44 protein-coding genes and 1 tRNA gene (2 of these 45 running past the window's edge) are annotated in these 57671 nt (G+C 57.9%); 25 read left to right on the top strand and 20 right to left on the bottom strand.

The features are described from left to right. Both B4920_RS04440 and B4920_RS04435 read right to left on the bottom strand, forming a co-directional pair. Positions 1-1905: the 5' portion of a PAS domain S-box protein gene (locus tag B4920_RS04440; protein ID WP_216819749.1), read on the bottom strand. It extends 1458 nt beyond the left edge of the window; 1905 of the gene's 3363 nt are visible here — the first part of the coding sequence; it begins with the start codon at positions 1903-1905; its stop codon lies off the left edge, out of view. Positions 1906-2301: 396 nt separating this feature from the next. Continuing rightward, positions 2302-2378: transfer RNA gene (locus tag B4920_RS04435), tRNA-Met, on the bottom strand. 376 nt (positions 2379-2754) lie between these two features. On the opposite strand from B4920_RS04435, the gene B4920_RS04430 reads away from it, so the two are divergent. Further along, positions 2755-3546, top strand: a complete 792-nt coding sequence (locus B4920_RS04430) for a hypothetical protein (protein WP_079433402.1) — start codon at positions 2755-2757, stop codon at positions 3544-3546. 1 nt (position 3547) lies between these two features. Here the strand turns inward: B4920_RS04430 and B4920_RS04425 are convergent, their stop codons facing one another. From B4920_RS04425 to B4920_RS04385, 8 genes are all read right to left on the bottom strand, one after another. Continuing rightward, positions 3548-4174: an SOS response-associated peptidase gene (locus B4920_RS04425; protein WP_079433401.1), complete on the bottom strand. Its 627-nt coding sequence runs from the start codon at positions 4172-4174 to the stop codon at positions 3548-3550. 808 nt (positions 4175-4982) lie between these two features. Continuing rightward, complete coding sequence (locus B4920_RS04420) at positions 4983-5300, bottom strand: H-NS family nucleoid-associated regulatory protein (protein ID WP_079433400.1); 318 nt, start codon at positions 5298-5300, stop codon at positions 4983-4985. Further along, on the bottom strand, positions 5297-7516 hold the full coding sequence (locus tag B4920_RS04415) for an ATP-dependent RecD-like DNA helicase (protein ID WP_079433399.1): 2220 nt from the start codon (positions 7514-7516) through the stop codon (positions 5297-5299). The genes B4920_RS04420 and B4920_RS04415 overlap by 4 nt, the downstream gene beginning before the upstream one ends. Continuing rightward, a complete protein-coding gene (locus B4920_RS30890) occupies positions 7513-7926 on the bottom strand; it encodes a VPA1267 family protein (protein ID WP_368664702.1) in 414 nt (137 codons plus the stop codon). The genes B4920_RS04415 and B4920_RS30890 overlap by 4 nt, the downstream gene beginning before the upstream one ends. A 10-nt stretch (positions 7927-7936) precedes the next feature. Beyond that, positions 7937-8605: a hypothetical protein gene (locus B4920_RS04410; protein WP_139379423.1), complete on the bottom strand. Its 669-nt coding sequence runs from the start codon at positions 8603-8605 to the stop codon at positions 7937-7939. After that, positions 8598-11948, bottom strand: a complete 3351-nt coding sequence (locus tag B4920_RS04405; protein WP_139379422.1) for a hypothetical protein — start codon at positions 11946-11948, stop codon at positions 8598-8600. The genes B4920_RS04410 and B4920_RS04405 overlap by 8 nt, the downstream gene beginning before the upstream one ends. Positions 11949-11951: 3 nt before the next feature. Next, positions 11952-13382, bottom strand: coding sequence for a site-specific integrase (locus tag B4920_RS04400; RefSeq protein WP_139379421.1), 1431 nt, complete (start codon positions 13380-13382; stop codon positions 11952-11954). A 1676-nt stretch (positions 13383-15058) separates the two neighbouring features. Next, positions 15059-15313: a tyrosine-type recombinase/integrase gene (locus tag B4920_RS04385; RefSeq protein WP_256376079.1), complete on the bottom strand. Its 255-nt coding sequence runs from the start codon at positions 15311-15313 to the stop codon at positions 15059-15061. Between the two features lie 854 nt (positions 15314-16167). On the opposite strand from B4920_RS04385, the gene B4920_RS04375 reads away from it, so the two are divergent. After that, positions 16168-16401: a helix-turn-helix domain-containing protein gene (locus tag B4920_RS04375; RefSeq protein WP_079433391.1), complete on the top strand. Its 234-nt coding sequence runs from the start codon at positions 16168-16170 to the stop codon at positions 16399-16401. Positions 16402-16526: 125 nt separating this feature from the next. Here the strand turns inward: B4920_RS04375 and B4920_RS30885 are convergent, their stop codons facing one another. Continuing rightward, positions 16527-16769, bottom strand: coding sequence for a GAF domain-containing protein (locus B4920_RS30885; RefSeq protein ID WP_079433390.1), 243 nt, complete (start codon positions 16767-16769; stop codon positions 16527-16529). Next, positions 16769-17407, bottom strand: coding sequence for a hypothetical protein (locus tag B4920_RS04365; RefSeq protein ID WP_139379420.1), 639 nt, complete (start codon positions 17405-17407; stop codon positions 16769-16771). The genes B4920_RS30885 and B4920_RS04365 overlap by 1 nt, the downstream gene beginning before the upstream one ends. Before the next feature lie 144 nt (positions 17408-17551). Here B4920_RS04365 and B4920_RS30880 point away from each other — a divergent pair, with 144 nt between their 5' ends. Next, on the top strand, positions 17552-18028 hold the full coding sequence (locus tag B4920_RS30880) for a helix-turn-helix domain-containing protein (protein ID WP_139379419.1): 477 nt from the start codon (positions 17552-17554) through the stop codon (positions 18026-18028). A gap of 216 nt (positions 18029-18244) precedes the next feature. Here B4920_RS30880 and B4920_RS04360 read toward each other — a convergent pair whose 3' ends face one another. The 3 genes from B4920_RS04360 to B4920_RS28635 are packed head-to-tail and all read right to left on the bottom strand — an operon-like array spanning position 18245 to position 21052. Further along, a complete protein-coding gene (locus tag B4920_RS04360; protein ID WP_139379418.1) occupies positions 18245-18913 on the bottom strand; it encodes a hypothetical protein in 669 nt (222 codons plus the stop codon). A gap of 14 nt (positions 18914-18927) precedes the next feature. Then, positions 18928-20058, bottom strand: a complete 1131-nt coding sequence (locus B4920_RS04355) for a hypothetical protein (protein ID WP_139379417.1) — start codon at positions 20056-20058, stop codon at positions 18928-18930. Next, positions 20051-21052, bottom strand: coding sequence for a hypothetical protein (locus tag B4920_RS28635; protein ID WP_079433386.1), 1002 nt, complete (start codon positions 21050-21052; stop codon positions 20051-20053). Before B4920_RS28635 ends, B4920_RS04355 begins: the two co-directional genes overlap by 8 nt. Before the next feature lie 755 nt (positions 21053-21807). On the opposite strand from B4920_RS28635, the gene B4920_RS04345 reads away from it, so the two are divergent. The 14 genes from B4920_RS04345 to B4920_RS04285 all read left to right on the top strand — a co-directional run bounded on the left by B4920_RS04345 (position 21808) and on the right by B4920_RS04285 (position 41057). Further along, positions 21808-23346: a class I SAM-dependent DNA methyltransferase gene (locus B4920_RS04345; RefSeq protein ID WP_079433385.1), complete on the top strand. Its 1539-nt coding sequence runs from the start codon at positions 21808-21810 to the stop codon at positions 23344-23346. Between the two features lie 5 nt (positions 23347-23351). Further along, the gene (locus B4920_RS04340; protein WP_079433384.1) at positions 23352-24506 is read left to right on the top strand and encodes a restriction endonuclease subunit S; all 1155 of its coding nucleotides are present in this window, start codon (positions 23352-23354) and stop codon (positions 24504-24506) included. Then, positions 24507-27926: a DEAD/DEAH box helicase family protein gene (locus tag B4920_RS04335; protein WP_079433383.1), complete on the top strand. Its 3420-nt coding sequence runs from the start codon at positions 24507-24509 to the stop codon at positions 27924-27926. A 318-nt stretch (positions 27927-28244) separates the two neighbouring features. Then, positions 28245-29159, top strand: a complete 915-nt coding sequence (locus B4920_RS04330) for a hypothetical protein (protein WP_079433382.1) — start codon at positions 28245-28247, stop codon at positions 29157-29159. A 388-nt stretch (positions 29160-29547) separates the two neighbouring features. Further along, entirely contained in the window at positions 29548-30792 is a 1245-nt protein-coding gene (locus tag B4920_RS04325) for an SIR2 family anti-phage-associated protein (protein ID WP_079433381.1), read from the top strand. Then, entirely contained in the window at positions 30792-32543 is a 1752-nt protein-coding gene (gene herA / locus B4920_RS04320) for an anti-phage-associated helicase HerA (RefSeq protein ID WP_079433380.1), read from the top strand. Before B4920_RS04325 ends, herA begins: the two co-directional genes overlap by 1 nt. 6 nt (positions 32544-32549) lie before the next feature. After that, on the top strand, positions 32550-33242 hold the full coding sequence (locus B4920_RS28630) for an HNH endonuclease (protein WP_139379416.1): 693 nt from the start codon (positions 32550-32552) through the stop codon (positions 33240-33242). A gap of 593 nt (positions 33243-33835) precedes the next feature. Beyond that, entirely contained in the window at positions 33836-35398 is a 1563-nt protein-coding gene (locus tag B4920_RS04315) for a response regulator (protein ID WP_079433379.1), read from the top strand. Continuing rightward, positions 35395-36036 carry a response regulator transcription factor gene (locus tag B4920_RS04310; protein ID WP_079433378.1) on the top strand — a complete coding sequence of 214 codons (642 nt, stop codon included), beginning with the start codon at positions 35395-35397 and terminating at the stop codon, positions 36034-36036. The genes B4920_RS04315 and B4920_RS04310 overlap by 4 nt, the downstream gene beginning before the upstream one ends. 154 nt (positions 36037-36190) lie before the next feature. Next, positions 36191-37987 carry a diguanylate cyclase gene (locus B4920_RS04305; protein WP_088179373.1) on the top strand — a complete coding sequence of 599 codons (1797 nt, stop codon included), beginning with the start codon at positions 36191-36193 and terminating at the stop codon, positions 37985-37987. A gap of 96 nt (positions 37988-38083) precedes the next feature. Further along, entirely contained in the window at positions 38084-38395 is a 312-nt protein-coding gene (locus B4920_RS04300; RefSeq protein WP_079433376.1) for a hypothetical protein, read from the top strand. Further along, the gene (locus B4920_RS29430; protein ID WP_161493234.1) at positions 38392-39579 is read left to right on the top strand and encodes a hypothetical protein; all 1188 of its coding nucleotides are present in this window, start codon (positions 38392-38394) and stop codon (positions 39577-39579) included. Before B4920_RS04300 ends, B4920_RS29430 begins: the two co-directional genes overlap by 4 nt. Beyond that, complete coding sequence (locus B4920_RS04290; RefSeq protein WP_161493233.1) at positions 39576-40289, top strand: type II secretion system protein; 714 nt, start codon at positions 39576-39578, stop codon at positions 40287-40289. Before B4920_RS29430 ends, B4920_RS04290 begins: the two co-directional genes overlap by 4 nt. Positions 40290-40400: 111 nt before the next feature. Beyond that, positions 40401-41057 carry a prepilin-type N-terminal cleavage/methylation domain-containing protein gene (locus B4920_RS04285; protein ID WP_079433373.1) on the top strand — a complete coding sequence of 219 codons (657 nt, stop codon included), beginning with the start codon at positions 40401-40403 and terminating at the stop codon, positions 41055-41057. 19 nt (positions 41058-41076) lie between these two features. Here the strand turns inward: B4920_RS04285 and B4920_RS04280 are convergent, their stop codons facing one another. Continuing rightward, the gene (locus B4920_RS04280; RefSeq protein WP_079433372.1) at positions 41077-43053 is read right to left on the bottom strand and encodes a monovalent cation:proton antiporter-2 (CPA2) family protein; all 1977 of its coding nucleotides are present in this window, start codon (positions 43051-43053) and stop codon (positions 41077-41079) included. Positions 43054-43131: 78 nt separating this feature from the next. Here B4920_RS04280 and B4920_RS04275 point away from each other — a divergent pair, with 78 nt between their 5' ends. From B4920_RS04275 to B4920_RS04255, 5 genes are all read left to right on the top strand, one after another. Further along, a complete protein-coding gene (locus B4920_RS04275) occupies positions 43132-44124 on the top strand; it encodes an SIS domain-containing protein (protein WP_079433371.1) in 993 nt (330 codons plus the stop codon). A gap of 37 nt (positions 44125-44161) precedes the next feature. Next, entirely contained in the window at positions 44162-44746 is a 585-nt protein-coding gene (gene lptC / locus B4920_RS04270) for an LPS export ABC transporter periplasmic protein LptC (protein ID WP_079433370.1), read from the top strand. Next, positions 44743-45288, top strand: a complete 546-nt coding sequence (lptA, locus tag B4920_RS04265) for a lipopolysaccharide transport periplasmic protein LptA (protein ID WP_079433369.1) — start codon at positions 44743-44745, stop codon at positions 45286-45288. The genes lptC and lptA overlap by 4 nt, the downstream gene beginning before the upstream one ends. A 261-nt stretch (positions 45289-45549) precedes the next feature. Next, on the top strand, positions 45550-46113 hold the full coding sequence (gene phaP, locus B4920_RS04260) for a phasin family protein (protein ID WP_079433434.1): 564 nt from the start codon (positions 45550-45552) through the stop codon (positions 46111-46113). A gap of 254 nt (positions 46114-46367) precedes the next feature. Continuing rightward, positions 46368-48605, top strand: a complete 2238-nt coding sequence (locus B4920_RS04255) for an NADP-dependent isocitrate dehydrogenase (protein WP_079433368.1) — start codon at positions 46368-46370, stop codon at positions 48603-48605. 118 nt (positions 48606-48723) lie between these two features. On the opposite strand, the gene icd is transcribed toward B4920_RS04255, so the two are convergent. After that, positions 48724-49968 carry an NADP-dependent isocitrate dehydrogenase gene (gene icd, locus B4920_RS04250; protein WP_079433367.1) on the bottom strand — a complete coding sequence of 415 codons (1245 nt, stop codon included), beginning with the start codon at positions 49966-49968 and terminating at the stop codon, positions 48724-48726. A 345-nt stretch (positions 49969-50313) separates the two neighbouring features. On the opposite strand from icd, the gene aceK reads away from it, so the two are divergent. Together aceK and B4920_RS04240 are read left to right on the top strand one after the other, a co-directional pair. Further along, a complete protein-coding gene (gene aceK, locus B4920_RS04245) occupies positions 50314-52098 on the top strand; it encodes a bifunctional isocitrate dehydrogenase kinase/phosphatase (RefSeq protein ID WP_079433366.1) in 1785 nt (594 codons plus the stop codon). 119 nt (positions 52099-52217) lie between these two features. Continuing rightward, on the top strand, positions 52218-54905 hold the full coding sequence (locus B4920_RS04240) for a D-(-)-3-hydroxybutyrate oligomer hydrolase (protein ID WP_216819743.1): 2688 nt from the start codon (positions 52218-52220) through the stop codon (positions 54903-54905). Between the two features lie 51 nt (positions 54906-54956). Here the strand turns inward: B4920_RS04240 and B4920_RS04235 are convergent, their stop codons facing one another. The 3 genes from B4920_RS04235 to coaBC are packed head-to-tail and all read right to left on the bottom strand — an operon-like array spanning position 54957 to position 57057. Then, a complete protein-coding gene (locus tag B4920_RS04235) occupies positions 54957-55385 on the bottom strand; it encodes an NUDIX domain-containing protein (RefSeq protein ID WP_079433365.1) in 429 nt (142 codons plus the stop codon). Next, complete coding sequence (gene dut / locus B4920_RS04230) at positions 55385-55834, bottom strand: dUTP diphosphatase (RefSeq protein ID WP_079433364.1); 450 nt, start codon at positions 55832-55834, stop codon at positions 55385-55387. The genes B4920_RS04235 and dut overlap by 1 nt, the downstream gene beginning before the upstream one ends. 32 nt (positions 55835-55866) lie before the next feature. Further along, on the bottom strand, positions 55867-57057 hold the full coding sequence (gene coaBC / locus B4920_RS04225) for a bifunctional phosphopantothenoylcysteine decarboxylase/phosphopantothenate--cysteine ligase CoaBC (protein WP_079433363.1): 1191 nt from the start codon (positions 57055-57057) through the stop codon (positions 55867-55869). Between the two features lie 47 nt (positions 57058-57104). Here coaBC and radC point away from each other — a divergent pair, with 47 nt between their 5' ends. Further along, a protein-coding gene (gene radC, locus B4920_RS04220; RefSeq protein WP_079433362.1) for a DNA repair protein RadC crosses the window boundary here: on the top strand, positions 57105-57671 show its 5' portion. Its footprint extends 117 nt past the window's final position; the window shows 567 of its 684 coding nt (coding positions 1-567); it begins with the start codon at positions 57105-57107; its stop codon lies beyond the right edge, outside the window.

Raw genomic sequence — 57671 nt, 5'->3', positions numbered from 1 at the left:
GACCATGTCGTGCTGGTGCCCGGCCAGGGCTTCGCGCTCGAGCACCTGGGCGAGCCCCAGCACGGCGTTCATCGGCGTGCGGATCTCGTGGCTCATGTGGGCCAGGAACTCGCTCTTCGCCGCGTTGGCCGCCTCGGCCGCTTCAGAGGCCTGGCGCAGCTTGTATTCGTAGCGTTTGCGCTCGCTGACGTCGCGGATCACGCCGAGGATTTCCACGATGTTGCCATCCGCGCTGAGCAGCGGGCTGGCACTGACGTCGGTCCACACGGATGCGCCATCCTTGCGGCGCACCTCCAGTTCGCCGCGGAAATGCTCCAGCTCCACCGCCTCGCCGTTGGCAAGGCTGGCCTTCAGGCGGGCGAAATAGGCTTCGGCGATGCGCAGGGAGTCCGCCGTCAGAACCTCCGTCAAGGGCTGCCCGATCGCTTCGTCGGCAGAATAGCCGCGCAGCCGCTCGACGGATGGACTGATGTAGGAAAAACGCCCGCCCAGATCCATCGTCACGATCACATCGACGGCATTGTCGGCCAGCAGGCGATGCCGCGACTCGCTGATCCGCAAGCGTTCTTCCATTTCCTTGCGGGCAGTGATGTCCTCGACGATGGCCAGGTAACGACGGCTATCCTCGTTGGCGACCTGGACCGGGGCGCAGCTCAGACTGACCCACACCACCGATCCATCGGGACGCAGATAGCGTTTGGTCAGGCGATAACCGGAGATCTCCCCGGCATTGAGGCGCTCGATATGCTGGCGGCTCTCGGCCACGTCATCCGGATGAGTCATGGCGGTTGGGGCGCGCCCGACCATTTCCGCCGGCGAAAGGCCGACGATCTCGGCGAAGCGGGGGTTCGCCTCGGTGATCCGGCCGCCCCGGGAGTCCAGCAGCGCCACGCCGAGGGGCGCCTGCTCGAAGATCACGCGGAAGCGTGCCTCGGCTGCCTGCTGGGCCTGCAGGGTCGCCATCTCCTGGCGCGCCCGGTCGCGGCGCCACAGCAGGTAACCCGCCGAATAGACGAACAGCAGCCCCAGGCCGACCACCAGCCCGGTCGCCCAGGCCAGGGTATGAATGCCGGCATAGGCCTCGACTTCGTCGATCTCGGCCAGCATCAGCCACGGCGTCCCCCCAACCGGCGAGGCATAGGCCAGGACCGGCACCTCACGGTAGTCCCGTCCGCCGGCAAGAATCCCGTGTTCGCCCTTGGCGGCCCGCCCGGCGGGTAAGGTCGGGATACTGAGCGACTGGACCAGTGACAAGGCGGGCGCCGCCCGGTGGCGCAGCGGCGTCAGGAAGCGGACGTTGTCGCCGTCCCGGCGCACGAGGTAGGTTTCCGCCGTGCGGGTCGGCACCGGCCAGGATTCGACCAGCGGATACAGCGCCTGCTCCGCCTTCCAGGTGAGGTAGGCGACGCCCAGCGGCCGGGAGCCCGATGCGCCGATCGGCGCGAGGACGCCGTACAGCACTTCGCCCTCGGCGGTGCGGTGCAGGTCGACAAACTCGATGCGCGGCTCGCGCAGGATGTCCTTGATGAGCGCAGCATGGTCGCGGACATTGGCCTTGCCGACCACCACCACCGGGCGGGCATCGGCATCGACCACCGCCAGGCCGCCCCACCCCCGCACGCGGGCCACTTCCTGCATGCGGCTGCGCATCTGTTCGACAAGGTCGGCGTCCTTGCGCCCACTGTTCAACCAGCGCCGGAACAGCATCTCCAACTGGGAGCGGCTGGCGAAATAGAGTTCGGCATCGATGCGCGTCTCGGCCAGCGAATCCTCGATCTGCTGCCGTTTCTGCTCAGCGATGACCGCCAGCGTGCGATGGGTCTCCCGGCGCGTCTCTTCGCTCAAATAGCGATAACCCACCACACCGACCGCACCGATCAACACGGAAACGGCAACGAGCGGCAAGGCCAGACGGAGCCACCTCCGACGGGAAGAGTCAGTGCTATTCGAGAAAAGCTTGGAGACAGGAACTGTGATCATCGTGGCAAGAACTGCGCGCCGCGGGCCCGCCCCGGAGGTGTAGGCAAGGAGCATTCGGACGTCAGCGACCGACCCCATATCGCGTTTCTGGCGAAAAACGGCGGCACACAACGCCTGAACCAATATAGGTTTTTGATTATGCACCAATGCTGTGCATATGTCGATAACGCACACCGCCCCCGCCAGACAGGATGCACCACAACTGATCAGAATCGGGTAAAGGCACCACGAAAGGGCGTCGTATCACGCGCCACGGGTACCGACGACCCGTAAAGCAAAAAGGCCCAATCACCTAAGTGATTGAGCCTTGACGCTTGAAACTGGTTGCGGGGGCAGGATTTGAACCTGCGACCTTCGGGTTATGAGCCCGACGAGCTGCCAGACTGCTCCACCCCGCGTCAGAGAGGGACGGATATTACCCACTTATCCGGATCTTGCCAAGTTATTTGTGCGCCCCCCTTTTGCTTCCAGCCACTCGACGCCACGAACGAGCACTGCCCAAGGCGCTCCATTGCGAACAGCGCTCACTGCCCCCATTCCGCTGAAACATGTTCATCGCGGCTGCGGAGCATGGACGCACGCCCGACATGCAACATCGCAAGACCGCGCGCACTATTCAAAAATCATGAAAATACTTTCCAAAGGTAATACGCCACAACTTTCATGTGCACCGACTAACCCCCTGGGGGAGGACCGCTCCAGGACAATCGGCAGTCCAAGAAATCATGTGTTTTCAGGCGGAAAACCGACCTGCCGATTATCAGGAATGCATTCATGACCCGCCATATCCAAGGTTCCACCACCCTCCTCCTCTCCTTGTCCCTGTCCGCCTGCGGAGGCGGTGGCGGCGGCAGCGACGACGGGAGCACTGCGGGTAGCGGCGGAGGGGCTCAGGGCCCCTCCCTGGTCGTTTCGAATGCCGCGGAAGGCATGTGGCTGGGCACCAGCGACGCTGGTGCCAGCATCTCCGGCGTGATCCTGAACGACGGCAGCTTCTATGCGGTGTATTCCACAAGAAGCGACAAGGACGTGATCGGCGGCGTCGTCACCGGCACGGGCCAGGCCAGCAATGGCAGTTTTACGGTGAAGGATGCGGTCGATTTCAATTTCGACCGCTACGGGGTCAACTCGATCAGCGTTTCCGCCAGCTACTTCACGAAGTCTTCGCTCAGCGGCGTACTGACCTACGCCAACCGGGATACGAGCACCTTCTCAACCCAGTACAACCCGGCGTACGAGCAGCCGGCAAACGCCACACTGGCGACGGGAACCTATACAGGCAATGCGGTTTCCTCTGCCGGCACTCAGACCGCATTCATGACCCTGCAGGCCAACGGCACCATCACGGGCGTCGTTGCCGGCTGTAATTTCTCCGGAGTGGCCACGCCGCGCGGATCGGTAAACGTCTTCAACCTGTCCGTCACCTTCCGCGGTGGCTCCTGTACGTTCGGCACCGACACACTGACCGGAATCGGTTTCTACAACATTCCCCGCAAGCAGTTTTACATAGCCGCCCCGAACACAGCCCGCAGCGACGGCCTGTTTTTCCAGGGTACCCGCCCCTGACTCACTGATCTTCGCGAGGGGCCGGGGCGACAATCAGGCCACCCGGCTCAGCGAGCGTCAGCAGCGACCACGCCTCCTTTTCCGAACGCGCCCCCAACCACGCGCCCCAGACACCATCGGGCAGGATCACGACGGCGCGCTTCTCGTCCCCGGGTTTATGGAAGCGCCCGAACAAGGCGTGCCCATCCGCATTGACCGTCAGCATGGTCATGGACCAGACGACCTGCCCGTCGGGCTGTAGCACCCGCTCCCATAAACCGGCAATCCCCATCGGCCGGGCATCCTGCCGGCGGATCTGCCAGCGTACGGCGCGGGCCGTCTCGTAACAGGGCTCGTAAAGGACATCCGCCGGAATGATGCAGAGCTGGCCGCGTGCCCATGCATTCCGGAAAGAAGGTCTTTCTGCGAGGGTTTCGCTTCGGGCGTTATAGGTGGAGCGGGCAATCTTCGCATCCCTGGCCCAGGCGGGAATCAGGCCGAAGCAGGCCGGCACCCAGATGCGCGGAGCGAAGTTCGTGACGACGGGCACGACTGAGCCCGGGTAGGCCTCGCCGTAAGAGAAGTCGGGAGGCGGCAGCGGAAGGGCGGCCAGTTGCTGCGGTGTCGCGGGGATGAAATTGGCGCACATCGCTTATCTCCCACGCACGGCACACATCACTTCGGTCTCAGTCTCGAAACGAGCTGCTGCCGCCGCTGTTCTGCCCGCCGGCTGTTTCTCATGTCGCGGAAAAACAATACCGCCGCAGCGACGGCCGCGCAGAGGCAGCCCACGATGACGACGACTCCTAACAATCCATGCATGTCTGATTGGACCGATCTGGCTGAATCGTACCCCCGGTGTAACCCCAGCAAAAAAGCCAATCCCTGGGGATTGGCCTCAATGCTTGGATCCTTTGGTGCCGGTGAAAGGAATCGAACCGTTATATAGGGAAAGCAAGCAACTCAACCGAGTGAGTGACTTCTTTATCTCCCCTTCACCACCGCCAACCCCCTGATAAATAACAATTTTCAATCAACAGGCGTTAACGTTGCACTGCATATCTAAATATGCACCTTAGTGCATATTTCCGGACGAAATTGCATCTCGCCCGACCTGCTAGTTATTTGGTGCCGAGTATCCGACTCGAACGGATGACCTACCGCTTACCTTACCACTTCGGCTTTCGCCGCCTTACGTTTGTGGTCTGGACTATCCCTTAGCCATTGCAATCCGCTTTAGGCTCCCCCCGTCTAGTCTCTACACCTTTCCTTTACAGGACTTGGCTCGGGATTGGCATAGTCTTTTCGGACCTTAGCTTTCCCCGAATTTGAGGGGTTCTACTCCCACCGTTTCCGATAGGGCACTCGTATATTCAAGGCGGTTGCTCTACCAACTGAGCTAACCCGGCACAATTACCAAACAACTTTCTTACTATATCAAACCACCCACCAAAGAGTCAATCCTTAATCAGAAAGTCTTCAAGATTCTTTCCGGCAGCGAGTTTGTCACGCAACCATACCGGTTTTGCACCTCGGCCCGTCCAGGTATTATCGCCATCTCGGTATTTTGGCTTAACCACTATAGGCGTAGCACCAGAGACTTTCTGCTTACCACCCTTAGACGGTCCCAATCCGATGTCGGTCGCAGTGAGGTTAAATGCTTTGACTTGAGCCTTTATCGAAGCGATAACCTCGCCTCGCTCAGTATTGAAGGCGTCCTGCATTTCTTTCTGAAGCTCTTCGATTTTGGCTTTTAGTTCAGTATAGCGACTCATTTATTCTCCTTCAGTGAGGACTGCACCTCTTGGATTATATACTCCCCAAGGTGAATGCGACGCTTGGCGGAATGGGGCGTTCCACTTGCCGCATCCACTGCCACCCTCCTATCCCCGAAAAGTATTACCTGCGACTGGGCACGCGTAACCGCAGTATAAAGCATACTCCGGTCGAAGTTTCTTGTCTTAACCAGAGGAATCAACACTCGCTTCCATTGCGAGCCCTGAGCCTTGTGCGTGGTAATCGCGTAGGCAAGCTCGATTTCCGAAAGCATGTCCTCGAACACAGGCCGAAGGACTCCGTCGTCCCATTCCACCCAAGCGATAACAGTACCTAACGGCTCACCTACTTCATCACAGTAGATGGCCGGCTCTTCAGGAATACTTGAAAGCTTCCCAAGAGAGCCGTTTCGAAGATTTAGCCTGTAATTGTTCCGGGTATAAATTACTGGGTCGTTAATTCTAAGCCCGGTATTCACCTGGCGGTCAAATTCACGGTTAAAAACCATCAGTGGCAGCCCATCCGGGTTCACTCTAGCCTGCAGCAAGCTATTGAGCGACTTCGTACCGCTGGGCCCACTACGACGCGAACAGAGGATTTGACAATCCACGGGGTCGTACAGTTCTACAATGGCTTCAGCAATTGACTCTGGGTGAGATAAGTCAAACAGGCACACCGATGCTTTCGAATCCTCGGCGACCTCGGGAAAGCTTCCCTCTCGAATCTGGTTCGCAAAGTGCGCAATCTCTGCACCAAACCGGCGAGCCTGCTTTAGCTCGACCGTAGGAATAATTGAGCCACATAAGATATGAAACACTAAGCCAGGTCCTACGGGCATTAACTGAGCGGAATCACCAACCAAGACCACCCGACAAGTTTCCGGAATGAGGTCAAGCACTTGGGCCATGGAAAGTATATCAACCATGGATGCTTCATCAATCACGACAATGCCGTTTTGCAGCGCATCGAGTTCTGGATTTCGTATGAACCCGGCAATCGTTTGCGCTGGCCTCCCCGTCGCCTCGCTAATCCTCTTCGCAGCCCGCCCTGCGAGAGCAAGTAGTCTGCATGGCAAACCAGTCTCATCCAGCACGGCTAATACAGCCTTCAACACGGTAGTCTTGCCGACACCCGCACCTCCCGATATGCAGGAAATGAATCTAGTCGATACTAGCTCTACAGCGGCACGCTGCTCGTCGGAAAGGGTTACTTTCTCAAGCACTTCAAACCGGTCAAGAGTGGCAGCGATACTGGTCAGAGAGTGTGTGGCAGCCGTGCCACGCAACAGTCGCGCAACAATAGCCTTCGCGATGCCTCGCTCCAATACGGCAGCCCCGACCGTTTGTAGCACTCCACCAAGTGAAATATATCCGCCGTTGCACTCGCCAACGGCAATCGCCATTGAAACTAAATTGTCCGTGCTAGGCAAAGAAAGGATTGACTTAAGGTACCCCTTAAGCTCCTCCAGCTTCACTACAGTGTGCCCCTCGTTAAAGGCTCGATAAAGTGCTTCTTCGCAGGCCGCAAGTAAACGCCTGGGGTCATCAAGCCCAATGCCAAACTGCCCCCGGGCAAATGTATCGGTAGTCTTCCAAGAAGCACTGAATGACAGAAGTCGATAAGGGTCTTCTTCAATGGAAACCCGGGCCTCCCTCCCGAAGTACCTCACTACCTTACGCGCAAGCTGAAAGGGAAAGTTCGAATCATGAAGCCATCGCACTACATCGGAGCTAGCAACGTCTGCCCAGACCCGCATGAGATTAGCAGCTACGTCAGTGGGCAGCAGGTCCAGCAGAGCCGAGTCTTGCCCTTCATCCAGTATTCTGTAGAGGTCATCGCCAAATCTGTCCCACAGTCGGCGGGCACGAGCAATGCCAACCCCTGCGAATCCCTCGGAATCAGCAAGAAATCTAATCAGGTGCTCACCTGAGGGCCTTAGGTAGGTAAAGCCCTTGGCCGTGATGACGTGTGCGCTACGTACGATTCCATCAAACTGGCGCCTCTCGACCGTAGCCTCCCCTTCGACTGCCACCCACATACCAACTTGGGGTTGGAAGCCTCCAAGGACAGAGGGTGAAACCTTAACATTTGCATAGGCCCCCGTTTCAGTAACAAGGCCACTGCTTGGGTCAATAAAAGTGCCATTAAATATGCACCCACCCCATTTTCGGGAAACAATAGTGGTGATTCGGAGATTATAGGTCAGCAGGCTCATCTGGGGATTCGGCCAGTTTCCGCCAGAGTTGCACTCATCACTTCGTATCGGCCAAGCCGACGCTTCAGGTCAGATACCTCAGCCCGCAGTAGAGCGTTCTCACTTTCCAACCTCCTTAACCTTTCGGAATCTACATTCCTACCAGATTGCGTTGGCACCAAGTTAACCTCGGAGCTATCCGCCTTTTCGGGCAGCACACCCTCTATCCTTAGCCTGTCTTCAAGCTCACCCAACGCCTTGCGAACCCTAGGGTTTTGGTCACACACGGAGCGCGCAAAACCGCACTCACGAGCTATATCAACCCGGTTGAGCTTTCCACGGTGCTCAAGCTGACGAAAGTCTTCATTAGTCTTTGATTGCCTCCATACCTGGAATAAATCGAAGTTCGTGTCCCGACGTTCGGCGTTCATAGCGACCTTCCTACGCTCCAGTTTGCCTGCGAAGCCAGATAAAGTAGGGAGAGGCTTCAGTCTCCTCAGCTACTATCCGAGCAGGCCGACCCTCCCTAATTGAAAGGTCAACAATCCTGTTGTAATTGCTTTCAACCCCTAGGATGTCTGGAAACCGTTCAAGGATTTTGTTTACGACCAGGCAAGTACGTCCAAGGTCATTTTCCAGCTTCCTAAGCTTCTCCGCGTCATTGGACAAAGGGTTGACGGATTCAGCCTGCCGGACCATGAGCTTGGGTTTCAAAGCCTCCATCTCGCTGTCAAGCGCTTCAATGTAACGCTGCAGTCGCTCATTGTCCTGCCGAAGATTAAACACTTCGAGCTGTAAGCTGGTAACGATTGCCTTAGCTCTTTCATCAGGAAGCGCTTCAAACGATATTTTCTTTGCTCCACGCTGATTTGCCAAGTAATGAGTCAGCTGACTCTTATACCGAGGATTCCTCAGAATCGTAGTAGCACTACATGGCTCAGACTTTCCCTCTATAGCGGACACGTGCTGAGCCACCGCCGTAGCAAGCGCGGTGATACCGGGATAATTAGCCTTCGACTTTGTACTCTGGGCAAGAAACTCCACAACCAAAGCTTCCCGAGCTGCCATCTGTTGTTCTTGCCACGCCCCGAATGAGTTCTTTTTAGTCATTTAAGACAGCCTCGGTAAGCATTAGTGGTGCGCTGCCTTCGCCTTCCAGATGGCTGTCTGTGTCAATCAGCCGCACAACATCAGAAAGAGTTAGACGATGAGTGTCCATAACCGACCTAAGCAAGCCCGCGCATTCGAATGCTGGGTTAGTTGGCATCTTGGACATAATGGCTTCCCGCACATTTCCCCGGTTAGCAAGAATCTGTCGTCGGAGCAGGTCAAACTGACCTCGAATGGTCGGACTTTCAAGCATGGGAAACTCGATGCATTCAGCCAAGCGCGCGATAAGCCGTTGCGTACCCTGGGAAGGAAAGGCCATAGCCTTTAGGTGCCGCTCAATGATTTCTGGCTTACCTACGACCCATTGAGATTGAATCTCACCGGCTGCAAGCTTTTTTCGCGTTTGTTCAAGCACTTCCTCCGCCAAACGCCATGCCGTCACTTCCTCGGCCAGCAGTGCTCTTTCTTCGTGCAGAGCATCTATCTCGTTGGCCGAATAACGATTCTCGACGTCTTCGGCATCCATGATTACTTCAAGTTCCGAGAGCTTTTCGAGAGTTTGTCGCCCCTTTGCCGATATTGCCGGGAGGTGGTCAACGGAACGAACGGCGTAAGGACAGACTGCGCACCTCCGATGCCCTTTAGTCAGCTTCAACACATCGGCGGGACAGTTGTTCCCGTAGGGACATATTTCCGTCTTGTTCTCGGCGGCACCCGCATAACGAGTGCGTTTCAAGACATCAATACCGTTCTCGTCAATATCAACAACGGACATGCTGACACAACCGAAGCTGACAACAGCGGCATCCACATCTACCCGCATCCCACGAGCCAAAGCGGAATTCACAGCATCAGCTTTGATGTAGGGGGACCTGGGTGTTTTCGGCGTCTCGTTATCATCAGCGGCATATGCCGATTGTTCATAAAATCCAGTCCGTAGATGTTTCTTCTGGAAGATGGATTCAAATATCACCTCTTCTTCATCCGGAACTGAATAGTAATTAACCGTAGCGGCAGTTTGCCCCGTTATGTACTTACCAATAACATCGGCGGGCAAATACGCCGTAAGATGCGACGCAACACTCGACCGAGAGCTATGCGGAGTAATGAAGCTCTTGACTTTGAGGAGTGAACAACCTCCAACCTTAACGTCCTCGCTGCTCTTTTTCGCTGCTTGCGCGAAATATTCGTCCCCCGTAACTTCCTTTGAAATACTTGCGTACATGAGCCGGCACAACCTGTGGTCTTCGCCCTTGTCCAGCAGAAAGCAATGAATCCCTTGCAGTAACATCTCCCAAGCCGACACGTATCTGCTGTCCGGGTGAGGCTCCCCACCCTTAATGGAGAACAATGGAAGAATCAAACCCCACTTTGTATTCGGGTTTCTTTCGTAATAGATTGGTTTATCAAAGGCTGGACTGGCAATCAGGCTCCGCCAAGTAGCCTGTTTTCTAAGTGTCTCAATGACGCTACGTGATACGACAGGCGACCACCCGCTCTGCTTTGCCTTGTCCGTATTCACCCAAAGCTTGCCAAACTCTCTCAGGGGACCATCGTTATCCTTATCGAAGGTTCGAACGTCGAGCCACTGGATGTGTTGGTGCCGAAGTCCAGTATGCATTGCGACATATATCTGGTACAAAGCGTGAAGCTCAGGAATACGACAAGTAACCCCGGACTTCAGGGGGTAATAGTCAATCGCGACGCAATTTGGAATATATCTCAGAGGGTACATAGCCCCACCGAAGCTAACCACCGGGATAAGCCCGACATTGTTGGCAGCCCCGTACGTATCTATCGTATTCCCCTTAAAGCTAGTACCAAGCGCCCGGTTATCAATCGTGCCATCCAGGCAAATATCCAAAACCCGCTCGAAATACTGAATCAGTGTTTCGATATATCGTAAGTAAAAAGCGAATATCCGTCTTGGGATGGGCCTTTTGTTAGTCCCCGTCGGCCGATAAACCTTCGGGTAGTCTACTCGAGAAAGTGGCTGCTTGAACTTGTTGCATTCCGGCAGCTCATCCGAGTTCCGAGCCAGGTATGTGAAGAAGACTTCGCAAGTTTTCAGTACGCCATAGACTCTATACCGGTCCCACTCCCGAGATTTAGATTGCTCATTCAGCCACGCCACAAAGGTAAGTGGCCGCTCCTCCATTACTGGCAAACCTATATCAGAGACAAAAACAGAGGTTACAAGCAGATTCGGATTATGCGGATACTCTACCCGGAACCCCGGATGAGCTTGATACCAGGCCGGCAGGTAGATGAATAGGTAAATATTGAAGTAAGCTAGAGAATTAAGAACATGCTTCTCATTCTCGTATTTCGCCCACCGCAGATATGCCTCCTCAAGCTTGCACCAGACATCAAATCGAAATGCTGTATCACCAGCATGGAGCAAGTCTGGAATCCTATCAGGCATACACCAGACCGGCCTCCACTGCAACGACGTCGCAAGTGGGTTTGCACGAAGTTGGCGTACTAAATCGGCTTCCGCATCCGTCACCTCACCCACACCGATAGTCGGAATCAAAAGCGCCTGCCGCTTCTCTTTGTTAATCTGCTCCTGCCTAATACTCCACCCTTCGCTAGAGATGGGAATACGGTCGCCATAGATGTTCTCTAGCAACGCAAGCAGAAAGACTGGGCGAATGGTCACGACTCGTTCGTTGAGTCCCATGCGATAAACTGCCTCTAGGTCCTCGTAGTTAGCCTCAGCAATGTCTTGCCACCCCAAAGCTGTCAGCAGTTTGGTGGCAACAGAGGCGGTGCGTGTTCGTTGAAAGTATCCGTAGCCGTTATAGAGTGGGTTATTCTTGTCGTAAACGGACCGTACATGCCGAAACAGCTCGGGAAGGTCTTTGTATTCTAACAAGGCGTACTGTTCAAGCTCTGAACCCAACCCAGCTCCAACCGGCCAAGTGTAATTCCATGGCAAGGTAAGGACCCGATTGAAATGCATGTCCAGCAGAACAAACGAAAACGCCTGGACAAGTGCGCCACGATAAGTGCTTCGTATTGGCAACAGCCCGTAAGTGAGAGTCACCCAATCATCATCAGAAAAGGTATTTGGGTTTAACACGCAGTAGAGTACGTGCTGCAGGTAGTCCTTACCAAGGATTACATCAATCCCCGCCTCATCCCAGAGCGCAAGCATCTTGGCAAAGATTGCACCCTTCTTCTGACGGGTATTTACATCCATTACATTCGCACTTGAAACCCCCAATAGGTCACGAAGCAATTTGGCAACCTTTCGGAGGTATTGCATAGTCAGCTTCGGAATTGCACCATCAGGCTGATGAAAAACCAGACTATCGATATTCGCGTTAGCGTAGCTCACAGCTCACCCCCTCACTTCAAGCAATAGTTGCTTTTCAATTTCTTTGACTTGAGCCTGCAAAGCATCTAGCCGTATCTGCACTAAGCTCTTTGACTCAAGACCATGAAAAACCACCTGATTCGCGTACTTAAGCTCCAGGGCAATCATGTCCTTATCGTGCCGAGCGTATTTCTCCGTTGAAGCAACAGAGGCATGCCCCATGACTGCTTTCACAAGGCCAATAGGAAGCCCGTAAGTTCCATCAGGACGGGGGAAGTAGTTAAGCAGGTAGGTTCCATACATATGCCGCAAGGAATGTGGCCCCGTCCTTTTCGGCAAAGCAATACCTACCCGGCGCACGGTACCCTTGAAAACATCAGTATATGAATCATGACCTGCAAGCAGGTATGGCTCCCCGTCTATGCCGCCGACCGAGTATTGAAATAAAAACTTGTGCCGACCGTGGGGCACATACTCTTCGCGATGATAGTCCGCAAGACTTTTGAAGAATAATGTCTTAAACGGCTCAATCAGCATTGTGGTAGAAGTGTTCCGCCCTTTCCAAACCAACTTCTCGCGTTGCAAAGGCGTCAAATACAAGTAAGAGGGATGGTTAGGCCTTCGCTTTGGGTCAATCAGCTTGACCTCACCTTTTTCAAGGTCAATATCTTCCCAAAGCAACTGCAGCGCTTCGCTAATGCGTACGCCACTTGCGGCTAGCAGCGCATACAGAGTTTTATCCCTGTGAGTACGGAAGGCGGCGAGGAAGTCCGGTACCCGCTCGATAGGGAAAGCCCGCTCATCGTCGTATCTGATACTAGGGAAAGACGTAGGCAAAACTTTTTCAGCTATGAACTGCGGTCCTCGCGAAATCACCCCGGCCAGCATAGAATGCGATAACATCGCGCGCCGCTCAGCATCAGTTATGGGGCGCCTTTCCCCAATACCAGGCAATATGCTGAGATTATCCACCGGCATGGAGTGAAATCCCAAAGCAGCCAGTTCTTCCTGCTGGGCGCGTATCTTTTCGGACAGCTCTAGGAATCGGCGAAGCACCGCGTGTTTAGCCGCGGATGTTTCCGCTCCGTTTGTCTTGTTGCCGTTCCGACCGGGAGGAAGGGTTTTAGCGACAAGGCGAGCAATCATATTTCCAGAATCCATACCCTCAGTGAGGTACGAATGGTACGACTCCAGAATATCCGCTAGAACTTGACGACTAAACTTAAAGCTAGGCTCGCCTTTAGCTAACTGAACACCCGCTTCGAACATATAGTCGAAGAATTGCGCGAGGTTTCGGCAATAGTTTTTCCGGGTGTTTAGCGGGCTCCTGTTGATGGAGGCGGCAAACACTTCAAACCCCAGAATAACTTGGGAGTTCGCGTCCAGCAGCCGCCAAGACTGGCGACCGTCCCTGATTTTGCTAACCAAGGACACGTTACGAAAAACAGAAGTCACCCGATTCCGCCTCAGCTAACATGCAGTAAGCAACGAACCTAGCAGAAGGCTCCTCGACATGCAATTCAGTGCATTTCTGAGCGTGAAAAACTGCTTTCTCAGGGAGTAACTGCGAGAAGGGGTCAAGACGAGACGTCTGCTGGACATAGTGAGGCGGAGTTACCTGTAGATGAACCCATAGCTTGAAAAACATCACCCTCCCCCACAAGGCTTTCCGGCTGATGCAGACGCTAATCCTGGTTATTCGTGCTTTAGGGCGGCAGTCGTGCTTCGAAACGATTGCGCCCATCTCGAGCATCCGGGGACGAATGCTGACGCGCACAGCCTCCCCTCGTGAGCGCACGAGTAAGCCACGGCTCAAATCGCCATAGAAGTTTCAAGCATTGTGTGGATGAGGCTAGTGCCCGAATCAGGCCGCCTGACGGCAGTGGGAGTCAAAACGCAGGAGTAGTTGTCTGCGGCGTCTTCTGCCTAAATAACTACTACCCGGAGCGTTGACTTCAATAACAGTGAGTGCTCTCGAAATCGGTTCATCGCTTTGAAACGATGGAAGACGCACGCCACTGCACCTCGGGTCACCCAGTCGCCTTCTAGGTTCTAGCTCAGCGATAGAACTTGAACTTCTGCTCGGAATCGCCGTGCCGCCCGCTCTGCGACATCCAACGCATCAGGCGACAAAGCGCCGGCAAGCTTGGGGGCATCATCATGCCCTGCGGCGATGGCATACATGTATTGGCCCGCAGCCTGTGCCGCACTGAGCGAGAGAGTAGGCCCGACAGCGATAGCATCATCCCACTCGCTCCGTCGCAAGGCCGAGCGAAGCCACGCCGGCGTGAGCGGCAATCCCTCATGCAGTTCGTCTCGCGCTTCTTTCATAGCGTCCTGCGGATATAGCGCGATGACGCACGCCATTTTTCCCTCCGGCAATGAAGGCAGCGAATGAGGCAAGGTTACGCGTGCCCCACAGGGAATCCAGGCCGCTGGTCCATCCTCGAACGCGGGCGCAACGGGCAGCGCAACGGAGGTCCACAGAGTCAACAGAACGGGAACCGCCAGGTAGTCAGTTTGTGCAATTCTGGAGGAGACGGGGGTCTGAAGTTCAGCTACGGGCAAAGTGGGCTCTCCAGCACGATTTCGTTAAGAAAATCAGATGGTGTGCTGATTGAGAACCAATGAAAATGAACGACTTACTTGACTTTTCCCGTTTCGTTAACCCCAAATCGGGGCCGACGTCAGGCAGGAGATACGCGCCCGCTAATGTGCATAATGAAACCGCGCGCAGGCCCGCTTGAAGCAACGGCGTGCAAACTGCAGGCCAATGGCTTGGCACTATTTGGGATAGTTCAATGGTGACCAAACCGTGACAAGCAGTCCCACGAAGGAGCCAACTTTGAAGACCTTGTCTTTCGAGATTTATGTTCTGGCGAACGTTAGCCGAGTCTCCCAATTCCTTGGTACAACTAGCCAAGGAGATGCGGTTCGTAGCCACAAGTTCATAGTCGCCTCTGCATCTGCACTTTCGGCTAATGGCATGGACCAGCCTTGTTGCACAAATGCGCTTGCGAGCGTGATGAACCCAGCCCCACACGCTGGCCAGCTTCGGCAACCAGGTAGTGGAAATTCGGCCGGGCCATCTGCCCGCCCTGGCTGGACACGAAGAGCCAGGGAAGCGCCTCCTAGCGCTTGTTGAGATAGGCGCGTAAGGCGCGCAGCTCGTCGCCCTGCAGGGGTTGACTGGTCGAAAGCCCGTTCTTCTTCCTGGCACACAAGATGCGGGCCTCGGCGAGGCTCACGTCGCGCCGGCTAAGTGAGACTAGCTCAGACACCCGGAAGCCATGTCGGTAGACGACGAGGAGCATGGTGTAGTCACGCTGCCCGCATGGAACTGCCTTGGCCGCCCGAAGGAGGGCCTCCATCTCAGTGGGAGTCAGGAAGTTGCGCTCGGTGCGCTCATGCGCATCAACGACAGCAGCTGCTTTCGGTCTTTATACATTTTGCCGCTTGGGCATGGCGCTGGCGTCCGACTGCAAATCGCGCTGCTTCATTGTCAGGCTACCCCCTCTTTTGACACTTTGGGCATTTTGTCAAAAGTTGGAACGGTTTCGAGCCGACAACGAGCTGGGCAGTGGTACGTGAGCTTGCGCCAAGGGGATGCAATTAAAGTAACTTTCCCCCCAGCGAGAAAGCCGTCTATCACAAGGATAATCGGCCTGACCTCATCATCGATTCAGCCCATATTTTCGACTCTGCTTCAAGCAGTCCGTTCTTAAGGATGAACTTAGCGACGCCCATCACGTGCTCCCTGGTGCCTCGCGTGGTGATTGTTAGTTCAATGTCTCCATTGGGGGCGCGACCAAGAGTGGCCGGCTGAATATAGATAGTTTTTTGTATATGCGACATCAGGAACAAAGCATCCATTCCTGGCGGAACGGGCTGCGTTGCAGTAACCGTATGGGTGCACTCATCCTCTTGCGCGAGTTGATGCTCTAGAGCTTCGATGGCGGCCAATATCTTTAGAGAGCTTGTCCGGTCCCTGGCGTACGAAAGGGCGAAACGCAATCTTGTATGCCAGTCATCGTTAAAGGACTGTCGAAATAGTGCTATACCCATGTTCATCATCTTTTTTAGCTTGAATTTTATGCCAAAGTTCTTTTTTAACTGTTGGTAATCACCATCTTGCTACACGTGATTTGCCGTTCCAAATGAACACTTTAGTGTGGAACACTTTAGTGTGTAGATTCTAGCACGGATGCGCCTGAAACTCGGCTGAAAACCGGGAACAGGCATGAATCGAATAGAAGCACTGGGAGCAGTGATACGGGACACCCGTATGAAAATGAACATCTCGCAAGAGAAGTTAGCTGAGGCCGCAAAAATTCACCGAAATGGATTGGGCCGCATCGAGCGAGGCGAGGTCGAAGCTACGGTTGGTACGCTTTGCCTCATCGCAGATGCACTTAACGTAGCGGTGTCCGAGCTCATGCAGAGGGCTGAAATATTGGCTGAAAGTCAAACATAGCCTCGACACGAGGCGTAGTGAGGTATGCATTTACACGCAGAGTGACACGTCTTAAGTCACACTCACCAATCGGTATCTTGCAAGTTCTGGATTGCGCGTAGCGTAGTCCAACAGTTAGCCATGCCTTATGGGGTGACAGGCCCGGCTTTCTCCAACTTCTGCGACACCATCCTAGCTAGTACTTGCAAGTGTTCCACTTCTTCTGGAGCTAGACTCTTAGGCATAGGGTCAATAAGACACAGTATCCCTAAATTGTGGCCCGACGACACTTTGAGAGGTGCGCCAGCGTAAAAACGAATTAACGGAGGACCGATTACCAATGGGTTATCCCAAAAACGCTCATCCTGACGGGCATCAGTAACAGTCATCACCACGTCCTGAAGGATTGTCCACGCTCAGCAGACCATCCTTCAGCCAGGCGATACACTTGGTCAGACTGCCCAGACGAGAGGGCCTCGAGAAGTGTTTCCCCCCCCAGCCCACCGTGTGGCCTGCTCCAGAAAATGAACTTGCCAACTTCGTCTTTGCCTTTAAGGGCGAGACATACGGTTTTAACGGTTTCCGCTTCGAGCTTAGTGAACACCGCTGGGTAATATCGATTCTTGCCGACCTTGATGGAAAAGAGCTCTCCTCGACGCAACGCCTGCTCCAAAGCTTGACGGGTGCGCCCCCACGCCTCGGCCAAGGTCGACGACGGCACCAGCTCTCCACTTCTTACCCACCCGATTCTGACGGCCTCCCCTTGTTGCAGGAGCTCAGCCCAGGCATGGGCAACTGCAGGCGCGGAGCCCATGTCATCGCTTGCTGACTTAGTGGCGGGCGGCGCCGGTACATCCCCGGCAATCAAGCGCATCTCAAGTTGTTCGTTCCGCGCTTGAATCGCCTTCATGACCATACGTAACTCTGCTATCTCACGTTGCAAACGGTCTTGCCGAGAACTCATTTGACGTGTGTTTTGAGCCGTCATGCCGGTCAATTGCTGCCGGCGAAGCTGCAAACCTTGCACGGCTGCGGTTCTTTTGTGTGGCTTGACGTCTTGCCCGGCTGGAGCATGCAACATCAGATTACGCACTGTCGCTGGAGCCACAGGGTGTCGTAGGGCTGAACGAAGGAGCTTTGTCTTGTCCGTCATCACCCAACATTAGATGGAATGAGCAAGTTAAGCAAGATGAGCAGCTGGTCGCTTGCCGAGCTTGCCAAGACGTCCAGATTGAGAAGATTGGGCTCCCCTATAAATCCTACCTTGATAGGATTTATAGTCTATTTGTGTCACAGACAGCCTATAATCCTACTCAGACAGGTTTATAGGAGCGGCACTGTGCGGCGCGTGGTCCCTAAAGAATTTCCATCAGACCCTGTACTCCATACCGGGAGTGACTTAGGGGCCTACATCCGGGCTGCAAGGACTCAAAGTGGGCTAACGCTGGAGTATGCCGCTCTCGCGGTCGGCATCGCCAAGCAGACAATGCAGGACATTGAGACGCACCCGGAGACTGTTGCCTTTGGCACCGTGCTGATGGTGGCTCGCGAGCTAGGCGTATCGCTCCTTGCTATCCCTTCCGAGCGCGTCGGCCCTACTCGACGATTGATAGAGATGGCACAGGGTGCCGATGCACCATGTTCTTGACATGGTCGATTGCACGGAGTCTATGGAAAACTTGATTACCCCGCCCACGAACAAAGTAACCCGCTAGAAGACGCCTGAGACTCCTCAAAGATTGGCCATATGGCTAAATCCAGAATGGATAGTCAGAACCACATGTTGTTAGACGAAGTGAATTTGATTCAAAGACCTGCTGCACTTACGGGCCACCGAGCTATTTCTACCATCGAGAATAATGTCTCAATAAAAAAGTGGCCTTGGCAGGCTTGCTCTTAGGGCCGCTAAAATTTCGTCACTTGACTGAGCACCTTCAATCTTAACCGCTGCGTTATTGCTTAGCAGCACCAACGAACGAAGGTCACCCTGTAAAATTCTACATTGAATTTTCTCGACAGTATGCGTTCGCCCACCAGTCAGCTCTTTGCACGCAGTGCGAACGTCTTTTTCTCCCTTTAGAATAATCTTCGCATTAACACCTTCATCGATATGTAGTGCGCCAAGTTGAATAGAATCAATCACAACGGGAATACCAACCACCTCTTGAAGCGACTCGGCCCACAAAAGAATGTCGACATTTAATGGCGTAACAGAAAGCTCAAACCTGGTTAGCTCAAGAAGTTGACTTAGAAGGCTTTGCGATGACCGGGGCGCATCAACCAATTCGAGCCCGGGCCAGGCTGATGTGGCACGGAACAATGTTTGCCGAAACTCCAACCTGTCAAAGGTTAATTCATTCCCGAATGGGTCCTCTATGGTTTCGTGGAACTCATAGCGCTCAATGTATCGGGCCTCAAAAAATTCGTTCCGAACCCTCTCCAAGATGAAGCCGCTGGACTTGTCCTTCGCAAAGGAGCGCTCTTGAACTCTTTCAGCGAGAGTGTGAATAGATTGAGGCCAGTCTGCCCGCATCCACCTACGCCGACTCATCTCACCGTCTCCTCTGAAAGGGTTACGACTGCGGACCGCGCGACTTGCATCTCTCGCAAGATTTTATGTGCAGCAGTCTCAACGAGAACGTATAGCTTTTCACGCTCGGTATCATCAAGAGGGCGCAGAGTTTTCGTATAAACCCCTGTCTGACATCGATAGACCCCTTTAGCCGCATATTTGAAGCCCTTCCCATTCTCACCATCTTCAAATGAGGCGTGAAGGTGGGCAACATCGTATGGAGCATTTATCTGCTGAGACTTCCAGTCGATGGAGGTAATGTAAAATCCTCGCGTACGCAAGGATTGATACTCCTTGGAAGCAATTAGATTCTCACCACTTAGAGCCATGCTCCGGACAATGACAAGCATCTCGTGGCTTGCCTCTTCACGCTCGTCTTCATCAATGTCTGTATCTTCCGTATCCCCCTCAGGTCGAGCACTAGGCGCAATCTTAAGATTGGTCACGCCAATCAGCTTGTGCCCAGGCAGCTCGGCAATTAGTCGCGTAAAAAACATTGTGCGCTCGTCCGCGGTAAAATCCTGAGGCAACTCAATTAAATGTCTATCAATTGATGTGCGACGCTGCCCTTCAATGCGTCTCGTTAAATCTTCGATTATCCGCTTTGACTTCTCCGAAGCAGGTAGGCGAACGACAGTCTTTCCATCCTTCTGGATAAACTCGATTGATGCATCGTGCCGCTGTCGCTGAATAAGCCTAGTGCGCGAGTAGTCCATGTCGTCGTATTGGACGTTTAGCACCAAGCTCGTTGGACTTTTCTGGTATGAGCTTATTTTTTCGTGAGAACCAAAATCATCTTTATAAGCGCTAATTGCAGCCTTAAGTTCGTCAACGGATATGACGTCATTAAGGGTTATGTGTGTGGTTTTCTCATTTCGCCGGGGAGTCTCTCGGCGATGCATTATTTCTATTAGTTCGTTTAGCGTAAAAGGAAGCTGTGAAATCGCCAGAGCAATCTCATCTCGGCCGTCATGAGGAGAGAAGAAAATTCCGCGCTCTCCTGCAATCTCTCGCAGCACGCCCTCTGTAAGCTTCCGCTTTGTACAAGTCAACAGGTCAAAAATATCATTGTCAGTCGCATAGAATTGATAACTTCTATCACGCATTATTCATTCCCAATTCGACATCTGAGAAGCGGGTGAGTACTTGTGAAATCCGCCTATACTGAATTCTTCCGATGCACTCTGCGAGAGGTGAAACACTGGAACCATCCGACAAATCCTCAACGTAGACCTGCTGCGCCTTGAGAAACATCGGTTGGGCCATAGGGGATGCATCTAGAAGCTTTATCTCAACATCTATATCGTCGTGAAGAAGCTGAAAGCTTCGCAAATAATCAAATAAATATGTAAACTCTTCCGCAGACGCCCCTTTACCTTTGTAGAAAAGCACAAGTCCTTTTCGGCTCGGCGTGTTCGGTCTCTGATACTGCAAAACAATTAGCTTAGATGTGAGCATCTCAAGAGTTGCTGCTTTCGCATGCTCCAATGCTATGTTTTTTCGCATCAACAGCTGAGGATAAAAGTACCGACAATGCTCGGGGTCCGGTAGAGGAGCATCTCCGGTTCGTCGCCCGCGCATTTGGACAATATCGTACCGAACGTTGTCTAACCAATAAATATCTTCGGGCCCAAGCACAATGACTTTCGAACCTCTAGGCAAGTCTAGTTTTGCTTCCTGCAACGCCTTAAGGTAAATCCGGAAGTCCTTATCGTAATCACCGTCATGATTGTATACAAATAGAAGGCCACATACTGACGGTGTGACATGAGGGTGGATATAAAGGTCGCGCCATTCAGCACTTACTTCTGCGCACGCTATTTGATTCGATAAGCTTTCAAGCGCGCTTCGTAGAGCGGGTTTCGAAATGGATGACTTCGCATAGCTCTTCAAATCGCAGTTCACATAGACTCGATGACGGGAGTAAGGGTCATCGTAGTAAAATACTATATCTGAGGGATGCGTCTTTACAGCGTGATGCTCAGTCCTCTGGCAAGCCCAGTTAGTGTTCATTGGACCTGTTCGTGTCCAGAAAAACTCCGAAAAGAGCTCATTCGAAAGGCGTTCTGCCATCGCAGCTATATTCGCTGTCTCGGCCATTCGGTCACTTCCTCCCTAAGTAACAGGACTCAGCCGCACTTGGAGACCAAGCGCCGCCATATCTCATCGGACAAAACCTTCACCGAAGTCCGTTTGCGGCTTCGTTTCATACCGGCTCCGCGACATAACATCATGGCATGAAATGAATTTATTTGCATACATCGATGTGTTGCTTTGTCCGTTTTCCTATCTCTCTCTCCTGTGATTCAAACTTCACCCGGATGTGAGCGCCCCTGCCACGAGAGCTTTGGAAATCATTACTTCAAGGGTGTGCAGAAACGTCGCTCCGGTAGCAATCGACACGCTTTAAGAGTGCTGGGTTAGGTCCGTTCGTACTCCCCTTGACCGCGTTCAAGCCCCTAGGGCGGCGCGCTTCTAGCAGGCGGTTATCTCGAAGACCTCTTGTTACGGTGTTACCGCGGTTACGAGACAATCGAAGAAGAGAAGGCATAGAGGAGAAACTTGCCACCTCATCCCTTTTCGTGTTCGTACCTCTCGGCCCTCTGTTCGGGCGCGCGGCGGGGGGCGAGTGAAATATTTCCGAGGTTCTGGCGCTTGGGTGGTGGTTCCCGCAGACTGCAGACCATCTCAGGTTTTTTGCAGAGCGTCCAAGCCCCTGCAAAATATATGCCGAACGGGCACTCTCGGCATTAATTAACTTGATTGACATAGGTGCGGCGGATAGCATTGGTTGCGATGCTATCCGCCGCGCGGCTTCAACCGTGCTGTAAGGCAGGAACAACAGGAAAGACTCAATGCTGACTGGCGAACTTCGTAGCCAAATCGACGCGGTATGGAACGCCTTCTGGTCGGGCGGGATTTCGAACCCCATGGAGGTGCTCGAGCAGATTACCTATCTGCTCTTCATCCGCCGGCTGGATGACGCGCACACCCTGGAGGAGAGCAAGGCCACGCTCCTAAAGCGACCGATGGCGAACCGCCTCTTCCCCGACGGCAAGGACCCCAAAGGGCGGGCCTACGACGACCTGCGCTGGTCGCGGTTCAAGAACTTTGCGCCCGCGGACATGTTCGAGGTGGTGGGCGACCACGTTTTCCCCTTCATCCGCGCCATGGGCAGCGACGGCTCGACCTACAGTCAGCACATGAAGGACGCCCGCTTCACCATCCCCACGGCTGGTCTGCTGGCCAAGGTGGTGGACATGCTCGACCACGTGCCGATGGAGGACCGGGACACCAAGGGCGACCTCTACGAGTACATGCTCGGCAAGATTGCCGCCGCCGGCCAGAACGGTCAGTTCCGCACGCCGCGTCACATCATCAAGCTGATGGTGGAACTCACTGCGCCGACGCCCAAGGATGTCATCTGCGACCCGGCCAGTGGTACCTGCGGGTTCCTGGTTGCAGCGGGGGAATACCTGCGCGAGAAGCATCCGGCGCTGTTCAACGACGCTTCAACCCGTGAGCACTTCCATCACGGCATGCTCCACGGCTACGACTTCGACAACACCATGCTGCGTATCGGCAGCATGAACATGGCGCTGCACGGCGTCGATAACCCGGACATCCGCTACAAGGATTCCCTGGCGCAGGACCACGCAGGCGATGAGGAGAAGTACTCGCTCATCCTCGCCAATCCACCGTTTGCAGGCTCGCTGGACTACGAGAACACCGCCAAGGACCTGCTGGCGCTGGTCAAAACGAAGAAGACCGAGCTACTGTTCCTCGCGCTCTTCCTGCGGCTCTTGAAGCCCGGCGGCCGTGCGGCGGTTATCGTGCCTGACGGAGTGCTGTTCGGCTCCTCCAAGGCGCACAAGGAACTGCGCCGGATGATTGTCGAGGAGCAGAAGCTCGACGCGGTCATTTCACTACCGTCGGGTTGCTTCAAACCTTATGCGGGAGTGTCGACGGCGATTCTGCTTTTCACGAAAACCAATTCGGGCGGCACCGACCACGTCTGGTTCTACGATATGCAGGCCGATGGCTGGAGCCTGGACGACAAGCGGCAGCCCCTGTTGTCTGAGGACAAGCTTGGTGTGGCCCCGCCACAACCGCTCACCGAGGCCGAGCACGCCAAGAACAACCTGCCGGATGTGCTGGTGCGCTGGCAGCAGCGGGATGGGGCAGAACGCGAGCGCTCGCATACTGAGCAGAGTTTCTGTGTGCCCAAAATCGACATTGCAGCGCAAGGCTACGACCTCTCCATCAACCGCTACAAGGAAGTGGTGCACGAGGTGGTGGAGCATCTGCCGCCGAGGGAGATTCTCGCAGAGCTCGCCAAGCTGGAGGAGGAGATTTTGGCGGGGATGAAGGCGCTTGAGGGGATGTTGAAGTGAGTGGGATGAAGCGCCTCTCAATCTCTGAGGTCCTGCTCGACTCTAATCGACCACCCGAGCCATCTGTGGGTGAATTGGTTTGGAACTTGAACCTTGACCAAATTGAATCAGGTACCGGAAAAATCCTTGATAGGGTCCAAGTTCCAGTAAGTTCCTTGGGGCCCTCAACTTATCCCTTCTCTGCGGGAACAGTGCTTTACTCGAAGTTGAGGCCTTATCTGAATAAGGTTGTCGTTGCAGATATGGACGGATATGCGACAACGGAGCTTGTACCATTGCGCTGTAACCCGGAAAAGGTCCACGCGCCTTATCTTGCGCATTACCTCCGGTCTCCGGAGTTTTTGAGCTTCGCCAATACGGTTGTGGCGGGAGCGAAAATGCCTCGGATGGTCATGAACGAATTTTGGCGATACCAAGTGCCAGTTCCATCCATGCCGGAGCAACTTCGCATTGCAGCCATCCTCGACCAAGCTGATGCGCTCCGTACCAAGCGGCGAGAAGCTTTGGTGCAACTCGACAGCCTAACGCAGTCGATTTTCATTGAGATGTTTGGGGACCCAACAATTAACCCTAAAGGAATTAAAGTTGTACGTCTTGCGGATGTTACAACCAGGATTACCGATGGGGTTCATCAAAAACCCAACTATAGAGACGATGGCATTCCATTTGTTTCGGTAAAAGATATTACTACTGGGGTACTGAATTTTGAGCGATGCAAATTTATTAGCGAGGATGACCACAGAAAGTATACGAAACGCTGTAAAGCTGAGTATCTAGATATCCTTTACACCAAGGTTGGTGCAACTTATGGGCGGCCAGCACTGGTTGATACTGACAGAGAGTTTTCTCTCTACGTTAGCGTTTGTTTGATTAAGCCTAGACGTGAAGTCATCAATCCGTTTTTTCTAAATGCGGCTTTAGGGACTCCTGCGACAAAAAAACAAGCAGATAGCAGAATTAAAGGCATCGGCGTACCCGACTTGCATTTAAATCAAATACAGGACTTTATTATTCCTTTGCCGGACTTAGAAGAGCAACAACGATTTTCTGACCAAGTGGCTAGCATTGAGAGACAAAAGAAAAAATATCTTTTGTCTATGATGGAGATTGAGTCACTCATGGAATCGCTCCAGTACAGCGCCTTCCGGGGAGAGCTATAAGTGAGCAACTTCGCCTTCCTCCGCCTTCCCGAGTGGGCTTTTCTCTTTGAGTCAGCGTCGAAGGCCGAGGAGTTGGCGAATACGGATGCCCGGGCATCCTGCTTCTACGCCCGGCGCACACTGGAGTTGGGCGTCGCCTGGCTCTACAAGCACGACAACACGCTGAAGCTGCCGTACCAGGACAATCTCAGCGCGCTGATACACGAGCCGACTTTCCGCCAGACGGTCGGTGACGCGCTTTTCACCAAGGCCCGGCTCATCAAGGACCTGGGCAATATGGCGGTGCACAGCGCCAAGAAAATCGCTGCAGCCGATGCGGTGAGCACCACCCGCGAGCTCTTCCACTTCTGCTACTGGCTTGCTCGCACTTACGGGCGCACGGCTCGCCCAGACCCGAGCCAGCGTTTCGACAGCAAGCTGCTGCCAAGCGCCTCCGCGCAGCCTGCCCAAACCGTCGAGCAACTACAAGAGCTTGAGGCCGAGCTGCGGGCCAAGGACGAGAAGCTGTCCTCCCTGCTGTCCGAACGGTCCGCCATGGATGAGGAGCTGCGTCGCCTGCGCGAGGAGTTCGCCGCGATACGGCAGGCCAACCTTGCTCAGCCCGATACGCACGACTATTCCGAAGCCGAAACCCGCAAGCTTTTCATCGACACGCTGCTGAAGGAGGCCGGCTGGCATCTCGAACCGGCCAAGAACTTCGAAGTCGAAGTGACCGGCATGCCCAATGCCGAGAACAAAGGCTATGTCGATTACGTGCTGTGGGGCGACGACGGCAAGCCGCTCGCCTTGATTGAAGCAAAACGGACGACCAAGAGCCCGACGGTAGGCCAGCAGCAAGCCAAGCTCTACGCAGATTGCCTGGAGGCGCAGTACGGCCAGCGCCCGGTCATCTTCTATTCGAACGGCTATGAGCACTGGATGTGGGACGACAAGTCCTATCCGCCTCGGGCCGTGCAGGGGTTCTACAAAAAGCCTGAGCTCGAACTCCTCATCCAGCGGCGCAGCAGCCGCAAGAAACTGTCGGAAGCTGTCATCAACAGCTCCATCATCGAGCGCTACTACCAGACGCGGGCGGTCCGCCGTGTCGGGGAGAGCTTCGAGGTCGATAAGTTGCGCAAGTCGCTGCTGGTGATGGCGACCGGTGCCGGCAAGACCCGGACGGTGATTGCGCTGGCTGACGTACTGATGCGTTGCAACTGGGCCAAGCGCGTGCTGTTCCTGGCCGACCGGGTTGCCCTAGTCAATCAGGCCGTGAATGCCTTCAAGGCACACCTGCCGGATTCGGCCCCGGTGAATTTGGTCACCGACAAAGCCGCCGAAGGCCGCGTGTACGTCTCCACCTATCCGACGATGATGGGCCTGATTGATGAGGCCCTGAATGGGGAACATGCTGGTCAGCGCCGCTTCGGCGTCGGCCATTTCGACCTTATCGTCATCGACGAGGCACACCGGTCCGTCTATCAGAAGTACCGCGCCATCTTCGACTACTTCGACTCGTTGCTGGTCGGGCTCACGGCCACGCCCAAGGATGAAATCGACCACAACACCTACGGCCTGTTCGACCTTGAAAGTGGGGTGCCGACCGATGCGTATGGCCTCGATGAAGCCGTCGCGGACAAGCACCTGGTGCCCCCGGTCGCCATCTCCGTCCCGCTGAAATTCCAGCGTGAGGGCATCAAGTACGACGACCTTTCCGAGGATGAGAAGGAAGCCTGGGATGCGCTCGAGTGGAGCGACGATGGCACGGTACCCGATGAAGTGAACGCCGAGGCGGTGAACAAGTGGCTGTTCAACACCGACACCGTCGACAAGGTGCTTGAGACCTTGATGACCAAGGGACAGAAGGTGGCTGGTGGCGACCGGCTGGGCAAGACCATCATCTTCGCCAAGAACAACGACCACGCCGACTTCATCGCCCAGCGCTTCGACATCAACTACCCGCACTACAAGGGCCACTTTGCGCGGGTCGTCACTTACAAGACCGAATACGCTCAGAGCCTCATCGACGATTTTTCCAAGAAGGACAAGATGCCGCATATCGCCATCTCGGTAGATATGCTCGACACCGGTATCGACGTCCCGGAAGTCGTCAATCTGGTGTTCTTCAAGATTGTCCGCTCGAAGACCAAGTTCTGGCAGATGGTCGGACGCGGCACACGGCTGTGCAAGGACCTGTTCGGCCCAGGCGAGGACAAGCAGAATTTCTACATCTTCGATTTTTGCCAGAACCTGGAATTCTTCAGCCAGAACCCGAACTTTTCCGAGGGTTCGGCCGCTGAGCCGCTTGGTAAGCGGCTGTTTATGGCCCGGCTGCAGCTTATCTCCAGCCTCGATAGCAAGTTGGTTCAGGGAAACATAGTCGGTGAGCCGGTCGCGGCGCCCTATGGCGGTGGTCTAACGGAGGCTCAACTCCGCGCTGAGACGGCAGAGATGCTGCATCAGAGCATCGTTGCAATGAATCAAGAGAACTTCGTTGTCCGGCCACATCGGCAGTACGTCGAAATGTACGGTAAGCCTGAAGCCTGGCAGGTTCTGGGACCCGATGACTACGCAGTACTGAACGCTCGGGTTGCAGGCCTCCCGACGGAGCTCGTCGATGAGGACGAAGAGGCCAAGCGCTTCGACATGCTGGTGCTGCGCACGCAGCTCTCGATACTCCAGGCGCTGCCCGCCTTCTCAGGGTTGAAGGAGAAAATTCAAGCCCTGGCCAGCGCGCTGGAGGAGCAATCCGCCATTCCCGCCATCAACGCCGAAATGGTCCTCATTCAGGCCGTGGCCAGCGATGAGTGGTGGGAGGACGTCACCGCGCCAATGCTGGAAACGGTTCGTCGTCGGCTTAGGGCTTTGGTCAAACTCATCCCGAAGGGCGAGAAACAGGTTGTCTATACCAACTTTGAAGACGAGATAGGTGAGGCTGCCACCATTGACCTCCCGCAAGTGGCGGCTGGCTTGAACATGGCGAAGTTCAAGGACAAGGCGCGTGCGTTTCTACGGGCCCATGAATCACACCTCGCGCTGCAACGCCTGCGTCGCAACCAACCGCTTACGCCGACCGACCTCGGCGAGCTCGAGAAAATGCTGTTGGAGGCCGGTGGCTCGCCGGAGCTCATCAGCGAAGCCAAAGAGAAAAGCCACGGGCTAGGTATCTTCGTCCGCACCCTGGTAGGCCTGGACCGCGAAGCGGCGATGCAAGCCTTCAGCGATTTCATTGGCGGGACGACCGCAACGCCGAATCAGATTGAGTTCGTCAGCCTCGTGGTGGAGGAGCTGACGCAGAACGGGGTGATGGAGCCGGCGCGGCTTTTCGAGTCGCCGTACACGGATATCAATGCACAAGGTCCATTCGGGGTGTTCCCCGAGGTGAAGGTGACGCAGATTGTTAAGGTGCTGGAGGAGATTCGAGAACGGGCGGTGGCCTAGCGTCAGTGCCAGGGGATGATTGCCGGCACTCCAAAGCCCACATACAACTGAGGAAGGTTCATGCCATTAAGGTGCCTAGCCGGTGAAGCCAAAGTCTACGCCTTTAACGTCGATTCACAGACGGACTAGGAATGCTTGCGCAAGCAGAATTCGGCAAGCGGGCACCCGCGGATGCCCTATCGTGGCGCCCGAGTTGTGCTTAGGAAATGCTATCCGTGGGTTGATGATTGCTCTGCTCCTCACTATTGGGAGGGCTTGGAGGCTGCAACGAGTCCAAACAATCCAAGTTTCGACTTGTCGCTAAACTAAGGGGGAGAAATGGCGCTGACAACCAAAGAGTTCATGGACCGACTGGAGAGCATCTCGGTCTATGAAAACAAGCCTTATGGGCGTTGTTTTCTATTGTTCGAAGAAGAGAGTTCGTACGGGGCTAGTGCTGCCAATGAAATGTCAGGATATTTGTCACTTTCAGACGCGTTCAAGTGTTTTTACCTGGAGACTGTTGAGCGCATAAACACAGAGTGCCGGCCGAAGGTAAAGACGCCGCTATCGGAGTTTTATCCGATGTTCTTTGCACGATTGAACAACAACTTTGAGACTCTTGTGGCTGCCGAACGGGTGGCATTGCACGGCTACCCACACCAGGCTTTCACTATGCACCGCAACAACTTCGACAACGCGGTTCTGACTGCTGGGGCGATGCAAGGCTTTACGGATTTCTACTCGATAGAAGGACTGGTGCCTGGACAGGCTTTCGATGAGAGGTCGATGAAAGCACTCCGTAAGAAAACGGAGTTTGCCATCCAGGACATCATGCTTGGTAGCAAAAGCGGCATGTCGCAATCGACTGTTGACGCACTGAGCAAAATCAACCATGCGTTTGACTTGGAGGTGCACGGTTCTCGTTTGTCCTTAGCCAAGGCTGCTGATTGGTTGAAGGGGGTTGCCCCGTTACGCATCATGCCTACCTTTGAGCCCAGAACATTTTCACTGCACATGAATCGCTACCTAGAGGTGGCTTGGATGGTTTGTAGGATGATTCCACTCATTCAGCCCCCTGAGGCTCAGTTGTCGGCCGATTGGCCGGAGAAATGGCGAGTGCTTGATGATTCATTCCAGCTAATATGCGACGCAATGACTAAAGAATGTGGGAAGCCATTCGGTGCGGCTTTCATTGAGTTTGTGCAAAACAAATTTCCATTCACGGCTGAAAGCGTGTTCCCTCTCAAATGAAACCATTTGCACGTTGATTAAGGCTTTGCGAACACTGAGTTGCGGTTGTTACGGCCGACACGGATGCTGCGCAGCGCCATCTGTCTTAAATATTCCTGAGTGACCGCTTTCAAATCGTGACTACGTCTGCAAAGGGTCGTGGGCTATCTGGCAAATTCGGAAAGGAGTCTTTGGGTCGACCGTCGGCTGATGAAGGGCCGAAACAGGCAGATTTCGGCCAAGAGTCGCCGGTCGTTGGACGAATATTTGTCGGCGACGAAGGTCCGGCCTAGGGCCTTAATGAGACATAAAGTGAGGCCACTGCCTTAAGTTCGGAGGGCAGGTGGAAAACCAAACTTCGGGGGCAGCTTAGACCACTACAAGGTCACCGCTACAGGAAGGAATAACAATGGCAATTACTGCAATACGTGGCGGCACCGCCATTACGGATATTGATGACCTGAAAGCGCACCTCGCATCTTTGCTGCGCTTAGAACATGTTGGGTTGATGCTCGGCGCCGGTGCATCTTGTTCTGCGGGTGGTCAGACGATGCAGTCGCTATGGAATACCTTTGTTACTGATTACCCAAATTCAGCAACCTGGCTCGTGAGGTTTCACTTCGTACCGCCACCCGCGATAGCTCCTGATGGGCCGCTTCGGCTAATTCCCAATGTGGAAGAGCTGGTGGACACCCTAGAAATAGCGTTGAGCGAATGGACGCGAGCCAACAATGAGAACCTTCTTGCTTTGCGGACGGCACGAGCAGATATTTTTCGTGCTGTGGTGCGTGCAGCGATTCTGGACCCGAGTTGGTGGTCCTCACCTTCCGGTGCCCTCAATGATGCCGGAAAGCTGCAGAATCACCGTACAATCTTACAAAAACTCGTGGCAGCCCGGCAACCCGGCCAAGGAGCCCCCTGGGTCTTCACTACCAATTATGACTTGGCCATTGAGTGGGCTGCGGAATCCATCGACCTTCAGGTCATCAATGGTTTTCTGGGTATTCATAGCCGTCGATTCTCTCCTCAGAGCTTTGACTTGGGATTTCGTAATGTCCAGGCACGAGGCGAGGCGCGCTTCGGCATCTACAACATATACCTAGCAAAGCTGCATGGCTCGCTCACCTGGCAAGAATGCGAAGATGAGCTTTTTGAAGTTCCGGCACCATACGCCTCATCGGTATTGAACAACTTTATACAAATACCCGCTGCCACAGATTTCGGCTTCATGGTGATGCCTCGCGCAGCCAAGTACATGCAGACGGTAGGCTTTGCCCTCGGTGAGCTACTACGTCGTTTCTCAGAGTTTCTCGCTAGACCCCAAACCTGCCTCATTTTGAATGGGTATGGTTTTGGAGATGCGCACATAAATAGACTATTACGGTCGGCATTGCTGAATCCAACACTGCAACTGGTTGTGTATTTCCCGGGATTCAATGGAGATGTGACAGGGACGGGCTTGCCGGCTGGCGTGAAGCAGCTCCTCGCTCTGAAAAATCCTAGAGTCACCATCGTGGGGGGAGATAAAGAGGCATTCCTCGACAAGTTGGCAGAGCATCTACCGGACCCCGTAATCTATGACGAAGACCAGCACCGGTTGAAAGAACTACTGAAGCCGCGAAATGCACCACCAGCCATCCCGGGAGGCCTCTAGTGAACGGTCGATTGCCTGTTGGATACGTGGTCCAGATTGACGGAGGAGATATTACGCTCAACCTTCTGGACCTTCACCGAGGACAGATAGCGAGCCATTCGGAAGGTGTCTCTTCAGTAACGGAGGTCGGAAGCCTGCTGTGCTTGGGTGGAGGCTCTCGATTGCTGGTTATGAAAGTTCTCGGTCTGACCTTCGCGGAACCCAAAGAGGCTCACAAATTTGGTGTTGGCTCGAGTACGCACCAAGCAGAGCCCTTGCGTCATGTGAACGGGGTCGTTGTGGGCCGGCTTGTTCGGCGAGGGAGAGTTTTGTCTTTTGAAGCAGATTCCATCGCCACGCCGGAACTAGGCGCCGAAGCCTATCCATTGGTCAGCGCCGAGCTATCGACAATCCTGGGCAGCAGTGAAGCGCTGAAAGCGCCTGTGATTTTAGGCGATGACTTACGTGGCGGCGGTAAGTTGCACGTAGGCCTTGAAAACCTGCTCTCTCGCCATGTGGCAGTTCTGGGAAGTTCTGGCCAAGGGAAGAGTTGCTTCACTGCCGCAGTCTTGCAGCAAGTCGTACGAATGCCTTCAGCTCGCATCGTCATCTTCGATGTCAATGGAGAATATGAGGACGCGTTCGCAATGCCGGACTTGCCTTATGGCGCTGTGAAGGTGACTAGGTTTGGCGGGACAGACGCAGGCGCATTCCGAATTCCTTATTATGCACTTGGTCGATACGGCCTCAGCCGACTACTGATACCCAGCGAGAAGACACAACGGCCAGCTCTGGCGTTTGCCCTGCAACACCTCCATCAAGTCAGGGCTTTCTCTACTGGAGTCGGTCTATCAATAGACTCCCGACCATATCTTTTCGATGATTGTCGAAACGAAGGGGCGCCTGATGCTTTTAGTCGAATTAGCCAACTGCGTGCAGGGACAGTGGCGAGTGCCTCAGAGTGGCCACCGATGGAAGCTCTGTGCGCTCTTGTGGCTGAGAGCCACGCCATTACTCCGGATAGTAAGTTGGGATACAAGCGAGATGCCTTTTATTACTCAAACATTTCCCCGCTGGTAACCCGAATCCGTAGGTTTATCGATGATGCGATGTTCACGGATGTGGTGGATGTCAGCGGCGGTTCTCCAAGCTCCGGCGTCCTGAATTGGCAGCAAGAATCCACCAACTTGGTGGGAAAAATCTTTGGGGACGAGACCACGTCATGGCGGGCTCACATTATCGACCTCAGGCGTGTAACTCATGATTTGATGCCGTTTGTAATGGGTTCCTTGTTGGAACTTTACGCCCATGAATTATTTCGTCGAGGCCAAGAGCGTAAGATACCTACGCTGCTTGTCCTTGAAGAAGCTCATCATTATCTCCGGCAAATTGGAAGTGGAGAGGATGCCGCTGAGAACTCGCTCGCGTACGAAAGACTCGCAAAAGAAGGCCGCAAGTTTGGTCTAGCTTTGTGGCTTAGCACCCAACGTCCTTCAGAAATTTCACCAACGGTTCTTTCTCAATGCAACAACTGGATGTCCTTCAGGCTTACATCCGAGAAGGACCTGGCGGCAATTCAGGCTGCGTCTGAATGGGCCGACCGTCGCGAAGTTCGGAGAATTGCAGGCCTTCCAAGGCAGCATGCAGTTGTTTTTGGTGGGAGCCTCGCAATGCCAACTCTCATCAAAACACAAACCGCGAGCCCTCTTCCGCGCTCCGAAGATGGTCAGTTCGACTCATGGATAGAACCTCCTGATACTGATTTATTCTAGAATACCGTGGCTAAATACCGATTCTCCGCAAAACAACGATATGCCATCTTCACCGTTCACGGCGAGAAGTGCTATCAGTGCAAGAAGCCCATCGATTTGACTTCAATGCACGTCGACCACGTTATTCCTGAGAGCCTGCTCAACACACCAGAGCGCCTGAAGGAAGTGCTAGTCGAAATGGGGCTACCAGCAGACTTCAACCTGAACTCATATGCCAATTGGCTTCCATCTTGTGCCAAGTGCAATATTGACAAGGGGGCTGAGGTGTTCGAGCCTACGCCGCTCATCCAGCGCACCCTAAGCCGGGCAGCAACGAAAACTGAACAGGTTGTGCGTCTTGTCGCGGAGATTGTGCGGGAAGCAGAGATAGCTGAATTGTTGAATTCGGTAGAGCGCGCTGGTGAGTCCGGGGCGTTGGCGGGTCATAGCGAAGCAGTGGCGAGACTTGTGAAATGGTTTGTCCCGTTCCATATACGTCATCGTGCACCAGAGATGGTCGACCAGCCGATACACCTAGGTGGACCATTCGAAGTGCTCAGTGACAACGGACGGTTGCGCATCACCAAGGGGCCGTACGGGGTGGGATATCAGCCATCAGGCAACCAAGTTCATTCGAGCTTCAGCTGCCCAACTTGTGGCATGAGCGCAGGATGGAATGGGGCGATTTGCGTAGGATGTGGGCAGCTCAATGACGATTAGACCCACGGCTGCGGTCGTGGTCAATTGGTATGCTGCTTTCGGATGCCTCCTTGAGGCACCAAGCTGACGTAGGAGCCGCCTGTCTCTGAACGTCAGCTTGGGTCGGGACCTGACCTTACACCTCGGCAGCACGGACCGTACTACAGCTGGTCGAGCCTAGCCCTTAACCATACGTTCACGCCGCACTGCATCAGCTAGCTGGCATCAGCGGCATAGCAAGACCATCCAGGAACACGTCTGCGCTTAGCAAAAATCTATCGAATCAGTGCCTGGCGCGTCTTAAACAAGACATCCAAGTTCAGGATTAAATCGACAATCGCAGACCTTGTAAGACTGTGGCAGAGTGGTTCATATTATGATGTCTAATATGCACTAACACCTACCCCCAATAAGAACCCTCGACCTTCGCATTACAAGTGCGCTGCTCTACCAACTGAGCTACACCGGCATCGTCCTGTGCCTTGTTTTTCCGCCCAGTCGTATCGACATGGACTAAAAAGGCACGCCTGCACTATCCTTTAAGACAGCCAAGCCCCGAGCGAGGGGCGGATTATAAACAAACCGATCCAATCGCGCAGCACGCCGATCGCCCCATGTCCATTGCGCCCCCAGTAGAGGCCCTCCCCGTCGAAACAAGCAGCACCGGCAAGCCCCCGATCAGCCTGCTGTTCATAGAAGACTCCGAAAGCGACATGCGCCTGCTGTTGCAGCGCTTCCGATCTGCCGGCTACGCGCCCCGACATCGACGCCTGACATCGGAGACGGAGCTCCGCGAGGCCTTCCAGCGGGAACACTGGGACGTCATCCTGTGCAACCACAATCTGCCCGGCTGCAGCATGCTGGCCGCCCTTGGCATCGTGCGGGAACTCACCCTCGACCTCCCTTTCATCATCGTCTCCGACTTCATGCAGGAAGACGAAGCGATTGCCGCCATGCGCGCCGGAGCCCACGATTACCTCAGCAAACGCAAACTCGACCGGCTGATTCCCGCCGTCGAGCGGGAACTGCGCGAGGTTGCCAACCGCCGGGAAAAGCGCCTTGCCGAGCAGACCCTGCGCCAGAGCGAAGCCCGTCTGCGCGCCCTCACCGACAACATCCCCGGCGTTGTCTTCCAGATGGGCTATACACCGGACGGCATGCTCGGTTTCCAGTACCTCAGCGAGGCGGCCGCCATGCTCTTCGGCACCGGGGCCGACGAACTCGTCGGCGGCTCGGCGAGCTGGATGACCTGGCTCCTCGACGAGGACCTGCCAGGCTTTGTGGCCGCCGCAGCCAGCTCTGCCGACCAGTTGTGCACACTCAACTGGGAAGGACGCATCCAGTTGCCGTCCGGGGAACAGAAATGGATCAACCTGCGCAGCTCTCCACGCCTGTCCGAGAACGGCAACGTGGTATGGGAAGGGGTGATGTGGAACATCACCCACAGCAAGCGGGTTGAGGCCGACCTGCGGGAGTCCCGCGGTCAGCTCGCAGCCTTGTCGAACCACCTGCAGCGCATCAAGGAAGACGAGCGGGAACGCATCGCCCGGGACGTCCACGACGTCCTCGGCGGAACGCTGGTGGCGATGAAATTCGAGATTGCGCGCCTGGAGGCGAAACTGCGCGACAATCCCGGCCAGGCCATGGCCGGCGCCCGCAATGTCACGCGCATGCTCGACGATGCGATCGCCACGGCGGGCCGTGTGACCCGCGAACTACGCCCGGGCATCCTCAAGGACTTCGGACTGGCTGCCGCCATTGAATCCCAAGGCGAAGACTTCGCCCAGCGCACAGGCATCGCCTGTAACATTCTGTGCACCGACCACGACCTCACGCCGGCTTACGATACCGCGCTGGCCTTTTTCCGGATCTTCCAGGAGGCGCTGACCAATGTCAGCAAACATGCCCGGGCCAGCCAAGTGAGTGTGCGCCTACTGCAGGACGGGGAGGACGCACTGCTCGAGATCGCTGATGATGGTTGCGGCATTGCAGCGGACGATCTTCTGAAACCCCACTCCTTCGGTCTGCGCGGCATCCGCGAACGGCTCGCCAGCCTGGGAGGACAGCTTGAAGTCGGCCCGGCCAAACCGCAGGGAACCCGCCTCGTTCTGCGTGCTCCACTACACCCTGCAACGCCTGAAGAACAGCCGAAAGACGACAGGAAACCCCGTCCATGAGCAAACCGCTTCGTGTCCTGATTGCGGATGATCACGCGATCGTCCGCCAGGGCTTGCGTCAGATCCTTTCCGACACTCCCGACCTGACCGTCGCCGGCGAAGCCGACAACGGCGTGGAGGCCGTGCAGATGGTCCGCGGTGGCGAATGGGACGTGGTGTTGATGGACGTCTCGATGCCAGATCGCAACGGCATCGACGCACTCAAGTTGATCAAGAAGGAGTTTCCCCGCCTGCCCGTGCTGATCCTCAGCATGTATCCGGAAGAGTTGTATGCGATCCGTGCCCTCAAAGCCGGGGCGGCGGGCTACCTCACCAAACAGAGCGCCCCCGACCTGCTGGTCACCGCCATCCGTCAGGTGGCCAGCGGCAAGAAATATGTCAGCCCCTCCCTGGCCGAAGAGTTGGTCAACGCCATCGGCAGGGATAGCGAACGCCCCGCCCACGAAAAGCTGTCCGACCGGGAATACCAGACCCTGTGCCTGATCGCGTCCGGCAAGACCCCGACCGAAATAGCCGAGGCCCTCAATCTCAGCGTGAAGACGGTCAGCGTTTACCGGGCACGACTGCTCGAAAAAATGAACCTGCGCAACAACGCCGAACTCACCCACTACGGACTCAAACACGGTCTCGCCGAATAAGCATGACCCGCCGTCACCATTTTTTGCATATTGGGCTACCATCTGGCTCAAGACCCTGCCCTGCCGGCCGTTATCGGCGCAACCGCATTGAGCACGATTTTTCCAGAGACCCGAGTTTGGACCGGTCCGATCACCCAGAGAACCAGGACGCCGGATGATCCAACGCCCTCCCCCGTTGCGCCGCCCGCAGATGACCGACACCAGTCAACCCTCTGAAGTTGCCCGTGAAACGCTGCGTCAACTTGCGCTGCGACGCATCGCCCCGACCCCCGACAATTACCGGGCGCTCTATCACGAGATCGCCGGCTCGGTAGCCGAGGACGTTTTCCCGGAGCGCTCCCTCAAGCAGATTGCCGCGGCCCTGCCCCGCAACAACCAGGAAGCCTTGCGCCTGGCGCTCGATTTCGAGACTGCCGTTGCCCAGGGCGAATGGTCCGCGCTACGTACGCTCCTGGTCGACAAGTTCTCGATCCCCAGCAAACCCGAGCTCAACTGGGCCCCCTTGCTTCGCGACCTGATTACCGAATGGGATCGTCGCCAGACCGGTCTGACCCAGGCCCGCAAACGGGAGATGCTGGAGCGAGTCCTGACCAGCTCCGCCGGCAATCCGGCCAAACTCTTCGAGCGGCTGCAAGGCCTGCTCCGCGCCTGGAGCCGCAACAGCGAAGACGAGGCGGAACCGGGCGAGGCCTTGCCCCCAACGGCCGACGACACACCGGCAGCCGAAGACGGCCCATCCACCGGCGCCCCCGCCCCAGCGTACGCAGACCTACTGGCAGTGCTGCTCGACAGCCTTGCCAACCAGCCTCAACTCATCAACACCCAGCAGTCTGCGGAGGCACGCGACCTTTCCGCACTGCTGCGCCAGGAGCCCGGCAGCGTTCCCTTCAGTACGCTGCTCGAACGCCTGGACAAGCTGCGTACCAGCCTCGAGTGGATCGCGGAAGACCAGCACGCAGTACGCGATGCCCTGCAACGGGTGCTGCAACTTCTTCTCGAAAACATCAGCGAACTGGTCCTCGACGATCGCTGGCTGCGCGGCCAGATCGTCTTGATGGGTGAGATGTTCGAGCGGCCGCTGGATGTCCGCACCCTGGGCGAGCTGGAAAGTCGCCTGCGCGACGTGATCCATCGCCAGGGAGCCATCAAGCTTGAACTGAGTGACGCCCAAAGCCGGCTGAAGCAGATGCTGGCCAGCTTCGTCGATCGGCTGGGCGATTTTTCCGAATCCACCGGCGAGTATCACGACAAGATCGAACAGTGCGCAAAGCGCATCGAGAGCGCAGCCAATATCGGCGAACTGACCGACGTCATTGCCGAAGTCATGCGCGAGACCCGCACCGTACAGGAATCCACACTACGCTCCCGCAACGAGATCGAAGAACTGCACTCACGGGTCAACGATGCCAATGCGGAAATCACCCGGTTGCAGCTCGAACTGGAACAGACCAGCGAGATGATCCGTCACGATCCGCTGACCGGCGTGCTCAACCGGAAGGGACTGGACGAAGCCCTGGCCCGTGAAACGGCCCTCGCCCGGCGTCGCGGTACGGCCCTCTGCATCGGGCTGCTGGACGTGGACAATTTCAAGCAGATCAACGACGTCCATGGCCACCAGACCGGCGACGAAGCCCTCCAGCATCTGGTGGACGTGGTCCGCGAGAACATGCGCCCCCAGGACTCCGTCGCCCGTTACGGCGGCGAAGAGTTTGTCATTCTCCTGCCGGACACCTCGCTGGAAAGTGCCGTCGCCACACTGACCCGCCTGCAACGCGCTCTCACCAAGCGCTTCTTCCTGGCCCGCCAACAGAAGCTGCTGATCACCTTCAGCGCCGGTGTTGCCGAACTCTACGAGCACGAATCGCCTGAGGGCGCCATCGATCGCGCCGACAAGGCCATGTACATCGCCAAGCGCTCCGGCAAGAATCGGGTCATCGCCGCAGGAGCCTGAGGGCACGCAGCACGGCACCCACATGCGGCGCCTTGCGCAGCGCACGATTTATGCTAAATTCATGTCGAAATGAATACTCACTCGACATGCCTCATATTGATTGGAGCCTGGCTCGCCATATCTGGCAAGGCCCACGGCGAGCCGCTGGGGAAGCTGTTCTTCTCTCCCGCAGAGCGCCTACAGATCGACCGTGAACGGCGTGCCGCCCCGCGCACCGCGTCACCGCCGCGCCTCGATGGCTTCATCACCCGCAGCAATGGCCCGCCGACACTGTTCCTGGACGGCAAGGCGGTGCCCGCCTCGCCTCGGCAAATCCACCCGCAGGACGCATCCGTCAGCGTCACCACCGCCGACGGACAAACCCATCGCCTGCAGGTCGGCAACCCATCCTCAACGGCCCGGCCATGACCGCCGCCCGCCGTCAGCAAGGCCTGGTGCTCCCCATCCTGATCGTCCTGCTGTCGCTGGGTGGGCTCGGCTGGCTACTGGCACATGCCGACAATGGAGCAGACCGGGCGGCCCGCAACCTGAAACGGGAAACTCAGACCACCCGCGCCCTTGAGATGGCCAGGGACGCCCTCCTCGGCTTCGCCGCCAACTACCGCAACGGCGAACACCCCAACGCCGACTTCGGTTACCTCCCGTGCCCAGACCTGGACGGCGATGGCTCAGCCGAAACCTGTGGAACGAAGGGTCAGCCCAGCATCGGACGTCTGCCCTACCTGACGCTCAATCTGCCAGACCTGCGCGACGGCTCGGGAGAATGCCTGTGGTACGCCGTTTCCGGCAGCTTCAAGAACAACCCCAAGGCCGACACGGTGAATTGGGACAGCATCGGCGAGTTCCGTCTTATCGATCGGGACGGCCACCCCATCACGCTGCCCGGTGATCAGCAAGGGCTCGCGGCAGCCATCGTCTTCGCCCCTGGTCCGCCTCTTCCCCAGCAACACCGTACGGCCGGCCAGGGGCGCTGCGGTGACGGCCCGGGGGCGCAGCTGGAACACTATCTGGAAGTGCTCGGCAACACGGGCAACGGGATCGTCGACGTACACCTCGAAACGGCCACGAACAATGACCGACTGGTGAGCCTGACCAGCGGGGAGATCTTCGATCAATTGAAACGGCGCTCCGATTACGCCCAGCACCTGCAGACCAATCTGCAGGCCGTTGCCGATTGCCTGGAGAAAACCGGCCTGCCGATTCCGCCGACTCCGCAGCACCACGGCCCTCTCCAACTCGGTAACGTCCCCCCCCTGAGCACCCTGAGCGGCTCTTGCACCCACCCGGAGAAGCGCGATGCTGCAAGCAACTGGAGCGAACTCATGCGCTATGGGCGCTGTTCCAGTGGAAGCGCCTGCCTGACCTCGCCCGAGGGTCCATGCCGGGGCGTCCTGCTATTTGGTGGCGAACGGCGCAGCACAGCACTCCTGCAACAACGGATCAGCCCTCAGGACAAACTGATGACGACCCAGTATCTCGAAGCATCGACCCTGACCGCCCTCTCCGCCGGCCAATTGCACGCGTTGCCCGCACAGATATCCGTTGTGCCCAACAGCACAAGCCCGGACGACATCGCCCTGTGCCTGCCATGACGGCCGCGTCACCCCCTTTTCCGCCACACCGGGTATCCGGCTTCACCCTTGTCGAGATGGCGGTGGTGATGCTGATTCTGACCCTGCTGGCCGGCGGGCTCAGTACCAGCCTCGGGACACAGCTGACGCGTCGCGCCGAAGCCAACACCGACGAAGCCCTGGCCGAAGCACGGGATGCGCTCCTCGGTTACGCGGTCCGCAAGGGCATGTTTCCGTGTCCGGCCAAGAGCGCCACGGACGGCAGCGAAGACCGCGAGGCAGGTGCCTGCCAGACCCACACGGGTCTTCTTCCCTGGGCAACGCTCGGCATCGTCGGCACGGACGGCTGGGGACGACGCCTGCGCTACGCCGTCAGCGCCGGCTATACGCACAAGATCACAGCCCTGGACGACGGCGACATCGACATCTTCACGCGTAATGGCAGCGGCGGGATACTCAAGCTGACTACCGAAGGCGGCCGGACGCCAGTCGTGATCCTGTCGCACGGTGCCAACGGACTCGGTGCCACCACCCAGGAAGGCCAGGGCTATCCGCCCCCCGCAAACGGCTCCGACGAAGCGACCAATGCCATACCGAACGGTCGTCAGTTCTACAGCCGCAGCCTGTCGGAAAACGCCGCGGCCCCCGGCGGCGCCTTCGACGACCGACTCACCTGGCTGTCCCCCAACCTCATCGCCAACCGCCTGATCAGCACCGGCCACTTTCCCTGAAACCTTCGCCGCCAAGCCCCACAAAAATAATGACAAATGGATTAATATAAACCTTCCATATCACTCCGTCGGGAGCCTGACTGAGGCCTCCGGCTCACCAGGGGCACACTCATGAGAAAGTGGCAGCATGGCTTCACCCTCGTCGAAATCGCAGTAGTCCTGGTCATCATCGGACTGTTGCTGGGCGGCGTTCTAAAAGGACAGGAGCTCATCAACGGTGCGAAGGTGAAGAGCGTAATGAACGATTTCCGTAACACCTCGACCTACGCCTTCGGCTACCAGGACCGTTTCCGTTCCATGCCCGGCGACGACGCCAACGCAGCAACGCGACTCTCCGGCGCGGCAGCCGCCAGCACCGGAGGGACGGTCGGCAATGGACGTCTCGAGGGCAAATGGAATTCCACGACCGCAACCGACGAAAGCGTGTTGTTCTGGCAGCATGTCCGACTCGCCAATTTCGCCAGCGGAGATGGCCGCAATCCGGGGGCCGTGGGCGTATCCATTCAGGACTGGCTGCCCCGCAACGCCGTTGGCGGGCGGCTCGGCGTCACCGGCACCAGTCCGATCACAGGCTGGAACGGGAGCTTTTTCGTCTGCCAGGACAAGCTGCTCGGCAGCTACGCACGCCAGATCGATATCGCACTGGATGACGGCCAGCCCGACAGTGGATCAGTACGACTCCTTGCCGACGGCGCCAGCAACGGTGCGGCCATCACCGCAGCCAACCTCAACGACAGCGATCCTTACACCGTCTGCGCCAGCTACTGAGATAGGTACAAGCCGGCTCTCACAAACCCTTGAAGAGCCGCGTCTCGGCATTGGCCAATTGCGACGGTGTGCCAAGCAGCACCAGCACATCGTCGAGTTCCAGACAGGTTTCCGGCGTCGGGTCGTCCACCCGGATCCGTTGCCGCCGAAGGGCACTGACTTCGACGCCCAGTTCATTCAGGCGCAACTCCGCCAGGCTGCGTCCAATGGCATGCGCTCCGGCATCCATGACTACCGAATGCAGACGGGTTTGCTGGCGTTCTTCAAGCGCCTCCTCATGCAGATGTTCGCCACCCCGGTAGATGCCGCGCAACAAGTGGTAGCGCTCGGCGCGAATTTCGCGGATCCGCTTGAGAATCCTCGGCAACGGGACCCCCAGCAGGGCCAGCGCATGGGACGCCAGCATCAGGGACGACTCGACAGCCTCGGGGACGACCTCGGCAGCGCCCGCCTGCTGCAACTTTTCGAGGTCCACCTCGTCCGCCGTCCGTACGACCACCGGCACATCCGGACGGCAGGCGCGCACCTGGCTCATGGCCCGCAAGGCCGCATCGGTGTCGGCATAGGTGATCACCACCACGGACGCCCGGGAAATCCCCGCAGCCATCAGGGTCTCCCGCTTCGCCGCGTCACCGAATACCACGGTTTCACCGGCCGCGGCCGCTTCGCGCACCCGCTCGGGATCGAGGTCGAGGGCGATGTAGGTAATGCCTTCCTGCTCCAGCAAACGGCCGAGATACTGACCATTGCGCCCGAAACCACACAGAATCGCATGCTTGTCGACGAACATCGACTGGGTCGCAATATTGGTCAGCTGGAGGGAACGGGTCATCCACTCCGACGGCACCAGCCGCAACACGATCTTTTCGCTGTACTGCACGATGAGTGGCGCCAGCAGCATCGACAGCACCATCGCCGCCACCACCACCTGCGACAAAGCCGGCGGCAACAGATGGGCCTCGTCGATCTGCGACAACAGCACAAAGCCGAACTCGCCTCCCGCACACAGCCACAACCCCGTCCGGGCTGCCGTGCCCTGGCTGGCCCCCAGCATCCGTGACGCGGCGCCGACGATCAGGAACTTGCCGACCAGCAGCGCCCCCAACATGGCCAGTACCATAGGAAGACTGAGAATGATCTGCCCCACATCGAGGAACATGCCGACGGTCACGAAGAACAGGCCAAGCAGCACATCACGAAAAGGCTTGATGTCTTCTTCCACGTGATAGCGGTATTCCGTCTCGGAAATCAGCATGCCCGCCAGGAAGGCACCCAGGGCCATCGACAAGCCAGCCACCTCGGTCAGCCAGGCCAGTCCCAGGGTGATCAACAACACATTGAGCATGAACAGCTCGGCGGATCGCTGCCGCGCGACCAGGAAGAACCAGCGTCGCATCAGCTTCTGCCCGATGAACAACACCATTCCGAGCACCAGCACCGCCTTGCCGGCCGCCAGCGCCAGCGTCCCGAACAACTCGTCGGCTGGGCGCGACAGTGCAGGAATCAGGATGAGCAGCGGCACCACGGCCAGATCCTGGAACAGCAACACGCCGATCGTCTCCCGCCCGTGCTTTGAGTCCAGTTCGAGGCGATCCGACAACAGCTTGGACAGGATGGCTGTCGACGACATGGCCAGCGTGCCACCCAGCGCAAAACTCGCCCCCCAGCCGAGTCCGCCAATGGTACCGATCAGCATCGTCAACAACGTCGTGCCAAGGACCTGCGCGGCACCTAAACCGAACACGGTGCGCTTCATGCTGTACAGGCGCGGCAGCGAGAATTCGAGCCCGATGGTAAACATCAGGAACACCACGCCGAACTCGGCCAGGTAGCGGGCACCGTCGGAATCCTGCATCAGACTCATGGCGTGCGGACCGACGGCCGCCCCGACCATCAGGTAGCCAAGAACAGGCGGCAGGTTGAGCGACCGGAGAATACCGACCACCAACACGGCACCGGCAAGAAGGACGAGCACCAGCTCGAGCGTGTTGATCATAGCGTGCAAGGGTTCGCCCTGAATGGGCGAATTAGTCGATCTGATATACTGCCGCACCCAATTATACGCGCCGTTCCCATGAGCCCAGCCCCGATTGCCGCTGCGCACGCCCGTGTTCTGGAGCTTGCGCGCCGTGTCCTCGACATCGAGGCGGAAGCGGTGCGCCAGCTCTCCATCCGGCTGGACGACAGTTTCGTCCAGGCCGTAGATCTGATTCTGGCGTCTCATGGGCGGGTCATCGTTTCCGGCGTGGGCAAGTCCGGGCATATCGGCCGCAAGTTCGCCGCCACCCTGGCCAGCACCGGGACCCCCGCGTATTTCGTACACGCTGCCGAGGCTGCCCACGGTGATCTCGGCATGATCACGGCCAACGACGTTCTGGTGGCGATCTCTTATTCCGGCACGGGTGAGGAACTCCTCAAGATCGTTCCGCTGGTCAAACGCCAGGGAGCCCGCCTGATCGCCCTGACCGGCAACCCCGACTCGCCGCTGGCACAAGAAGCCGATGTGCACCTGGATGGGGCGATCAAGGAGGAGGCCTGTCCGCTCAACCTCGCGCCCACTGCCAGCACTACGGCGGCGCTGGCCCTGTCGGATGCACTGGCCGTCGCCCTGCTCGATGCCCGCGGCTTCGGACCGGACGACTTCGCACGCTCCCACCCCGGCGGCGCCTTGGGCCGACGCCTGCTGACCCGCGTGGAGGACATCATGCGCAGCGGCGAAGCAATCCCACGGGTCGGCGAAGACGCGCGGCTCAGCGACGCACTGATGGAAATCACCCGGGCCGGCCTCGGCATGACAGCCATCGTCACCGACGACGACCGCATCGTCGGCATCTACACCGACGGCGACCTGCGCCGCTCACTGGCCAGCGGCTGCAACTTCAACACCGCGCGGATTGCCGACGTGATGAGCCGCAACCCCAAGACCATCCACGCCAGCGCGCTGGCGGTCGAAGCAGCCGAAATGATGGAACGCCTGCGCATCAGCGAGCTCCTCGTGACGGCCCCTGACGGCCGCCTCGTCGGCGCCCTCAATCACCACGACCTCATGCGCGCCAAGGTGATCTGATGCAGCCCCGTCACCGGTCTTCTTCCCCAAGTCAGCCATGAACCGGCGCAGCCACAGCTTGTTCCCGCTCGTCGTGCTGACACTCATGGCCGGTGTCAGCGTCTGGCTCGACCGGGTCACCCAGCAGGATCAGACCGTCAAGACGGACAGGAGCCGCCACGAAGCCGACTTCTCGGCGGATAACCTGACCCTGCGGCGCTTCGACCTGACCGGCAAGGTCCAGTACATTCTGGTCGCCGACCGCATGGTCCATTACGGCGACGACGAGTCCACCGAGCTCGTCCGACCGCGCCTCGACTACCTGAACCGCCCCGAGCCGGTTCGAATCGAATCCGAATTCGCGACGGTCAGCAAGGACGGTGAAACCGTCGTCCTCACCGACCAGGTGCTGCTGCGTCGTGCCGCCCACAAGGGCAAACCCGAATCCACCTTGCGCACCGACCAGATGACGGTCTGGCCGGACGACGAGAAGATGCGCGCGGACAAGCCCGTGAAGCTTACCCAGGGCCAGACGGTGATTACGGCCGAGCACATGGAAAGCGACAACATCGTCGGCGAAGTCCGATTGCACGGTCAGGTCCGCGGCACGCTCTATCGCACCAACCCGACGCCGAAACCATGAACAAGATATTGCGGCAGCTCGTACTGCTCACCCTCACCCTGACTGCCCCGCTGGCTCTGGCCGAAAAGGCAGACCGCAGCAAGCCAGTCAACATCGAGGCCGACCGGGTCACGGTGGACGACAAGAACAAGATCCATATTTTCGAAGGCCACGTGGTACTGACCCAGGGCACGCTGACCATCCGCAGCGACAAGCTGGTGGTCAGCCAGGACATGGAAGGCTATCAGCGCGGCATCGCCACCGGCGGCGAGGGCGGCCTGGCTCGCTTCCGCCAGAAGCGCGAAGGCAAGAATGAGTGGGTCGAAGGCGAAGGCGAGCGCATCGAACATGACGCTCGCAGTGAATTGTCCCAGTTCTTCCAGCGCGCCCACGTCAAGAGCGGCGACGACGAAGTCCGCGGCCAGTACATCCAGTACAACGGTGTCACCGAAACCTATGTGGTCACCAACGGCCCCAACGCGACCACGATCCCCAGCCAGCAGGGCCGTGTGCAGGTCACCATCCAGCCCAAGAAAAAAGGCGAAACCGCCCCCGCCCCATAAAGCACTCTGACGCCTTGCCGCAAGGCTGGAAACCGCGCCAGCCCTTGCGCTTGGGCATTATTCCCAGTGCTTTATATTTTTCAAAAAACCCTTTTTTTTCAATAAGATTAAAAACAGATAAAGATTTTTGTGCGGCGCAACAAATATGTGTTGACAGCCCTTTCGACGTGAATATAATGGACCTCATGTTGCAACGCACCAACCAGGGGCATTGCAAAACCGACGAGAATGCATTTCATCCATTCACTCAAGGAGATTGTCATGAGCACCCCCGAACAAATCGTTGCCGCCAACAAGGCCAATGTTGAAACCCTGCTGACCCTGGCTAACACCGCCTTCGCCAGCGCCGAGCGCATTGCCGCCCTGAACCTGAACACCGCCCGCGCCGTGCTGGAAGATAGCGTTGCTTCCGCCAAGGCCCTGCTGGCCGCCAAGGATGTGCAGGAACTGATCGCGCTGCAGTCCTCCCTGGCCCAGCCCGTGGTCGAGAAGGCTGTCGCCTACTCCCGCAGCGTCTATGAAATCGCTTCCCAGACCCAGGAAGAAGTTTCCAAGCTGTTCGAAGCCCAAGTTGCCGAAGCCAACAAGAACTTCGCCGCTGCCCTCGACAAGGCTGCCAAGTCGGCTCCCGCTGGTTCCGACGTTGCAGTGGCTGCCGTCAAGTCCGCCATCGCTGCCGCCAACTCCGCTTACGACAGCGTGACCAAGGCTGCCAAGCAAGTCGCCGAGATCGCCGAAGCCAACGTTGCCGCCGCCACCAGCGCCACTGTGAAGGCCGTCAGCGGCACCACCCCGGCCAAGACTTCCTCCAAGAAGGCTGCCTAAGAAAAAACCAGCGGGGAGGCCTTGTGGCCTCCCCAGTCCGGTTGAAAAGCCCGCCCTGCCATGCAGGGCGGGCTTTTTTTCGCCTTCCGCCCTTCCATTTCGGATGCCGGAAAGACGTTCCGACCGGTGCAATGAATCGGGAAGCATGCTATTTTGGAAGGCGTGCCTGAAAGGACACATCGGGGGGGCTAAGCGGCCCGCACCGTCACTGTCGTGACGCTCAAAATCAAAATTCGCAAGAGGGAAGACACAGAATGAGCACTGGACAATCGAAGATCATCTACACGCTGACTGACGAGGCGCCGCTCCTCGCCACCTGCGCTTTTCTCCCCATCATCCGGACCTTCACCAGCCCGGCGGGGATTGAAATCGAAAAGGCAGACATCTCCGTGTCCGCCCGTGTCCTTGCTGAATTCCCCGAGAACCTGACCCCCGAGCAGCGCGTCCCCAACACCCTCGCAGAGCTGGGCAAGAAGACCCTTCAGCCGGACGCCAACATCATCAAGCTGCCCAACATCAGCGCCTCCGTTGCCCAACTGAAGGCCTGTATCAAGGAGCTGCAGTCCAAAGGCTACGCGATTCCCGACTACCCGGAGAATCCGACCACCGAAGAAGAAAAGACCATCTCCGCCCGTTACGGCAAGTGCCTGGGTTCCGCTGTGAACCCCGTGTTGCGTGAAGGCAACTCCGACCGCCGCGCCCCGCTCGCCGTCAAGAACTACGCCCGCAAGAACCCCCACTCCATGGGCGAGTGGAAGCCCTGGTCGCGGACCCATGTGTCCCACATGCACCACGGCGACTTCTACCACGGCGAAAAGTCCCTGACCCTGGACAAGGCCCGCAATGTACGCATGGAGCTGATCGCCAAGGGCGGCAAGATCACCGTGCTGAAGCCGAAGCTCGCACTGCTGGAAGGCGAGATCATCGACTCGATGTTCATGAGCAAGAAGGCCCTGTGCGAGTTCTACGAGAAGGAACTGGAAGACTGCCGCGAAGCCGGCATCCTGTTCTCTCTGCACGTGAAGGCCACGATGATGAAGGTTTCGCACCCCATCGTCTTTGGCCACTGCGTCAAGATCTTCTACAAAGAAGCCTTCGAAAAGCATGAAGCCCTGTTCAACGAACTGGGCATCAACGTCAATAACGGTATGGTCGATCTGTACGAGAAGATCAAGACCCTGCCGGAATCCAAGCGCGACGAAATCATCCGCGACCTGCACGCGTGCCAGGAGCACCGTCCGAAGCTGGCCATGGTGGACTCCGCCAAGGGCATCACCAACTTCCACTCCCCGAACGACATCATCGTCGATGCCTCCATGCCGGCGATGATTCGCCAGGGCGGCAAGATGTGGGGCGCCGACGGCAAGCAATACGACAGCAAGTGCGTGATGCCGGAATCGACCTTCGCCCGCATCTACCAGGAGATGATCAACTTCTGCAAGACCAACGGCAACTTCGACCCGAAGACCATGGGCACCGTGCCGAACGTCGGTCTGATGGCCCAGAAGGCTGAGGAATACGGCTCCCACGACAAGACTTTCGAGATCCCCGAAGACGGCATCGCCAACATCGTCGATATCGACTCCGGTGAAGTACTGCTGACCCAGAACGTGGAAGCCGGTGACATCTGGCGCATGTGCCAAGTCAAGGACGCCCCGATCCGTGACTGGGTCAAGCTGGCCGTCACCCGCGCCCGCAACTCCAACACCCCGGCGGTCTTCTGGCTCGACCCCTACCGTCCGCACGAAGCCGAACTGATCAAGAAGGTTCAAACCTACCTGAAGGATCATGACACGACCGGTCTCGAGATCCACATCATGTCCCAGGTCCGCGCCATGCGCTTCACCCTGGAACGCGTGATCCGTGGCCTCGACACCATCTCGGTAACCGGCAATATCCTGCGTGACTACCTCACCGACCTGTTCCCGATCATGGAACTGGGCACCTCCGCCAAGATGCTGTCCATCGTCCCGCTGATGGCCGGTGGCGGCATGTACGAAACCGGTGCTGGCGGCTCCGCGCCGAAGCACGTCCAGCAGCTCACCGAGGAAAACCACCTGCGTTGGGATTCTCTGGGTGAATTCCTGGCTCTCGCCGTATCGCTGGAAGACCTCGGCATCAAGACCGGCAACAAGCGTGCCGTGCTGCTCGCCAAGACGCTCGACGCCGCCACTGGCAAACTGCTCGACAACCGCAAGTCGCCGTCGCCCAAGACCGGCGAATTGGACAACCGCGGCTCCCAGTTCTACCTGGCCACCTACTGGGCCCAGGAACTGGCTGCCCAGACCGAGGATGCCGAGCTAGCTGCCCACTTCGCCCCGCTGGCCAAGACCCTGGCCGACAACGAAGACCATATCGTTGCCGAGCTGAAGACCGTCCAGGGCAAGCCTGCGGACATCGGTGGCTACTACAAGGCCGATCCCGAGAAGTGCAAAGCCATCATGCGTCCCAGCCCCACGCTGAACGCTGCGCTGAAGTCCTTCGGCGCCTGAGACTGACAAGCCCCCGCCCACAAGGCGGGCCGGCAAGACAGCAAAAAAGCCCTCTCGCATGCGAGAGGGCTTTTCACTTTTAGGCCCTAGGTGGCATCGACACGCCACCAAACCAGCACTACATCCGCTCGATCATCGCATCTCCGAAAGCCGAACAGGACACCTCGGTCGCACCATCCATCAGACGTGCAAAATCGTAGGTCACGATCTTGTCGCCGATTGCCGCCTCCATGGACTTGATGACCATGTCGGCCGCCTCAGTCCAGCCCAGGTGACGCAACATCATCTCGGCGGACAGGATGATGGAGCCCGGATTGACCTTGTCGAGCCCGGCGTACTTGGGTGCCGTGCCATGGGTCGCCTCGAAGCAGGCGTACTGGTCGGAGATGTTGGCCCCCGGCGCGATGCCGATGCCACCGACCTGAGCTGCCAGCGCATCCGAGATGTAGTCGCCATTGAGGTTGCAGGTGGCGATCACGTCGTACTCCGCCGGGCGCAGCAGGATCTGCTGCAGGAAAGCGTCGGCAATCGCATCCTTGACGATGATCTCGCGGCCGGTCTTTGGGTTCTTGAACTTGCACCACGGGCCGCCGTCGATCGGCTCGGCACCGAAGTCCTCGCGGGCCACCTGATAGCCAACATCACGGAACAGGCCTTCCGTGAACTTCATGATGTTGCCTTTGTGGACGATGGTCACCGATTTGCGGTCGTTGTCGATCGCATACTTGATGGCCGCCCGCACCAGACGCGTCGTCCCTTCGATGGACACCGGCTTGATGCCGATGCCGGAGGTCTCGGGGAAGCGGATCTTCCTGACGCCCATTTCCTCGAGCAGGAACTTGATGACCTTCTTCGCCCCTTCCGACTCGGCTGCCCACTCGACGCCGGCGTAGATGTCCTCGGTGTTCTCGCGGAAGATCACCATGTTCACCAGCTCGGGGTTCTTCAGTGGAGACGGCACACCCTTGAAGTACTGGACCGGGCGCACACACTGATAAAGATCCAGCTCCTGGCGCAGCGCGACGTTGAGGGAGCGGATGCCGCCCCCGACCGGCGTGGTCATCGGCCCCTTGATGGACACCGAATACTCCCGCAGGGCCTCGAAGGTCTCCTTCGGGAACCACTCGTCCGGACCGTACAACTGGGTGGACTTCTCACCCGCGTAAACTTCCATCCAGTGGATCTTCTTCTTGCCGCCGTAAGCCTTATTCACCGCGGCATCGATCACCTTGATCATCACCGGCGTGATATCGACGCCAATACCATCACCCTCGATGTAGGGAATGATGGGATTGTCGGGAATGGCCTGGCCGGAGACGATTTTTGCGCCGCCCGCCGGCACCTTGATCAGAGACGTACTCATTCCAACCCCCTCAACTCGAATTGTGTTGCGGATGTGTGGGTGAATCGGCCGGATCACGGCTTTCGCCACGCGCGGCTTTCTGGTTCTCGGAGACGTGCAGCACGGAGCCCGTCCATGGCCGCCGATCCACTGTCTACCCCGCCCGACCCTCCTCCAGGCCGCAGCAAAGTGCCTCGATTATGGCCGAAATAATCCCCCGCTAGAAGCGCCCCAAAACCCTTGTAGTGCGTGCTCCGCCACCACTTTCACCACTGGTGGAGGGCAGTGCTAGACTCGAAAACCGGTCGCATTTCGCATTCGTGGCACACACGGTCACTACCGACATACAAGCCGCCAGGGGGAAGAATGGAGACCCACAACACTGAAAACCCGGTCGCCCAGGCCATCGCCCAGGCCATGATCGAGGGCTTCAACAAGCACTACCGGATCTTTCGCGAGACCTCCCGGCGGGCCAAGGAGAGCTACGAGGCTGCCGACTGGCAGGGCCAGCTCTCCGCCGTGCGTGACCGCGTGCAGTTCTACGACGACCGCGTGAATGAAACCGTGCTCCGCCTGCACGAGGAGTTCGACGCGGAGTCCATCGACGACGCCACCTGGCAGGCGGTCAAGCTGTACTTCATCGGCCTGCTGATCAACCACAAGCAACCGGAACTGGCTGAGACCTTCTTCAACTCGGTAACCACCAAGATTCTGCACCGGGACTACTTCAACAACGCCTACATCTTTGCCCGCCCGGCCATCTCGACGGAATACATCGAGTCCTTCCCACCCACCTATTCCAGCTACTACCCCCAGGACAAAGGACTGCGGGCAACCCTCTGCCGGGTCGTAGAGGATTTCGACTGGCAGCGTCCTTTCGAAGACCTGGACCGGGACGTGGACTACGTGATGCGCACCGCGGAAACGCACATCGGCGAATGGCCGAAGATGGAGGTGAACTGCCAGATCCAGGTGCTCTACTCAGCCTTCTACCGCAACAAGACCGCCTACATCATCGGCAAGGCCATCAACGGATACCAGGAATACCCCTTTGTGATCGCCGTGCGCCACGGTCAGTCCGGCAAGCTTTACCTGGACACCATCCTCCTCGACACCTGGCGGATCTCGCTGTTGTTCTCCCTCTCCCGGGCCTATTTCCTGGTCGACATGGAAGTGCCGTCCGGCTATGTGCAGTTCCTGCGCAGCATCATGCCCAACAAGCCGCGCTCCGAGCTATACACCATGCTGGGCCTGGGCAAGCAGGGCAAGACGATCTTCTTCCGCGACCTCATCGCCCACCTGCGCCACTCCAACGATCAGTTCATCGAAGCACCGGGCATCCGTGGCCTGGTCATGCTCGTCTTCACGTTGCCGTCCTACCCCTACGTATTCAAGATCATCAAGGACGTGTTCGGCAGCTCGAAGAACATGGACCGCGCCACCGTGAAGCGCAAATACCTGCTGGTCCGGCAGGTGGACCGGGTCGGGCGGATGGCCGACACCCTGGAATTCTCCAACGTCGCCCTGCCGCGCAGCCGCTTTCATCCGGACCTGATCGTCCAGCTCAAGGCACTCGCTCCGTCAGTCGTCGAAGAGGACGGCGACACCCTGCTCATAAAACACCTCTACATCGAGCGCCGCATGACGCCGCTCAACCTCTACCTCAGCAAGGCCACCGACGAGCAGATCGACGAGGCCGTGCGCGAATACGGCCAGGCCATCAGCGAGCTGGCCATCGCCAACATTTTCCCCGGCGACATGCTCTGGAAGAACTTCGGCGTCACCCGCTACGGACGCGTGGTCTTCTACGACTACGATGAGATCGAGTACATGACGGACTGCAACTTCCGCAAGATCCCGCCGGCGCCCAACGAGGACATGGAGATGTCCGGCGAGCCCTGGTACTCGGCGGGTCCGCGGGACATCTTCCCGGAGGAGTTCGCCACCTTTCTGCTCGGCCAGCCGAAGATCCGCAAGGCCTTCCTCAAGCACCACCGCAGGCTGCTCGACCCGGCCTTCTGGCAGGACGCCCAGGACAAGATCCGCAACGGCTACGTGGAGGACTTCTACCCCTATCCGCAGGAACTGCGCTTCTGCAAGGTTTTCCCCGCACTGGCACCACCGACCACCGGTAGCCATCCGACGCCGTGAATTCCACGTAAATACCCACCGATTGGCGTAAACCCCAGTGTCATCCGTCGTCCCCGCCAACCAATATGAGTATGGATACACCGGCAGTGCTTCCACACGACATAACAAGGAGGAGACACATGACATACCCTTTACGCCAGTCGGCCCTTGCCTTCGCGCTCAGCGGCGCCCTGCTCATGGCCGCCTGCGGCGGCGGTAGCGGCGGGGGCAGCAACAGCAGCGCAGCCCCCCTCAGCGGCTTTGCCGCCGAGGGCCTGGCAATCGCCAACCAGACCGTCACCCTCAAGGACGCCGCCGGCACAACCCGCAGGGCCGACACCGACGCCAGCGGCAACTTCAGCATCGACATCACTGGCCTGAATTACCCCTTCATGCTGCAGGTCACCGGCAGCAAGGGCGTCTGGCACGCACTGGTCACCGCCGATGACGCCGGCAAGCCTGCCAACATCAACAACGCCACCAACAGCGTCGCCCTGCTGGCGCTCGGCGTCAGCTCGGGCAATGCCCTGCAGGCGGCGTTCGCCTCGGGCAGCTTCAAGGATGTCAGCAGCGGAGCCATCGTCAACGCCGACAGCAAACTCCTCGATGCCCTCGAAGCGGAGCTCGGCAAGCGGCCCGAAAGCCTGCGCAGCACCCGCTTCACGCCCGGCACGGCGGACAGCGACGGCGACGAAACCGACCGCCTGCTGACCCTCGCCGATCTCCAGCCGAACGGCGGCGGCTTCATCACCTACAACATCCTGCCCGAACGTGTGTGGGGCGACACCTATGTCAGCCACACCTACGACGGTAACACCGACGATCTGCTGACCGGCGGCCTCGGCAAGTCAGGGCTCGGTAGCGCAAGTGCCCCGCTGTATGCCAACCCGGCCGCCCCCACCGCGGCGGAACTGCGCCGCAACGCCATCTACAACAATTACCGGGCACTGGTCGACGCCAACAAGAACACCGGCGGCTACGGCACCCTCTTCGGGCCCAATATCGACATCCATGGCAACGACACCCTCGGCGAGGGCAAGATCGGCGGCCTGGAGGCCATCGCCTACGCCGGAGACATGAGCGGCAAGCGCAAGGTGACGCTGATGGTCCAGGTCCCGGACAGCTTCGACACCGCCAATCCGTGCATCGTCACCGCCACATCATCGGGCTCCCGCGGGATATACGGCGCCATCGGCACCGCCGGAGAATGGGGCCTGAAGCACGGCTGCGCCGTCGCCTACACCGACAAAGGCAGCGGCAACGGCATGCACGATCTGACCACCGACACGGTCAATCTGATCGACGGCACCGTTGTCACCTCCGCCGCAGCCAGTAAGAAAGCCCTGTTCTCCGCCAGCCTCAGCAAGAGCGCCCTCGACGCCTTCAACCAGGCCTTTCCGAACCGCATCGCCTACAAGCACGCCCATTCCCAGCAAAACCCCGAAAAGGACTGGGGGCGCAACACCCTCGATGCGATCGGCTTCGCCTTCTACGTGCTCAACGAAAAATACGGCACCGCCGACGCCAACGGCAAGAAGCGGCGCACCATCCGGCCGGCCAGTACGCTGGTGCTCGCGTCATCCGTCTCCAACGGCGGCGGCGCGGCCTTGCTGGCGGCGGAACAGGACAAGCTCGGCCTGATCGACGGTGTCGCCGTCGGCGAACCGCAGATCCAGCCCAAGGACGTCAGTGGACTGAGCATCAAGCAGGGTAGCAATACGGTTGCCACCATCGGCAAGCCACTGCTCGATTACTTCACCTATGCCAATCTATACCAGCCCTGCGCGGCCCTCTCGACGAGCATGGCCAGCGGATCGCCGGGTGTGGCCTTCGTCGCAGCCTACGGAACGAACCGTTGCGCGGCACTCAAAGCCAAGGGCCTGCTCAACGGTGCGACGCTGCAGGAACAGGCCGACGAAGCCATTCAGAAATTGCACACCTACGGCTGGGGCAGCGAGCACGACCTCTACCATGCATCCCACCACGCCTTCGCCACCACCTCGATCGTGATCACCTACCTGAACGCTTACGGGCGTTTCAGCGTGATGGACAACATCTGCGGCTTCAGCCTGGCGACCACGGTCACAGCCGGCACAGACCTGGGCCGGGTGACGGCCACCAGCCCCCTTGTCCAGGCTGGTATCTTCGCCAGCGGCAACGGCGTCCCACCGACCGGCGGGATCAACTTGGTTTACAACGATGCCAGCGGCGGCCCGCTGCGGGATGTGCTGGCGGTCTCTCCCTCCACGGGCCTCGCCGACGGCGCACTGGATGGCGCCCTATGCGCCCGTGCGCTGGCCACCGGGGTCGATCCGGTGAATGGTGCCAGGCTCACCGGCACACAGCTCGCTCAGTCAGAACGCATCAAGCAGGGCATCGCCGAAGTCCAGGCCTCCGGCGCCCTGGGCGGCAAGCCGTCGATCATTGTGTCCGGCCGCTCGGATACACTGATCCCGGCCAATCACGCGGCCCGCGCCTACTTTGGAGCCAGCCAGAAGGTGGATGGCAGCAAGAGCCAACTGCACTATTACGAAGTCACCAACGCTCAGCACTTCGACACCTTCATCGACAATGCGCTGCTGGCAGGCTACGACTCCCGCCTGGTGCCCCTGCACGTTTACTTCAACCGGGCACTGGACCTGATGTACGCCCACCTGAAGACCGGCGCGCCGCTCCCACCGTCCCAGCTCATCCGGACCACGCCACGGGGAGGCTCCCCTGGAACCGCCCCCGCACTGACGGGGGGCAATGTACCGCCGATTTCCGCCAATCCGGCCGAAGCGGATGTCATCAGCTACAGCAACGGCACTGTCAGCGTACCCGAATAGACCGTTGATCCCATCATGCCCGCCGGCCCCTCGGGGGCTGCGCGAGTCCGGTCACGACCAACCGAGTTCGCGGATCCATGGCCCCGTACCGGCCAACAGCGCATCACGCACGTAAGGCACGGTCTCATCGGGCAAGGCACTGCGTTCAAACCAGCGCAGATCGTCGCACTTGCCCGGCTCGGCGATGCGCGGCGTCCCCGACCACCGGCCTGCCCGTAGAAAGAAATCGATCCGGTTCGTATCCGAAAGCCGATGAACCACGCCAACGACCTTGAGTTCCGCCGCGTCGATATCGATGCCCAGCTCCTCGCGCATCTCCCTGACCGCCGTATCCCGCAGGGACTCGCCCTCTTCCACGTGCCCGCCAGGGAGACTGTACAGACCATCGAAGAAGCCGGTGCCGGCACGCCGCATCAGCAGAACCCGATCCCCCTCGTCCAGCACCACATGCACGCCGGTCGGAATCCCCGCGTGACGCATTAGTGCTTGCCCGTACTACCGAATCCGCCGGCGCCCCTATCGCTTTCTTCGAAACGGTCCACCACATTGAACGCCACCTGCAGGACCGGCACGATCACCATCTGGGCAATGCGCTCCATCGGCTGGATGGTGAAGCTCTCATGGCTGCGGTTCCAGGCCGACACGAAGATCTGCCCCTGGTAGTCGGAATCGATCAGACCGACCAGGTTCCCCAGCACGATGCCGTGCTTGTGCCCCAGACCGGAGCGCGGCAGGATCATCGCCGCCAGTCCCGGGTCCGCCAGGTGGATGGCGATGCCGGTGGGGATCAGCGTGGTATGCCCCGGCGTCAGCACCACCGGCGCATCCAGACAAGCGCGCAGGTCAAGGCCGGCCGCCCCCTCGGTAGCATAGGCCGGCGGCTGCGCCTTCAAGCGTTCATCGAGGATACGGATATCGATATGGTGCATGGCGTCGCCTCGCAAGTCGTCAGTGAAAAATTTCAGAATGCTGGCAACAAGGTCGCCAGATGGGCCACGATGGCACGGGCCACGTCGGGTTTCGGCGCCTTCGGCAAGGGGTGACGCCCCTGATCGTCGAAGAGGACAACCTGATTGTCGTCCCCACCCAGGCCGTCCTGCACCAGATTGCCGACGATCAATGGCAGCTTCTTGGCCTTGCGCTTGCCTTCCGCGTACTCGTCGAGATTACGGCTCTCGGCGGCGAAGCCCACGCAGAACGGCGGCTGCGGCAGCGAGGCCACCTCGGCGAGGATGTCCGGGTTCGGCGTCAGCGTAAGGCTCAGCTCGGCACCGGACTTCTTGATCTTGTGCTCGGCCGAATTCACCGGCCGATAGTCGGCAACCGCCGCCACGCCGATGAACACGTCGGCTCCGGGCAGTGCGGCGAAGACTGCATCGCGCATCTCGAGGGCACTCCGCACCCCCACGCGTTCCACGCCGGCAGGGACGGGCAGGGACACCGGACCGCTGACCAAGGTCACTTCAGCCCCCGCCTGCGCGCAGGCCCGCGCAAGCCCATAGGCCATCTTGCCCGAGCTCGAATTGGTGATGCCACGGACCGGATCGATGGCCTCGAAGGTCGGCCCTGCCGTCATCACGATGCGCCTCCCCGCCAGCAACTTGGGCTGGAAGAAGGCAATCATGGCCTCGCACAAGGCTTCCGGTTCGAGCATGCGGCCGAGCCCCACCTCTCCGCAGGCCTGCTCGCCGGCACCCGGCCCAAGCAACTCCACTCCATCGACAAGCAGCTGCGCCGCGTTGCGCCGTGTGGCCGGGCTCTCCCACATCTGCCGGTTCATCGCCGGCGCCACCAACAGCGGGCACTCGCGGGCGAGGCAGAGGGTCGTGAGCAAATCGTCGGCCAGCCCGTTGGCCAGCTTGGCCATCACATCAGCCGTCGCCGGCGCCACGAGGATGGCATCCGCATCACGGGTCAGATCGATGTGGGCCATGTTGTTGGCCATGCGCGGATCCCACAGATCCGTCCATACCGGGTTGCCGGACAGAGCCTGGAAGGTCACCGCAGTAACGAAGCGCGCGCCACCTTCGGTCAGCACCACATGCACGTCCGCCCCGGCCTTGCCGAGCAGCCGCACCAGCTCGGCCGCCTTGTATGCTGCCACGCCGCCGGTCACGCCCAGCACCAGTTTCCTGCCCTTCAGCTCGTTCATGCCAATGGTATTATATGTTACCTACGGAAGAATGGATTGTACACCTCATGGCGATCACCGATTGGCCCGCCGACGAACGTCCGCGGGAGCGCCTGCTGGCGCACGGCGCGGCCGCCCTGTCGGACGCAGAACTGCTGGCCCTGTTCCTGCGGGTGGGCATCCGCGGCAAGAGCGCGGTCGATCTCGCACGCGACCTGCTGAAGCACTTCGGTAGCCTGTCAGCCCTGTGCAGTGCGTCGGCCTCCTCGTTCTCTGCCATCCCCGGGATGGGGCCTGCCAAGTACGCGCAATTGCAGGCCGTGCTCGAACTATCCCGACGAGCTCTGAGCGAAGAGATGGCCAAGCGCGACGTCCTCGATTCCCCATCGACCGTGCGGGACTGGCTGCGCCTGAAACTCGGACACCTTCCCCACGAAGTCTTCATGATCCTGCTCCTCGACGCCCAGAACCGCGTAATGGGATGCGAAGAACTCTTTCGCGGCACGCTCACCCAGACCTCCGTCTATCCCCGCGAAGTAGTCAAGCTGGTTCTGCAGCGCAACGCCGCAGCGGTCATCCTTGCCCACAATCATCCATCGGGCGTCAGCGAGCCCAGCCACGCCGATCAGGCCCTG

The organism is Zoogloea sp. LCSB751 (assembly GCF_002028455.1).
In the GTDB taxonomy this organism is placed as follows: Bacteria; Pseudomonadota; Gammaproteobacteria; order Burkholderiales; family Rhodocyclaceae; genus Zoogloea.
Note: the sequence above shows the minus strand (reverse complement) of the source record. Positions and strands in the feature narration are given on the sequence as shown.

What these genes read in the sequence shown, in the direction of transcription:
- B4920_RS04430 (WP_079433402.1), top strand. Translation starts at nt 2,755, where the DNA reads ATGACCCGCCATATCCAAGGTTCCACCACCCTCCTCCTCTCCTTGTCC.
- B4920_RS04425 (WP_079433401.1), bottom strand. Translation starts at nt 4,174, where the DNA reads ATGTGCGCCAATTTCATCCCCGCGACACCGCAGCAACTGGCCGCCCTT.
- B4920_RS04420 (WP_079433400.1), bottom strand. Translation starts at nt 5,300, where the DNA reads ATGAGTCGCTATACTGAACTAAAAGCCAAAATCGAAGAGCTTCAGAAA.
- B4920_RS04415 (WP_079433399.1), bottom strand. Translation starts at nt 7,516, where the DNA reads ATGAGCCTGCTGACCTATAATCTCCGAATCACCACTATTGTTTCCCGA.
- B4920_RS30890 (WP_368664702.1), bottom strand. Translation starts at nt 7,926, where the DNA reads ATGAACGCCGAACGTCGGGACACGAACTTCGATTTATTCCAGGTATGG.
- B4920_RS04410 (WP_139379423.1), bottom strand. Translation starts at nt 8,605, where the DNA reads ATGACTAAAAAGAACTCATTCGGGGCGTGGCAAGAACAACAGATGGCA.
- B4920_RS04375 (WP_079433391.1), top strand. Translation starts at nt 16,168, where the DNA reads ATGAATCGAATAGAAGCACTGGGAGCAGTGATACGGGACACCCGTATG.
- B4920_RS30885 (WP_079433390.1), bottom strand. Translation starts at nt 16,769, where the DNA reads ATGACTGTTACTGATGCCCGTCAGGATGAGCGTTTTTGGGATAACCCA.
- B4920_RS30880 (WP_139379419.1), top strand. Translation starts at nt 17,552, where the DNA reads ATGAGCAAGTTAAGCAAGATGAGCAGCTGGTCGCTTGCCGAGCTTGCC.
- B4920_RS04360 (WP_139379418.1), bottom strand. Translation starts at nt 18,913, where the DNA reads ATGCGGGCAGACTGGCCTCAATCTATTCACACTCTCGCTGAAAGAGTT.
- B4920_RS04355 (WP_139379417.1), bottom strand. Translation starts at nt 20,058, where the DNA reads ATGCGTGATAGAAGTTATCAATTCTATGCGACTGACAATGATATTTTT.
- B4920_RS28635 (WP_079433386.1), bottom strand. Translation starts at nt 21,052, where the DNA reads ATGGCCGAGACAGCGAATATAGCTGCGATGGCAGAACGCCTTTCGAAT.
- B4920_RS04345 (WP_079433385.1), top strand. Translation starts at nt 21,808, where the DNA reads ATGCTGACTGGCGAACTTCGTAGCCAAATCGACGCGGTATGGAACGCC.
- B4920_RS04340 (WP_079433384.1), top strand. Translation starts at nt 23,352, where the DNA reads ATGAAGCGCCTCTCAATCTCTGAGGTCCTGCTCGACTCTAATCGACCA.
- B4920_RS04330 (WP_079433382.1), top strand. Translation starts at nt 28,245, where the DNA reads ATGGCGCTGACAACCAAAGAGTTCATGGACCGACTGGAGAGCATCTCG.
- B4920_RS04325 (WP_079433381.1), top strand. Translation starts at nt 29,548, where the DNA reads ATGGCAATTACTGCAATACGTGGCGGCACCGCCATTACGGATATTGAT.
- B4920_RS04315 (WP_079433379.1), top strand. Translation starts at nt 33,836, where the DNA reads ATGTCCATTGCGCCCCCAGTAGAGGCCCTCCCCGTCGAAACAAGCAGC.
- B4920_RS04310 (WP_079433378.1), top strand. Translation starts at nt 35,395, where the DNA reads ATGAGCAAACCGCTTCGTGTCCTGATTGCGGATGATCACGCGATCGTC.
- B4920_RS04305 (WP_088179373.1), top strand. Translation starts at nt 36,191, where the DNA reads ATGATCCAACGCCCTCCCCCGTTGCGCCGCCCGCAGATGACCGACACC.
- B4920_RS29430 (WP_161493234.1), top strand. Translation starts at nt 38,392, where the DNA reads ATGACCGCCGCCCGCCGTCAGCAAGGCCTGGTGCTCCCCATCCTGATC.
- B4920_RS04290 (WP_161493233.1), top strand. Translation starts at nt 39,576, where the DNA reads ATGACGGCCGCGTCACCCCCTTTTCCGCCACACCGGGTATCCGGCTTC.
- B4920_RS04285 (WP_079433373.1), top strand. Translation starts at nt 40,401, where the DNA reads ATGAGAAAGTGGCAGCATGGCTTCACCCTCGTCGAAATCGCAGTAGTC.
- B4920_RS04280 (WP_079433372.1), bottom strand. Translation starts at nt 43,053, where the DNA reads ATGATCAACACGCTCGAGCTGGTGCTCGTCCTTCTTGCCGGTGCCGTG.
- B4920_RS04275 (WP_079433371.1), top strand. Translation starts at nt 43,132, where the DNA reads ATGAGCCCAGCCCCGATTGCCGCTGCGCACGCCCGTGTTCTGGAGCTT.
- lptC (WP_079433370.1), top strand. Translation starts at nt 44,162, where the DNA reads ATGAACCGGCGCAGCCACAGCTTGTTCCCGCTCGTCGTGCTGACACTC.
- lptA (WP_079433369.1), top strand. Translation starts at nt 44,743, where the DNA reads ATGAACAAGATATTGCGGCAGCTCGTACTGCTCACCCTCACCCTGACT.
- phaP (WP_079433434.1), top strand. Translation starts at nt 45,550, where the DNA reads ATGAGCACCCCCGAACAAATCGTTGCCGCCAACAAGGCCAATGTTGAA.
- B4920_RS04255 (WP_079433368.1), top strand. Translation starts at nt 46,368, where the DNA reads ATGAGCACTGGACAATCGAAGATCATCTACACGCTGACTGACGAGGCG.
- icd (WP_079433367.1), bottom strand. Translation starts at nt 49,968, where the DNA reads ATGAGTACGTCTCTGATCAAGGTGCCGGCGGGCGGCGCAAAAATCGTC.
- aceK (WP_079433366.1), top strand. Translation starts at nt 50,314, where the DNA reads ATGGAGACCCACAACACTGAAAACCCGGTCGCCCAGGCCATCGCCCAG.
- B4920_RS04240 (WP_216819743.1), top strand. Translation starts at nt 52,218, where the DNA reads ATGACATACCCTTTACGCCAGTCGGCCCTTGCCTTCGCGCTCAGCGGC.
- B4920_RS04235 (WP_079433365.1), bottom strand. Translation starts at nt 55,385, where the DNA reads ATGCGTCACGCGGGGATTCCGACCGGCGTGCATGTGGTGCTGGACGAG.
- dut (WP_079433364.1), bottom strand. Translation starts at nt 55,834, where the DNA reads ATGCACCATATCGATATCCGTATCCTCGATGAACGCTTGAAGGCGCAG.
- coaBC (WP_079433363.1), bottom strand. Translation starts at nt 57,057, where the DNA reads ATGAACGAGCTGAAGGGCAGGAAACTGGTGCTGGGCGTGACCGGCGGC.